Source organism: Shewanella sp. SR44-4, from assembly GCF_014163715.1.
Classification (GTDB): domain Bacteria; phylum Pseudomonadota; class Gammaproteobacteria; order Enterobacterales; family Shewanellaceae; genus Shewanella.
In genome coordinates this window covers 1-54,894 of record NZ_JACJDU010000037.1, presented here as the reverse complement: position 1 = coordinate 54,894, position 54,894 = coordinate 1, and the positions used below count along the sequence as shown (strand labels likewise).

At 42.0% G+C, this 54,894-nt stretch carries 42 protein-coding genes; 33 read left to right on the top strand and 9 right to left on the bottom strand.

Translation table 11 applies throughout. The annotated features are described in order from the left end of the window. Positions 1–278 precede the first annotated feature (278 nt). A complete protein-coding gene (gene yidZ / locus H5125_RS15910; protein WP_162023522.1) occupies positions 279–1,253 on the bottom strand; it encodes an HTH-type transcriptional regulator YidZ in 975 nt (324 codons plus the stop codon). Further along, a complete protein-coding gene (locus H5125_RS15905) occupies positions 1,228–2,478 on the bottom strand; it encodes an MFS transporter (RefSeq protein ID WP_101086611.1) in 1,251 nt (416 codons plus the stop codon). The genes yidZ and H5125_RS15905 overlap by 26 nt, the downstream gene beginning before the upstream one ends. 527 nt (positions 2,479–3,005) lie before the next feature. Between H5125_RS15905 and H5125_RS15900 the strand changes: the two genes are divergently transcribed. Continuing rightward, complete coding sequence (locus H5125_RS15900) at positions 3,006–4,637, top strand: methyl-accepting chemotaxis protein (RefSeq protein ID WP_101086612.1); 1,632 nt, start codon at positions 3,006–3,008, stop codon at positions 4,635–4,637. 180 nt (positions 4,638–4,817) lie between these two features. On the opposite strand, the gene H5125_RS15895 is transcribed toward H5125_RS15900, so the two are convergent. After that, the gene (locus H5125_RS15895; protein WP_182744733.1) at positions 4,818–6,284 is read right to left on the bottom strand and encodes a DASS family sodium-coupled anion symporter; all 1,467 of its coding nucleotides are present in this window, start codon (positions 6,282–6,284) and stop codon (positions 4,818–4,820) included. A 400-nt stretch (positions 6,285–6,684) separates the two neighbouring features. Here H5125_RS15895 and H5125_RS15890 point away from each other — a divergent pair, with 400 nt between their 5' ends. Then, the gene (locus H5125_RS15890) at positions 6,685–7,023 is read left to right on the top strand and encodes a hypothetical protein (RefSeq protein ID WP_182744732.1); all 339 of its coding nucleotides are present in this window, start codon (positions 6,685–6,687) and stop codon (positions 7,021–7,023) included. 188 nt (positions 7,024–7,211) lie between these two features. On the opposite strand, the gene H5125_RS15885 is transcribed toward H5125_RS15890, so the two are convergent. Next, on the bottom strand, positions 7,212–8,123 hold the full coding sequence (locus H5125_RS15885; protein ID WP_162023517.1) for a LysR substrate-binding domain-containing protein: 912 nt from the start codon (positions 8,121–8,123) through the stop codon (positions 7,212–7,214). A 106-nt stretch (positions 8,124–8,229) separates the two neighbouring features. On the opposite strand from H5125_RS15885, the gene H5125_RS15880 reads away from it, so the two are divergent. The 7 genes from H5125_RS15880 to H5125_RS15850 all read left to right on the top strand — a co-directional run bounded on the left by H5125_RS15880 (position 8,230) and on the right by H5125_RS15850 (position 19,497). Next, positions 8,230–8,667, top strand: coding sequence for a CidA/LrgA family protein (locus H5125_RS15880; RefSeq protein WP_162023516.1), 438 nt, complete (start codon positions 8,230–8,232; stop codon positions 8,665–8,667). A gap of 24 nt (positions 8,668–8,691) precedes the next feature. Beyond that, positions 8,692–9,381, top strand: a complete 690-nt coding sequence (locus H5125_RS15875) for an LrgB family protein (RefSeq protein ID WP_101086616.1) — start codon at positions 8,692–8,694, stop codon at positions 9,379–9,381. A gap of 756 nt (positions 9,382–10,137) precedes the next feature. Next, positions 10,138–11,433 (top strand): carbohydrate porin, encoded by a 1,296-nt coding sequence (locus H5125_RS15870; RefSeq protein WP_182744731.1) that lies wholly within the window; start codon positions 10,138–10,140, stop codon positions 11,431–11,433. A gap of 496 nt (positions 11,434–11,929) precedes the next feature. Continuing rightward, positions 11,930–14,521: a phosphoenolpyruvate--protein phosphotransferase gene (gene ptsP / locus H5125_RS15865; protein WP_220487370.1), complete on the top strand. Its 2,592-nt coding sequence runs from the start codon at positions 11,930–11,932 to the stop codon at positions 14,519–14,521. A 37-nt stretch (positions 14,522–14,558) separates the two neighbouring features. Further along, on the top strand, positions 14,559–16,310 hold the full coding sequence (gene ptsG / locus H5125_RS15860; RefSeq protein WP_101086618.1) for a PTS glucose transporter subunit IIBC: 1,752 nt from the start codon (positions 14,559–14,561) through the stop codon (positions 16,308–16,310). Between the two features lie 569 nt (positions 16,311–16,879). Next, positions 16,880–17,926, top strand: a complete 1,047-nt coding sequence (locus H5125_RS15855) for an oxidoreductase (RefSeq protein ID WP_182744730.1) — start codon at positions 16,880–16,882, stop codon at positions 17,924–17,926. Between the two features lie 863 nt (positions 17,927–18,789). Beyond that, positions 18,790–19,497 (top strand): hypothetical protein, encoded by a 708-nt coding sequence (locus tag H5125_RS15850; protein WP_101086620.1) that lies wholly within the window; start codon positions 18,790–18,792, stop codon positions 19,495–19,497. A gap of 82 nt (positions 19,498–19,579) precedes the next feature. Here H5125_RS15850 and H5125_RS15845 read toward each other — a convergent pair whose 3' ends face one another. Continuing rightward, positions 19,580–19,966 carry a DUF3301 domain-containing protein gene (locus H5125_RS15845; RefSeq protein WP_101086621.1) on the bottom strand — a complete coding sequence of 129 codons (387 nt, stop codon included), beginning with the start codon at positions 19,964–19,966 and terminating at the stop codon, positions 19,580–19,582. After that, entirely contained in the window at positions 19,963–20,976 is a 1,014-nt protein-coding gene (locus H5125_RS15840; protein WP_182744729.1) for a DUF3549 family protein, read from the bottom strand. The genes H5125_RS15845 and H5125_RS15840 overlap by 4 nt, the downstream gene beginning before the upstream one ends. Positions 20,977–21,024: 48 nt before the next feature. On the opposite strand from H5125_RS15840, the gene H5125_RS15835 reads away from it, so the two are divergent. The 6 genes from H5125_RS15835 to H5125_RS15810 all read left to right on the top strand — a co-directional run bounded on the left by H5125_RS15835 (position 21,025) and on the right by H5125_RS15810 (position 27,715). After that, positions 21,025–21,387 carry a YqcC family protein gene (locus tag H5125_RS15835; protein WP_243756161.1) on the top strand — a complete coding sequence of 121 codons (363 nt, stop codon included), beginning with the start codon at positions 21,025–21,027 and terminating at the stop codon, positions 21,385–21,387. A gap of 160 nt (positions 21,388–21,547) precedes the next feature. Beyond that, positions 21,548–22,354, top strand: coding sequence for a tRNA pseudouridine(65) synthase TruC (gene truC / locus H5125_RS15830; protein ID WP_182744735.1), 807 nt, complete (start codon positions 21,548–21,550; stop codon positions 22,352–22,354). A gap of 326 nt (positions 22,355–22,680) precedes the next feature. Then, the gene (locus H5125_RS15825) at positions 22,681–23,145 is read left to right on the top strand and encodes a flavodoxin (RefSeq protein ID WP_182744728.1); all 465 of its coding nucleotides are present in this window, start codon (positions 22,681–22,683) and stop codon (positions 23,143–23,145) included. Beyond that, the gene (locus H5125_RS15820) at positions 23,097–24,575 is read left to right on the top strand and encodes a PTS transporter subunit EIIC (protein WP_101086626.1); all 1,479 of its coding nucleotides are present in this window, start codon (positions 23,097–23,099) and stop codon (positions 24,573–24,575) included. The genes H5125_RS15825 and H5125_RS15820 overlap by 49 nt, the downstream gene beginning before the upstream one ends. Before the next feature lie 179 nt (positions 24,576–24,754). Continuing rightward, entirely contained in the window at positions 24,755–25,627 is an 873-nt protein-coding gene (gene purU, locus H5125_RS15815) for a formyltetrahydrofolate deformylase (RefSeq protein WP_174839644.1), read from the top strand. 174 nt (positions 25,628–25,801) lie between these two features. Next, positions 25,802–27,715, top strand: coding sequence for an HD domain-containing phosphohydrolase (locus tag H5125_RS15810; RefSeq protein ID WP_182744727.1), 1,914 nt, complete (start codon positions 25,802–25,804; stop codon positions 27,713–27,715). A gap of 125 nt (positions 27,716–27,840) precedes the next feature. Here the strand turns inward: H5125_RS15810 and dapD are convergent, their stop codons facing one another. From dapD to map, 3 genes are read right to left on the bottom strand one after another with little or no spacing between them, the layout of a single operon-like run. Continuing rightward, the gene (dapD, locus tag H5125_RS15805) at positions 27,841–28,665 is read right to left on the bottom strand and encodes a 2,3,4,5-tetrahydropyridine-2,6-dicarboxylate N-succinyltransferase (protein ID WP_101086629.1); all 825 of its coding nucleotides are present in this window, start codon (positions 28,663–28,665) and stop codon (positions 27,841–27,843) included. Positions 28,666–28,714: 49 nt separating this feature from the next. Then, positions 28,715–31,288, bottom strand: coding sequence for a bifunctional uridylyltransferase/uridylyl-removing protein GlnD (gene glnD / locus H5125_RS15800; protein WP_182744726.1), 2,574 nt, complete (start codon positions 31,286–31,288; stop codon positions 28,715–28,717). Positions 31,289–31,312: 24 nt separating this feature from the next. Then, complete coding sequence (map, locus tag H5125_RS15795) at positions 31,313–32,110, bottom strand: type I methionyl aminopeptidase (RefSeq protein ID WP_101086631.1); 798 nt, start codon at positions 32,108–32,110, stop codon at positions 31,313–31,315. Between the two features lie 352 nt (positions 32,111–32,462). Between map and rpsB the strand changes: the two genes are divergently transcribed. From rpsB to H5125_RS15705, 18 genes are all read left to right on the top strand, one after another. Continuing rightward, positions 32,463–33,191 (top strand): 30S ribosomal protein S2, encoded by a 729-nt coding sequence (gene rpsB / locus H5125_RS15790; RefSeq protein WP_011636744.1) that lies wholly within the window; start codon positions 32,463–32,465, stop codon positions 33,189–33,191. Positions 33,192–33,308: 117 nt separating this feature from the next. Continuing rightward, a complete protein-coding gene (tsf, locus tag H5125_RS15785; RefSeq protein ID WP_162023508.1) occupies positions 33,309–34,160 on the top strand; it encodes a translation elongation factor Ts in 852 nt (283 codons plus the stop codon). Positions 34,161–34,228: 68 nt separating this feature from the next. Then, positions 34,229–34,966, top strand: a complete 738-nt coding sequence (gene pyrH / locus H5125_RS15780) for a UMP kinase (protein ID WP_011636746.1) — start codon at positions 34,229–34,231, stop codon at positions 34,964–34,966. 134 nt (positions 34,967–35,100) lie between these two features. Next, positions 35,101–35,643, top strand: a complete 543-nt coding sequence (gene frr, locus H5125_RS15775) for a ribosome recycling factor (RefSeq protein WP_101087203.1) — start codon at positions 35,101–35,103, stop codon at positions 35,641–35,643. 81 nt (positions 35,644–35,724) lie between these two features. Then, positions 35,725–36,549, top strand: coding sequence for a polyprenyl diphosphate synthase (uppS, locus tag H5125_RS15770; RefSeq protein ID WP_011636748.1), 825 nt, complete (start codon positions 35,725–35,727; stop codon positions 36,547–36,549). Positions 36,550–36,568: 19 nt separating this feature from the next. Next, positions 36,569–37,426 carry a phosphatidate cytidylyltransferase gene (locus H5125_RS15765; RefSeq protein WP_101086633.1) on the top strand — a complete coding sequence of 286 codons (858 nt, stop codon included), beginning with the start codon at positions 36,569–36,571 and terminating at the stop codon, positions 37,424–37,426. Between the two features lie 5 nt (positions 37,427–37,431). Next, positions 37,432–38,622, top strand: a complete 1,191-nt coding sequence (ispC, locus tag H5125_RS15760; RefSeq protein ID WP_182744734.1) for a 1-deoxy-D-xylulose-5-phosphate reductoisomerase — start codon at positions 37,432–37,434, stop codon at positions 38,620–38,622. A gap of 12 nt (positions 38,623–38,634) precedes the next feature. After that, on the top strand, positions 38,635–40,005 hold the full coding sequence (gene rseP, locus H5125_RS15755; protein ID WP_101086634.1) for a sigma E protease regulator RseP: 1,371 nt from the start codon (positions 38,635–38,637) through the stop codon (positions 40,003–40,005). Positions 40,006–40,036: 31 nt separating this feature from the next. Next, positions 40,037–42,520: an outer membrane protein assembly factor BamA gene (gene bamA, locus H5125_RS15750; protein WP_101086635.1), complete on the top strand. Its 2,484-nt coding sequence runs from the start codon at positions 40,037–40,039 to the stop codon at positions 42,518–42,520. A gap of 65 nt (positions 42,521–42,585) precedes the next feature. Next, positions 42,586–43,083: an OmpH family outer membrane protein gene (locus tag H5125_RS15745; protein WP_011636753.1), complete on the top strand. Its 498-nt coding sequence runs from the start codon at positions 42,586–42,588 to the stop codon at positions 43,081–43,083. A gap of 5 nt (positions 43,084–43,088) precedes the next feature. Further along, complete coding sequence (lpxD, locus tag H5125_RS15740; protein ID WP_182744725.1) at positions 43,089–44,114, top strand: UDP-3-O-(3-hydroxymyristoyl)glucosamine N-acyltransferase; 1,026 nt, start codon at positions 43,089–43,091, stop codon at positions 44,112–44,114. Positions 44,115–44,145: 31 nt separating this feature from the next. Further along, positions 44,146–44,607, top strand: a complete 462-nt coding sequence (gene fabZ / locus H5125_RS15735; RefSeq protein ID WP_011636755.1) for a 3-hydroxyacyl-ACP dehydratase FabZ — start codon at positions 44,146–44,148, stop codon at positions 44,605–44,607. Beyond that, positions 44,604–45,374, top strand: a complete 771-nt coding sequence (gene lpxA / locus H5125_RS15730; protein ID WP_101086637.1) for an acyl-ACP--UDP-N-acetylglucosamine O-acyltransferase — start codon at positions 44,604–44,606, stop codon at positions 45,372–45,374. The genes fabZ and lpxA overlap by 4 nt, the downstream gene beginning before the upstream one ends. A gap of 9 nt (positions 45,375–45,383) precedes the next feature. Beyond that, a complete protein-coding gene (gene lpxB / locus H5125_RS15725) occupies positions 45,384–46,532 on the top strand; it encodes a lipid-A-disaccharide synthase (protein WP_101086638.1) in 1,149 nt (382 codons plus the stop codon). Between the two features lie 20 nt (positions 46,533–46,552). After that, the gene (rnhB, locus tag H5125_RS15720; protein WP_162023505.1) at positions 46,553–47,191 is read left to right on the top strand and encodes a ribonuclease HII; all 639 of its coding nucleotides are present in this window, start codon (positions 46,553–46,555) and stop codon (positions 47,189–47,191) included. 110 nt (positions 47,192–47,301) lie between these two features. Further along, positions 47,302–50,778, top strand: coding sequence for a DNA polymerase III subunit alpha (dnaE, locus tag H5125_RS15715; RefSeq protein WP_182744724.1), 3,477 nt, complete (start codon positions 47,302–47,304; stop codon positions 50,776–50,778). Between the two features lie 9 nt (positions 50,779–50,787). Next, positions 50,788–52,254, top strand: coding sequence for a tRNA lysidine(34) synthetase TilS (tilS, locus tag H5125_RS15710; RefSeq protein ID WP_182744723.1), 1,467 nt, complete (start codon positions 50,788–50,790; stop codon positions 52,252–52,254). Between the two features lie 369 nt (positions 52,255–52,623). Continuing rightward, entirely contained in the window at positions 52,624–54,213 is a 1,590-nt protein-coding gene (locus H5125_RS15705; protein ID WP_182744722.1) for a M28 family metallopeptidase, read from the top strand. The last annotated feature ends 681 nt before the right edge of the window (positions 54,214–54,894 follow it).

The window sequence follows — 54,894 nt, the reverse complement described above, 5'->3', positions numbered from 1 at the left end:
TGGCTATGGTTTTATAACAATGAAAGACCCAATACAGCAATTGGTGGTATCCCACCAAAGCAAAAACTGGCACTAGTGGCCTAAGTCTCTACTTTTGACCTCAGCTAAAAATGGGGAGATTACCCATATGAAAGCTATTTTTCAACAACTGTAACCGTCATCTGCGCTTATAAAGTAGTAGGTTATCGATCTCATGTGTTCACCTAAAGTCATGTACGAGATAAGAATATCAACTCTATTTAGGTGGCCAAAATAACTATGCCACTTGTATCTCTACACTAACGCAAGTGGGTATTATTAAGGTCTCGATATAAGGCTTTTATCGCATCTCTTAACCATTTTATTTTTGGATTTTGATTGTTTCGTTTATGCCAAATCATGGTGAAGGGAATCATCAATTTATCTTGTAATGCTTTATCTACCGGAATAGGTAAACACACTAAATCTGTGTGTATATTACGACAGTAGTGCTGACAATATTGTGGTGCAGTGGTAATCATGTTGTGACCAGACTGAGCTGTCATAAACAAAGATTGTTCGAACGTGGCCATGGTTAATTCAATATTACGGCTTAAGCCCATTTCTATTAATACTTCATCTAATGCCCAGGTTTCAGACTTTTCCCATGTGATGTTAATTTGTGGATATTTTACAAAAGTATCAATATTCCAATCTTCTTTTAAGGCTGGGTGATCTTTATGTAAATACACTAAGGGGAGGTCGGTAAATAATACTTCGTAATTGATAAAGTAAGGTAAAAGTTTAATCGATTCTTTTGATCTTGGGTGGCTCTCTCGGCCAGTAAAACCAATGTCAACTTCTCCTCGAATAATAGCTTCAATTGAGTCATAGTCCCAGTTATGAACTTTGACTTTAGCATCTGGATACTGCTGAAAAATTTGCTGTGTAAGTTGATTAAACATCGTCAGTAGTAATGGAGATTCCATCGCAAGATTAAAGCGCACACCATTAGGGATCTCATCGCCGCGTTTTGCGAGTATTTGACTGCTGACTTGTAACCAGTCAGCAAGCTCTTGTTCCATACTGATGGCGAGTGACGTTGGGCTAAATCCATGAGGTGTTTTTATAAACAAAGGGTCGTCAAACCATTCTCGTAACTTGCTGAGAGATTTGCTCACCGTTGACGGCGTCACGTTCAGTTTTTTTGCTGTTTTAGTGACGCTTAATTCTTGTAATAACAATTGCAGAGTGATCAGCAAGTTTAGATCAAGGCGTGCTAATGATTTCTTCATTGGAAATACTCGGCAGTGGTGAGGGAATGAATACTATTAAAACAGCGCTGATAACGCCACCCATTAACAATATTAATATCAGCATATTCAATGCACTTATACCAAGCAAGCCTAATAGCCAAATATACAAAGCTGAACTGCAAATTTGAGCCACTCCGAGCATAGAACTGGCGACACCCGCTCGATAACGATAGGGGCTAAGCGCTTGGCTCATTACCACACCAAACCCAATTGAAAATCCTGCACAGATAAGACTAAGACCAAATAGACTGATAAATTGGCTATCGGCACTGAGTTGAGTCTGCCCGAGGATGATTGCGGCAGACACAAATAATAATTGAGATACCAGCATCAAGCTACGTTGCTTGATATATGACAACGCCAATGGCATAGCAAATGAGGTGAGCATACTAACAAGTGCCGTTAATGCCATCGCAATTGAATACTCGCCGCGACTAAAGCCCATGATATTCATGATCAACATTGGCGATACATTTACAAACGTAAGAATTGCTGTAACGGCAATGGCACTAATGAGTAGTCGGCTTAAAAAGAATCGTTGGTAAAAGGATTCTGTCGCAGTTGTGGGTTGAGTTGTTGATTGAGTGAAGGGGTGGGCTGTCGATGGATCAGTTGTTTCGACTGTTGTTACATTAGCTCGTGATGATTGGCGTGTAGTATTGGTTTCTTTTAAAACAAATACTGACATTAAACACACCACTCCACCCATGGCTGCCATAGTAATAAACAGACTTGGCCATGGAAGGCTAAGCATGATCAAATGACCAATCACCGGGGCGATAACGGGCATGATGCAGGTAATTCCATTGACCATAGATAATATTTTTGCTCTGCGTTTATCGTCCAGCTTGTCACGTAAAATAGCAAACGCGACCACGTAACAACTGCCAGCGCCAATACCTTGAATAAAGCGGACGATTAAAAAAGATTGGCTGTTTTCTACTGTACTGGCCATGAACGAAGCTAATGTAAAAATAATAGCGCCAGTAATTGCTATGGGTCGTCTGCCGATAACGTCTGATAATTTACCGGCAAATACCATCGTTGTGGCCATACCCGCTAAATACACAGAAAAAGCGATATGGAGTTGTGACTCACTTGCACCTAAGTCTTTGGCGATTTGTGGTAAACCAACTAAATAAAGGTCAATTGCAGTGGGATAAAGCAGAACCAGCGCGAAGCTACACAGTATAAATCTAGTCATAAAACCCTCACTTAATGTTGCAAGGATAATAGATTGAAAGGTTTGTAGGTACGAGTTGCCATTTTGACAACAGGTATTTCTATTTACGACATCTTGTTGATTGATTTGAATCTGATGACTTTAAATACATTGATCGAAAAGCTTTAATAAAAAGTGAGCTACGGAGCATCGCTAAGCGTATTGAGTTTGCTGATTTTAGAGCTTTATTCAATCGAGCTCGCGGTTTTTATACGCTCACTCTTTAGATTAGGCCGTAAAAAAGGTTTGCTGAAATTATTGAAACGATGCTCCGGTCTTTATTCATCATGGAGTCCGAAAACTGTTGAGCATCAACTATACCATTAATGATAGAAGTTGATTTTTAGTTATCACCTTAAAAATCAAAGTGTCAATTGTCGAAAGCCGTTGTCTTTAGCGCTTGTTATTCATATTTTTAATTTTACTGACTCAATTTTACTGACTCAATTTTACGCTTCAAATTTTACCGAAAAGTACCAATACACTTAATTACACAAAAGGTCTTAACAATGAGAATAATAAGCCGTCTTTACTTTGGCTTTGCAAGTTTACTGGTCATTATGGTTGGTATAACCTTGTTTGGTTTACTCAAAATAAGTATCGCAGACAATAATTTAACCAAATTGTCAGAGCAGACAGCAGTTGAACAGCGCCAAGCGATTAATTTCAGAGGCAGTGTGCATGATCGAGCCATTTCAATTCGAGATGCCGTATTAGTCAATAATGCTTCACTGTCACAACAGCATCAAAATGATATTAATCGTCTTAAACAGTTTTATCTCACAGCTGCAAAAACACTTAATACTATGTATGCCAACGTGCAGCACAGCAATGAAGAGTTAAGCTTACTGCAAGCGATTAAAGACATTGAAGTGACCACGCTAGCGGCTACTGAAACCTTGTTACAGATGGTTAATTCGAGCCGTAATGATGCTGCGACAGAGCACCTATTAGTGGTAGTTTCACCTTTATATAGCGAATGGCTAAAAAGAATTAATAAGTTAATTGATTATCAAGAAGCGCAGATTCAACAACAAGTTTCAGCAGCGCGTGAGCAAACAACCAGTTTTCAGTCGGTGATGCTCGTTGTAACCGCTATTGCACTATTTATTGGGTGTATGGTGGCGTTAACTTCTGTAAAGCGCTTAAAAAATATTATTGGCGGCGAGCCGGAATATGCTGCCAATGTGATTCAACAAATCGCTTCAGGTGATCTCACGGTAAAATTAACCGTTAATTCTTCTCAGAGTATATTAAGTGCAGTGCAGGATTTAACCATTAACCTGACCGACATAACCCAAAATTCCATGTTGGCCGCAAATAAGTTACTTGCGGCGTCTAAAGATTTATACCAAACGGCAAAGCAAAACGAACACCTCATCAATAATCAAAAATTAGCGACCGATAATGGTGCTGCAGCGATCACCCAGATGTCGAGTACCGTTTCAGAAGTGGCAAACCATACCAGCGAAGCTGCGCTACTATCACAAACGGCCACAAATGAGTTTAATGCTGGTCAGATTGAAGTGACTAAAACACAGACTGATATTGATGCGTTAGCCGTTAAAGTAAGTGAAGCGGCACAGATCATTGATTTACTATCACAAGACAGTAAAGAAATTGGATCTGTGTTAGATGTGATTCAAGGTATTGCTGAACAAACTAATTTGTTGGCGTTAAATGCGGCCATTGAAGCTGCACGTGCAGGTGAACAAGGCCGAGGTTTTGCCGTTGTTGCTGATGAAGTGCGTAATCTTGCTCAGCGTACACAAGAATCAACAAGACAAATCCAAGCTGTAATTGAAAGCATGCGCGCCAGTTCTGTTAAAGCAGTGACTGTTATGAACGAAGGTCAAGAGCAAGCCAATAGTAGTGTTCAGCAAGCTAAAAACGCTGGAGAATCATTACAGGCTATCAATATATCGGTAATTAAAATAAGTGATATGAATATTCAAATTGCCACAGCCGCAGAGCAACAGTCTGTGGTTGCTGCGGATATAAATCAAAACTTTATTCAAATTACTCATTCAGCATTATTGGCTCAGCAAGAAGCCGGTAAAATTACCGCGGCCAGTTATCAACTTGAAGAGCTTGCTAAAAGCTTAGAGTTAAATGTAAAGCAGTTTAAGACCGAAATATAGTTATTCGTTCTGTGAAAGGGTTACATATTAACGCTGACAAATCACTCATGTTATTTGTCAGCGTTAATTTAATCAATTTTGAGTTTAGTTAACTTTTGGCTTTATCAATTTTAGGTTCAATCAACTTTTGGCTTTATCAATATGGCTTAAGCACAGGCTGATTTTATTTCTATCTCAACCTTACCAATAACCAAGTACTTTCCACCACAGTCCGCCGACAACACCCCAAATGGTTAAATTGACAACACTCATAATAATGCCCATTACCCACCAGTCTTCCATTGATACGTAACCGGAGCCAAAGATAATCGGTGAGGTGCCAGTGGCATAATGCGTGAGCGACATCATTAAAGATGATGCGCCTGCAAGGAGTAAACCTAGGTATAAAGGTGGGGCACCTAATGCGATGCCAGCGGCGAAGAATGCTGCAAACATGGCGGTAATGTGCGCAGTGGTGCTGGCAAAAAAGTAGTGTGCATAAAAGTAAACCACCACCAATATGATCACTGAAATCATCCAGCTGACACCAATTTGGGCGATATTGGTTTCAACCACACCAGAAAACCAATCGACTAATCCCAACTTATTTAAGAACGTTGCCATCATGACTAATGCTGAAAACCACACCACGGTATCCCAAGCGGTTTTTTCTTTAAGCACATCTTCCCAACTCAGTACCCCGCTAATTAACAAAATGGATAAGCCTAAAAATGCGACTGCAGTGGTATCAACCGCAAAATCCGCCCCTAATATCATGGCAGGTACTCCTGCCCATAAGATCAGTAATAGCGAGAACACACTCACCATGATTTTTTCAGCAAAAGTCATAGGGCCCATGTCAGCCAACTTTGACTTAGCGTAAGCTGTTGCGTCTGGCGTGCGCTTTATTTCTGGGGGGTAAACCGCATAGATAACCAGTGGCATCAGCGCAATACAAAGCAAACCTGGCAATAATGCTGCCAGTGCCCATGTGCCCCAAGTAATACTGATATCTGCACCTGTGGCATCAGCAATCAATTTGACTATTAATGGGTTAGGTGCAGTTGCGGTAATGAACATTGCCGAGGTAATGGGGTTGGTATGATAATTCACTAAGGCAAGATAATGGCCTATTATGCGTGATGTTCCTTCTTCTGGAGACGAACCCAAACTCGCTGCAATTGACTTCATTATAGGGTGAATAATTCCGCCGCCTCGTGCCGTATTACTGGGTGTGACAGGTGCAATGACCAGCTCTGATAACGCTAACGCATAGCCAATACCAATGGTTTTCCGTCCAAATAAAGCAATAAAGTAATAGCCAATACGGTTCCCTAAACCTGTTTTAGCTAATCCGCGTGAGATGATAATCGCAATACCAATTAACCAAATCAGTGAGTTTGAAAATCCACTTAAGGCATCCTTAATGGCATCAGCTGGCTTGTCATTGGTTACGCCTGTTAATGCAACGAGTGTAATGGCTAATATGGCAATAGCCCCAATAGGCATCGCTTTACCAATAATTGCGACAATAGTACCAATAAACAAAGCCAATAAATGCCAGGCATTGGCCGACACACCTTCCGGTGAGGGGACGATGAACCAAAGAAATATAATTATCGCAATTGAAATCAGACCTGGAACAATTCGGATGTCGGTAGTTTTCATTGCAGTATCCTTAGGTTTGAGAATACACCTTTAGCAATGACAATAAATGTCGTTATCATTTGGTCAATTGTTAAAGCGGATCGGAGCAGTAACTCGATACTAAGTCTTTGTGATATTTAAATTTGTGAAGTTATTCTCATTGTTGATATGTGTCATATTTAGTTTTCTATTCAATTGTTTATTGACTCGCTGGCTGTGTTGATTGACGTGACTAATTGGCTAGAGAAACAATATATGATTACACCGATAATGCTATTTTTATCGAATTTGGCGATTGGAGGGCTTTTTAACCTCATTTACATTGGTATATACAAAACTGCTGGTTATTCATAATTTCTGCGTAGTTGCTACACATTTCATTGTTAAGCTTTATCTTATATTTACGCCTATGAGATATGACATGAATTCTTCACCTTTAAGTTTGCTTACTCTTGCCATCAGCTTAGCATTAACCTTGGGGTTAACTGGCTGTGGCGGTTCTGAAGACAGCACCGATGTAACAGATGCAACCAGTTCAACCGATACTTCAACTGATACTGACACTGATACGGGAACAGAAGATTTAGGCAGTGGCATTTTACATACTGCGTACTATGAGTTTGATGATAACAACGTCAATGTGTTGCTCAGTGGCACGAACGTTGTTATTGAAACCAATGGTATGCCTAACCATACATCGCCTTATTGGTCTGCTAGTAATGAGCTGCATGTTGAACCTACTGTTACTTCTTACGCATAAATGCCCCCCCTGGCTACATTGATGACTTTGTGGGGACCTATACGTTAACGGTAGATAACAGCCCATCTAAAGCAACATCAACCTCTGCTACCGGCTTAGGTGCAATTGTATCTAAATTATTTTGACTCTTCGGTTGATAAAATCTTGGCTAGTTGCTTTCGATAAACATTATGCGTAACGCTGCTGCTTTACTCGTTTTTAGGTTTATTTTCTAGCTGACTTAAATGCTGCTTAATAAGCTTTATCATTGCTTGAGCCGCAAATGATAGATGTTTCTGTTTACGCCAAAACAATGATAACTCCCAGCGTAAATCTTCACTGGCTAAGGGGACATTCACAACCGCTTCGACCCGGTATCGTTCAGCAATAATTTTTGGCAGTATCATTACTCCAGAGCCTGCCGCGACTAGTGCAATGCCAAAATCAGCATGACTGACTCGAGTGATATTTTGGGGTTTAAATCCCGCTTTGGCACAAGCTTCAAGCACTAGCTCATATAAGGCGTATTCTGGCTCAAACATCACTTGGGCCAATTGATCAAGCTCACTTAACTGTAACGTTTCTTTACTCGCAAGTTTATGGCCTGCGGGTAATACAACCACCATTGACTCATTGCGAATACGAATACCACAAAACTCATCATCGAAATCAATAATCCCTGTCGCAAGTTCTATTTCATCTTTGTGTAAGGCTGCCGTTTGCTCTATACCGCCGCGCACCAATAATTGCAGCTCAATACTCGGATATTGTTGTCTAAATTGAGCTATCACAGGGGCAAATAACTCTGCACTGCCTAATGGAGCTAGCCCTAATTTTAGTGAACCACCGCTTAAATTACGTAAACAATCCAGTTCAGCCATCATCAGTTGACGGGCTTCCATTAACTTTGAGGCATGGCGATAAACTACTTTCCCTGCTTCAGTTAGCCTGATTTGCGAGCCACGCTTTCCGCGTTCTAGCAATATCATATCAAGCTCTTCTTCCAGTAAGCGTATTGCTTTTGAGAGGGCAGGTTGAGTCACAAATGCTGTGTGACATGCTTTAGCGAAACCGCCAGCATTAACAACCTCTATGAAATAGTGCAGTGTTTTAAGATCCATTAACATAACCAGAAGTGATGTAGTCAATCATTAATATTCATTTTTTTTATCAATTAAGCAAGGGTAAACTCCGCATATCAACTAAATAACCATTGTGTGAAATCAAATGTTATCTCTACTGAATACTCATCGCACCTATTTAAAGTGTAAAACAACCTTAGTCATCCAAGTGGGTGGTCTATGTTTTTTTGCATGGTTATGCCAGTGGGCAGCTCTCTGTGTTCATTCGATTATTCCAGGAAGTGTTATTGGGTTAGGTGTTCTATTCATCTTATTGTCTTGCCATTGGGTGCCTGAAAAAATTGTCAACCAAGGTTCAGCATGGTTAATCGGTGACTTGCTATTATTTTTCATTCCCCCTGTTGTCGCTATTACCAAATATCAGTCAATACTCGAAAGCTATGGTGCAGAGTTGATTGTATGTATGTTATTGGCGAGTACGAGTGTGTTATTGGGTACGGCGTTTATTGTCGATAAGCTATTTAAATTTGAACGTCAGCAACGTTTAAACAGCATTACATCTCAGCGCTTACGTGCTGTTTAAAATTAAATATAATGGGGTGTAACAATGAATAGTTCGTTATTGGGTGTATTGTGTTTATTACTCACGTTGGTCGGTTATTATTTTAGTAAGCGCTTGTATTTACGTCAGCAACGCATTTGGTTTGCCCCCATTATTTTAGCCCCTACCATTATTTTGTTGACTGTAGTGATATTTCAAATTCCATTGGTCGATTATTTTCAATTTACCCATTGGCTACCCGCGTTATTAGCGCCTGCGACTATTGCATTTGCAGTGCCAATTTATAGAGAAAGGGCTCTGATTAAACGTTATCCGTTAACCATAAGTGTTGGCGTATTAGTGGGGTTATGTTTAGGCGTTGGTTCATCATGGTTGATTCTCCATTTCACTCATATGCCGGCAGAACTATCTAAAAGCCTCATTGTAAGATCGGTTTCAACTCCCTTTGCTATCGAAGCAACAAGCGCATTTGGTGGCGTCCCTGAATTAACCGCAATGTTAGTGTTAGTGACAGGTATTATGGGAATGCTCATTTGCGATCCTCTTTTTAAAGCTGCCAACATAAAAAGCAGCTTGGCACGAGGTATATCATTAGGCGCGTCAGCCCATGGCGCAGGAGCCGCTAAAGCGAATCAAATTGGCCGAGAAGAAGGCGTCGTCGCAAGTTTAACCATGATTTTTACTGGCATAGCCATGGTGATAACCGCGCCTTTATTTGCGTTACTGTTTAATTAATCTCATATTTGTTTCGACAAATCGTTACGCGATAAAGACTTTCCCTTCGATGGAAATATAGAGTTCTTGCTCACTCGTCACCGCGCTGGAATGCAATTTTATGTACATTATGGCGCAATGTTGATGTTATTAGCATCTTCAAAATCGAATCAAATCGATAGATAAACCTACTCGGATTGATGCTTTCATCACCTATATTGGTGAGTTAACTGCCCTGGTCAATCAGTCAATCAATATCGTCCGCAATAAGAGCAATAAAACCCACATATTTGGCATGATGATATGGCCTCAGATGTAAGGTTGCGCTTTATTCTTTGTAAGTGGTACTCATAACCGCAAACTCTCCATCACTCCATCACTCCATCACTCCATCTCACATCTCACATCTCACATCGGCCTGTATAGCCTCACTAGCACCTGTAACTCCTTCCAAGTGAGTTTTTCTGCCAACGTATCCGTTGGCAATCCTGTTCATCTATGCGCTCCCACTAGAATCTATATTGCGTTAGAAACATTGTTTGTTATGCAAACTAAAAGCCAACTAAATTCAAGAGTGTCTGAAAGAACAGTGGCAATTTTCAACATGAGATCACGCGCTCATAATCAACACATTCAGATTGGTATGTAAATTAATTACTGTATTCTCGTTTCGTAATTACTATTTTTTTTAAACAAAATAACGATTTTGCTACATCAAATAGTGCATTTATTTTTGACGATGCATTGCGCTTTCCAATTGACTAAAAGAAGTATTCAATGAAAAGTATAAATTCTCTCATAACAGCCTCAGTACTGTTACTTATTTGCAGTAGTTCAGTACAAGCCGAAAATTTCTCCGCGGATAACTATTTGTTCGGTGATATTGGTGGTATCCGAAGCCAGATGCATAATGCCGGTATCGACGTTAGCTTAGGTTATACCTTCGAAACCGGAGGAAACTTAACAGGTGGCCAACATCATGCCACTAGTTATGCCGATCAAACCGTTTTTGGTGTTAACTTCGACCTCGAAAAATTATTAGACTTGTCCGATGCCAACTTCCATTTGTCACTGACCAATAGAGGTGGGCAGAGCCAGAATATTAATGATAAAGCTGAAATCGGCCAGTTAATGCAATCTATAGAAGTGTTTGGCCGCGGCAGAGTGACCCGTATTTCTGAGTTTTATTATGAGCAAAAACTACTTAGTGGCGACCTCAATATTAAGTTAGGCCGTATGAATGTTGGAGCTGAATTTGGTGCTTTCCAATGTGAATTTGCCTATCTTGGATTCTGTGGATCCCAATTCGGTAATGTTAATTCCACGGTTTACAACTGGCCCATAAGCCAATGGGCGGGTGTCGTCAAGTATAAGCTAGCGCCAGAATGGTATGTAAAGACCGGGGTTTACCAAATGAACCCAAGCTGGCTTAAAAACAGTCAAAATCTTAATTTAGGCAGTCCTCATGGCACTTTGGGAGTGACGATTCCCGTAGAACTTGCTTGGATGCCCAACCTCAATGACTTACCAGGTACTTATAAACTGGGTTATTGGCATGATACCGTTGGAGGTGAAGATCTTTACTACAATCAAGATGGTAATCCCTTGATTATTGATGGTGGCAAAGCACGTCAACATGACAGTAAAGATGGCGCTTATTTTGTCGCAGAGCAACAGGTTACTGCTGTAGATGGTGATTCTGTCCGCGGTCTTAGTGTGTTCCTTATGGGGACGTTGAACGATCAAAATATCACTACTGTGGATAAATCATTGGCATTAGGGGTGAATTATCAAGGTCCATTTGCTGCTCGTCCGACAGATAAATGGGGCTTAGCCGCTAAATACCTACATGTGAACGATAGCATAGCTGGTAGCGCTCAACTTTATAATGACAATCACGCACTTTATATACCTATCCAGGAAACAGAGACGGTCATTGCTAGCTATTACAAATTTCAAGTGACTAAGTATTCTGCTATTCGTCCTGAAATTCAGTACATACATAATCCAGGTGGTATCAGTGAGAATAATGATGCTTGGGTTGTCACTCTCAAAGGTGATATTGCATTTTAACTAAAGCTGAAATACAAAATGCACTCTAAAACAGCTTAAATTAACGCTAATATAAGTAACCGTTATTGTAGATGTTTTAGATTCGATTATAGATGAATAAACGCAAGGCTAAATACAGAGGTAACGTTTTCAATCTGCGCTGGGGTTGTTAACGTTTTGGGATGTTGGTAACAATTAAGTAATTTTGTTACCAATGTCATATCTCGGAGATCTGGTTGGGACATCACATCTTACCTTTGGTAAATTAGTGCCAGATCACTAAGGTATTCACTGCGATTATCCGTGATATTTACCTAAAGAATATCGTCGTCCCTACACATTAAGGAGTGGCAATCGTTGGTCTCCTTAAAAACGTTCATTTAGTTGTGCTAATAGTCAGATTGATAAGGGAGTAGTGAGTAATCATGTAAGCAGCAGCTTTTCATTTTTACTATTTTCACTGCAAAAAATAAAAAACATTAATATTATGCAGTTAAGTGTTTAATTCGGAGTTCCAATGAATAAAAAAACTTCAACCACAATTCAGTTGCTGGCCCCTTTTACGGGGGTGTGCTGTCCACTGAGTCAGGTTCCTGATGCCGCATTTTCCCAAAAGATGGTGGGTGATGGATTAGCGATAGACCCTACAGAAAACATTCTTCACGCCCCATGTGACGCCACCGTTACTCAAATACATCCTTCTAAGCATGCCGTGACTTTATTAACGGCGACTGGCATCGAAATTCTGCTTCATATAGGTGTCGATACCGTTAAATTGAAAGGCGAAGGATTTAAGGCATTAGTGAAAGTGGGTGATGCTGTAAAAGCTAAAACGCCACTGATTGAGCTGGATTTAGATAAAGTGGGTTGCGGTGTAAAAAGTTTGCGTACCGTCATACTGCTCACGGATATGACCAGAATTATTACATTAACACCAACGACTGAACAATTTGTCAACGCGGGCGATCTGTTATTTAGTGCAGAGGTATCAGCGGCAGTTCGTGCTGTAACAAAGTCAGATGACATGGTCAGTTCTGCGCCAATAGTGGTTATTAATCCAACCGGTATTCATGCTCGGCCTGCTGCTGCCATTGTCACTGCGATTAAAGCATTTGACTGTGACGTGATGATTGATAAAGCAGGCAAGCAAGCAAATGCTCGAAGTGTGGTTGGTCTTATGGGGTTAGACATCGCTTTTGGTGAGCAGATTGTTATTCTCGCTAAAGGTAAAGATCAGCAAGCGGCAATAGCAGCATTATCTGAGGCGATAAGCACTGGTTTAGGTGAAGAGGGCGCCGATGCTTCACTTGTGACTAAGAACGTTAAAAGCGACTTCGATCCTTTTTCCGAACCATCACTACTACTACAAACGAGCCAAGATCCACGTCAGCTGATTGGTGTGGAGGCATCTCCCGGTCAAGTTAAAGGGCGTTTATACGTGATTAAAGCTGAAGTGCCTAAGTTTGACACTTTTGCCGACGATGCACAGATTGAACAGCAAACTTTAGACGATGCAATGAAGGTGGCTAATCAAACCTTAGTCGAACTGGTTGAAGAGCTGCATAACAAGGATATGGGGCAAAAAGCTGATATTTTTGTGGCCCACCAAGAGCTAATGTCAGATCCTGATTTGTACGATGACTGTATTATTGAATTACAGCAAGGTAAGTCGGCCCCTTATGCCTGGAGTAAGAGTATTTGTCGCCAAGCGGACAAACTTGCTGGAATGGAAAACCCATTACTCGCAGGACGTGCCACAGACCTTATCGACGTTGGCAATCGGGTTTCACGTATTATGGCTGGATTGTCTCAAGATACTATTCCGGCTGAACTCCCTGAAAATACTATTTTAGTCGCTAAAGATTTAACCCCTTCAGATACTGCCAAACTAAACCCCGCATTCGTTAAAGGCATTTGCACCACTTTAGGAGGGGCATCGAGCCACAGTGCTATTTTAGCTAGAGCAATGGGTATTGCTGCTATGGCTGGTGTTGAAGCTAAGATCATGACCTTGCACGGTACTGAGGTGTTACTCGATACAGCAAAAGGTTATCTATTATTGTCGCCAACTGAAGCTGAAATGGCGCAACTTGATGTGATTAAAAATGCCGCTGAGCAGCAGAAAGCCTTGGCTTTCGCGCACAAAGATGAGACAGCCGTTACCTTAGATGGAGTGCGATTTGAAATTGCCGGCAATATCGCTAAAGTCAGTGATGCCCAAAAATTAGTTGAAATGGGAGGCGAAGCGGTTGGTTTATTGCGTTCTGAATTCCTTTATCAAGACCAATCAGTTGCACCTTCAGAGGATGAACAGGAACAAGTCTATCGTGCGGTACTGCAAACGTTAGGACAGCGTCCTCTAGTTGTGCGTACGCTAGATGTAGGAGGAGATAAGCCGTTGGCCTATTTACCTTTGCCGAAAGAAGACAATCCATTCCTCGGTGAGCGTGGTATCCGTGTCGGTTTAGATAAGCCCGCAGTATTACGACAACAAGTTCGTGCGCTATTAAAAGCGGCTGAGGCGGGCAACTTACGCATTATGTTCCCCATGGTAGCGTCTTTGTTTGAGCTTAAGTTAGCCAAACAAGTTGTAAAAGAAGAAGCCGAAAAATTGGCTATCGATATTAGTGGGATCCAAATTGGCATCATGATTGAAGTGCCATCGGCTGCCGTGATGGCAGATGTGTTGGCTGAACATGTCGACTTTTTCTCTATTGGTACTAATGATTTGACTCAATATACCTTAGCGATTGATCGTGGACACCCTAAGTTAGCCGCCATTGCTGATGGATTGCATCCTGCAGTATTACGCCTGATCGATATGACGGTTAAGGCCGCGCATGCCAAAGGTAAATGGGCTGGCATTTGTGGTGGATTGGCCGGCGAAAAAGATGCTGTGCCTATTTTGGTCGGCTTAGGTATTGATGAACTGTCTGTGAGTGTGCCTTCAATTCCAGAAGTGAAGCATCAAGTGCGTCATTTAAATCAGCAAGCGTGTCAGCTTATAGCTGCTAAAGCGATGAGCTGTGCAGATGCCAAAGATGTTCGAGCATTAATGCGAGATCCTAATACGTTACTTGCCGTTAAAGGCGATATTGAAAAACGTTGATCACTTGGTAATCTATTAAAATTTCTAAGGTTGTATTATGACATCTAAAACAATAACAGCAGCTAAACCGAAGAAGGCTATGATGAGTGGCGCATTTTCGGTTTTACAAAAAGTGGGCAAATCGGTCATGTTGCCGGTTTCCGTATTACCCGTGGCGGGTATCTTATTAGGCGTTGGGAGCGCAGGTTTTAGTGTGCTCCCCGATATCGTCAATGTGTTAATGGTACAAGCGGGCGAAGCCATTTTTAGCAATATGGGATTGCTATTCGCGATAGGTATCGCGTTAGGATTTGCTAAAAATGATGGTGTGGCTGCTATGGCGGCCTTAGTGGGATATGCCATCATGGTTAAAACCATCGGCGTACTTGAACCTGGTACTGATGTGGGCGTGTTTGGCGGTATGATTGCCGGTGCTATTGCTGCAGCGACCTTTAACCGTTTCTTTAAAATTCAATTACCTTCATATCTTGGATTCTTCTCAGGTAAACGAAGTGTGCCTATTATTACTGGTTTTGGAGCGATCTTTGCGGGAGTTATCTTATCGTTCATTTGGCCTCCGATAGGCAATGCTATTGCTGCATTTTCCCATTGGGCGGCATATCAAAATCCAACATTAGCTTTTGGTATTTATGGTGTGGTTGAGCGTTCGTTAATTCCAGCCGGTTTACACCATGTATGGAACGTACCTTTCTTCTTCGAAGCGGGCAATTGTGTTGACAGTTTAGGTAAACCTGCAACTGGCGTACTGACGTGTTATTTGCAAGCAGACGATGCGAGTCGAGCTGCTGGTAATGGCTTCGGTCAACTTGCGGGAGGTTATTTGTTTAAAATGTTTGGTTTACCTGCTGCTGCAATGGCGATTTGGCATACTGCGCGCCCAGAAAATCGTGTCATGGTCGGTAGTATCATGATTTCGGCAGCGTTAACCGCATTTTTAACCGGAATTACTGAACCCATTGAGTTTGCATTCTTATTTGCCGCACCATTACTTTATGTAGTACATGCGTTAATGGCTGGTCTTGCTTATGTGCTAGTAAATATGTTTGGTGTTGTTCATGGAACCTCTTTCTCACACGGTTTGATCGATTTTCTTGTTCTTTCAGGTCATTCGCAAAAAATCTGGTTGCTGGTGGTGTTAGGTCTCATTTATGCGGCGCTGTATTACGTGGTGTTTAGATTCTTAATTTTGAAGTTCGACTTGAAAACGCCAGGTCGAATGGATGTTGAATTAGAGATCGTTTCATCAGAAGGGACAGAAAGAGCGCGTAACTTTATCGAAGCCTTTGGCGGGCCAGAGAATCTAGTCAATGTGGATTCTTGTATTACCCGCTTACGGATGGATGTGCGCGATACCAGTAAAGTGGATCAAGCTAGATTGAAGCAGTTAGGCGCCAGTGGCGTGTTGATTTCGGGAAATGCGGTACAAGCTATTGTGGGGACTATCGCCGAAGTGTCACGTACCGAAATTGATGAAATGCTCGCGTCAGGTGGCTATCTTGCTGCGACTCCCACGCCTGTAATAGCAACCGCAACGGTTAACATTTCAGCAAAGGATCGCGAGCAAGCTCAAGCCATCCTGCCACTATTGGGTGACGTGAGTTCATGTCGTGCTATTGCCGATAATCGCTTACGCTTAGAAGTGAAAGATGCCAGTCTATTAGACAGTACCGCCCTTCAAGCCCATGGCATTGAAGCTGTGTTGGTTTTAAATCCGAACTTGGTTCATTTAATTTTTAGTATGAATACAACAGGACTAGCCAGCGTGTTAAATGAGACTTTTGCCGACTGAAGCTGTTAAGAAGAGGTGATGCAGTCAGATATATGAGTATTAAAATATGATGACAGTATTGACCACATGTTGAATAGCCAACAATTGAATTTGAAAAGGCTTTTTAGGAAAGTGTTCGATTAGCGTAGAACAGAAAAAACCTCATCAGAAATGATGGGGCTTTTTAATGATTTTATACTCAAGGTTTATATGAGTTATATGTCGATGAACCCACCGAAGCGGGTGAGGGTAAGTTATTGAAAAATTAATTTAAATGGTTTGAAGACTTTGTAAGCTTGTTGGTAAGTTGCCGGGTGTCAGTAATAAAGACAACGTTCTAACATTAAATTATCGATACCTCACACCACTAGAACCCCCCAGTCTGAAGTTTTACAAACTACAATATTTATGCAGTGGTATTGTGACTCCGACAGGTTAAAAATGTATTTACATAAATAAGGCAGATTCATTTTTATAATATTAACACTTCGGTCAGCAAATTGTTATGTAACGGAATTTACAAAATAGAGCAATTTTTATAGGTAGTGACGATGATCAAATTTTTGGTTGCTCATGCTAGGAATTAATTTATGACAAAGATACTCAAAACAGGCATCGTTGGTTACGGCTATGCCGCAAAAACGTTTCATGCACCATTGATTAAGGCTGTATCGGGCCTACAACTCGCCGCAATATCCTCCAGCAATCCGACAAAGGTGCATATAGACCAACCTGATTTGGCTGTGTTCTCATCCCCCGAAGAGTTATTTTCCTGCGCTGATATAGATTTGGTGGTTATTCCAACTCCCAATGATACGCATTTTCCTCTTGCGGCAGCGGCTCTAGCAGCCGGTAAGCACGTAGTTTTGGATAAGCCATTCACTCTCACTACTAGTGAAGGTAAGGAGCTTATTAAACTCGCTCATCAATATGATCGGCTGCTATCAGTATTTCATAATCGCCGTTGGGATTCCGATTTTTTGACGTTACAGAAGGTGTTGCGCGAAGGTTCACTAGGCCGTGTGACACATTTTGAATCACACTTTGACCGCTATAGGCCTGAAGTTCAAACGCGCTGGCGTGAGTCGGCTGCTCTAGGCGGAGGTTTGTGGTTTGACTTGGGATCGCATTTACTCGATCAGGCACTGCAGTTGTTTGGTACACCAAATACAATGTGGTTAGACTTGGCTCAACAACGTGATGGAGCAGTCGCAGATGACTGGTTTCATGTCGTGCTGGGATATGACGAAATGCGGGTAATTCTTCATGGTAGTGCATTGGTTGCTAACCCTGGCCCACGTATGACAGTGCATGGCACTAGTGGCAGCTTTACTAAGTTTGGTCTTGATACGCAGGAGAATGCGCTTAAGTCAGGTCAGCAGCCTGGAACTCCGGGGTGGGGAAACGATCCACTTTCTTGCAAATTATCGCTGAAACACAAAGACGCGATTATCGAGCAAGACATCATAACGACACCAGGCAATTACCAAGCATATTATGAAGGCATTCGCGATGCGATTTGTCTTGGCAGCCCAAATCCAGTAACGGCAGAGCAGGCCCTTTTGGTCATGAGACTTATTGGACTCGGCATTGCCAGTGCTGAAGAAGGTCGTAAGTTGAAAGTGTTTGCTCTCTGAGTATACGCACTAAATTTTTATATTATTTTCGAGCAAGAATACTTGCTCGATTATAAATTAACTTATGTTGTGTAGTGGATATAAAAATCGTTAACTTGTTGTTTACCTTTTCTGCCACACACTTTGTGAGATATATCTCACAAAGTGTGTGAGCCGAATCACCTTATTACGGGTTAATATTTCTCCTGAATATTTAAGTTATTGATTGTAAAGTTTATTTAATTTTGTGTTATCTGTGAGGTATTTTAATCATTTAGAGGTACCTGTTTACGTAGAGGTAAATGAATTATTATTTATCTCGTTCCTAGGACGGGAATATTACAAGGTAGTAAAGAGGTCTTGGAAGACCATGAGTATATGGAAATAACGGACGGTATTGAGTTTCAGGATGAAACGTTAAACTTGCTCAATGGACGCAATAGCGGATTAAGCGAGTTTTATAACATTATCAGGATGATAGTGTGCAATGGATGCAAGATTCTACGCAAATGATTTGCGACAGGATACGTTAAGAATTTCATGGATGATATAAGGACACGCTCAGGATGGAGCAGGCTCGGTAAAAGGATAATCGAGTAAGATGGAAAGTACTTAATTGTACAAGGAACATCAAGGATTGAACAAGGATAGAGCAGGAAGCAAGTGATACGCATGGATGGTGCAGGGAGCACATTTATAGCTGGAAAGCTTAACAAGAGATCAAGAGGCCGCGACAGTTACTGTCGCGGCCTTTCTTTTGGTTTTTTTCAGAGCAATGGAACTTTGTAGTGATATGTTGTCCAATTGTAAAGTGCCTATGTGTAGGGTTTGAGTACCTCATTTAAGTACACAACATCTAACTCACCATTGTATAAGGAGATAGCATGAAAGGGTTTAAAGTTGCACTATTGGTAGGTTTTTCATTCGTTTGCTATAACGCCAATGCAGCCGTGAGCGAAGAACAACAGCAATGGGTTGAGCAAGCGTTCAGCGATCTTAATAGTAATAATGACGGTACCAAGGTGCTTTGGCAGTATTCACAGCAAACAGTGATGCCAGACATGACACGTATTGAACAATTCAATGCATCTTTAACTGAAACTGAACGTTGGAGTTTGGTGTCTGAAAATGGTGATACTCCTGGTAAAAAGCGCTTAACTGAATACCGAGAACGTCAACAAGATCTGCATGAAGATAAAGACGAAACTAGCTATGAATTAGCGTTTTCTGATTTAATTGATTTGTCGACATTGGTTTTTGTCGGTGAGGATGACAATAATATGTCATTTACGTTTACACCCAATATTGATGAGCTAGACAATAACGTATTAGCAGGCGTGCTTTATTTGGATAAAACATCCAAGCATTTACGTAAAATTCTCATCAAAAATACTGACGAGTTAAATCCTGCGTTTTCAGTTACGTTAACTAAATTTGAATTAGAGTTAAGTTTTGATGTGTTTGAGGGATTAGTGATGCCAGCTCATACATCAACCACTATAATGGGTACAGCGGCAATTTTTAAGTCACTCGACAGTGTTCAAACTGTTACCTACAGCGATTATAAAATCCTCAACAATCCACAAACTTAATTGCATTTTATGGCAATAAAAAACGCTATTTTTTGAAAAATAGCGTTTTTTTTGATTCAACATCGACTAATAAATAATGATATTAGTGGCATTTACCAGAATCACAGCTTTTACTGCTGCCACAACTGCCAAATTTACCGCTCGCCATTGGTGCATCCATCCATTCTGGTTCAGGGAAAATTGGCCATTCAATTTTTTTGGCTCGATTACCATGCATTAAAATATGGCCGCGATATTGGTTAATACCATCGGTGCTAAACTCGAACATGAATGTTGCTTTCCAACAAATGCCAGTACTGCCACCAATACTTGGACGGGCTGATTCCATTGCAATAGCCAGTAGTTGTACGTTTTGCTTTTTACAGGCTTGCTCTGTAATCGTTCGGCTTAATTCTGCCATTTGTCGAAGTTGCCAAAAAAAAGCAGCAACGACAACTAAAGCAACAATTAATAAAAAATCAGTCATCATAGGCTGGTAGCTCTAAATAATCCGCCAATTGCGGTTGCTAATTGAACGCTTCTGTCTGGATGCCTTAAGTCGGCTAATAATCCAGAACGTAAGCTGGGTATTGCCACGATATCAGCAAATACTTGATTAAAGAAGTGCTGAGGCTGTTTTGCTAGCGCTTCTAAATAGTGTTTACGAGTGGCATCATCTTTTAACGCTAACCAGTTACGTGCTGCAATTGTTATTAGCGTGTTGTCGTCTAAATGTTGTTGTTCATTGAGTTGGTTAATGGCTGTCGTACTGTATTGAACATCAGATGCTAATGCCGCTAAATACATTACTTTTATATGATCTTCAGCTTGTTCTAATTGATTAAATAAGTGTTCGGCAAGGCGTTTATCAATATTAATGTGTTCTAAGCATTGGCAAAGGGCGGCTTGCACTTCAATAGGTGCATTATCAAGTGTATTTATAATGTCATCAAGATGATTGAATTGATGTGCGCGAACGCAAATATCGGCTAAACCTTGTAAACCCAGATGTGGCCATGTGTCTTGCGCCGCTTGGCCAGACAAATACTGCGTAGCAAATTCATATTGGCCCGATGCGGGTTGGCCAAGCTGAAGTCTGACCAATGCATTAAATAACGCCAGTTTGTGCTGATTAGGCTTAAAGCTGAAAGGATGATTGGCTAATTGTTCTTGCTGTACATCGGTTAATGCTTGGGTTGGATTACGACCTAGGGCTTCTAAAATCATCTTAATAAACTGAGTTCGAGGCGCAGGTGATAATAAACCTTGCTCATCTAGAGGTAACTTTACAAACCAAATATAAGGTAATTGTTCTTGTTGCCAAAATACGATAGCAAACTGCGCATGGCCTTGAATAGGATAAGGATACGGTGCCAGTAAAGAGTCAATTTGCTGAAAAGCTAACATATCGATATGTTGCACTCGGCGACCTAAATCGTATATTTGGAATTGTGTATTTGCGGTCGTCAGAAACTGGCTTAAGGTGGTTATCTCGGTCATGGGGTCGTCACTAAATCAAAGAAGTTGGATGGGTATTCAATGGGCTAAATGATATCATACTCCGACTTAGCCTTTATGTTGTCGTTCATTTTTATGCTTTATTTAGCCAGTCAAAATTATTTAGTTAAATTAGAACAATTGCTTAAGGGATTTCAGCTATGGTCTGATATCTCACCTCCTGCATCTGTTATGGCGAGTACTGCACCTTTTTGCTGTGATGTAATGGCATTCGAGCAATGGTTGCAGTTTATTTTTATTCCAAAGATGACCGAGCTTATTGCGCAACGACAACCTTTACCGACCAATATGGCATTAGCGCCTATGGCCGAGCATGTGTGGCAAGGTATGCACTATGGTGATGTTCTTATTGCTCAATTACAACAATTTGATACTTTGCTCAGTCAGCGTTAAGCGAATGACAAACACCACCACATTCCAACAAAAAAATTAAGCCAATACTGAGTTGGCCAATACAAAATAAGTAAAGTGATAACAAATGATCTTAAAAGATAACGATGCTGAATACTCATTAGATAACGATGACTTATGTGAACCAATAGGCTCAGAATACATGGATGAGACCTCTACTGCAGATACTGAATTAGACAGTGATTTACAACCTCCCCATATCGACATTCTATTTGAAGACGAGCACCTAGTTGCTATCCATAAGCCTGCTGGTTTGTTGGTTCATCGTAGTTATTTAGCCCGTAGAGAGCGTTTTTTTGCGATGCAGATGACTCGTGATTTAGTGGGCTGCCATGTTTTTCCGGTGCACCGCCTAGATAGACCAACATCCGGAGTATTGCTGTTTGCCAAGTCTAGTGAGGTGGCTCGGGCATTATGTGAGCAATTTGCTGATCACAGTATCAAAAAACACTACTTAGCCATAGTACGTGGCAATATGCATGAGTCTGGCACGCTAGATTATGCCCTAAAACAGGAATTTGATGATTTAGGCGATAAGCATGTTGATCCCAACAAAGCCGCACAAGAAGCCGTGACGGATTATCAACCATTATTGAATACCGAAATACCGTTTAGTTCTGGTCGTTATCCTTCCAGCCGATACGGTTTGGTAAGATTAAGCCCTCATACAGGCCGCAAGCATCAATTACGTCGTCATATGGCACATTTACGTCATCCAATTGTTGGTGATACAACCCATGGCGATGGTAAACAAAATAAGTTCTTTCGCGAACACTTCGGTATTAACCGCTTGTGGTTGATTGCAAAAAGCCTGCAGTTTGTGCATCCGGTAACCCAGCAATCAATGCATATTGAAACAGAGTTAGAAGCTGAATGGTTGAATGTTTTTAACGCATTTGGCTGGGATGATGATCAATTATCCTCAATGCCAAGTATATTGTTAAGTTAATTCATTCGGTCTGCAAGCAAGGCTTTAAGCTTTTCAAATTCGGGGATATGCGGTATAGGTTCGTGCTGCTTTTGTTCGATGTGGAAATAATAGTTACGACGAATGTGGGCGAATTTATGTTGTAGTTTTAGTCTTCGCTTTCTGCTCACTTGTCGCATCGTCTTGATTCCGTTATTGCGCTATTTCATTTGGGGCAACTGATGTTGACCATATCGATTTAAATTACTTTATAAAGACACTTGCGAGAGACTCAAACAATACAGTAAGGTAAGTCACTAAGACTCAAGGTCTTTTATATCGTATTACATTTAAGGGGAAAGTATACCATGAAAAAGGTCAATGTTGTTTTTGGTACCGTTTATGGTAGCGCACAATTTACAGCCGAAACAGTGACTAAAGCGATTGCAAAATTAGGGTTTACAACTAAGCTTTGGCAACCCAATGAATTGTCTGGTTTTATGCCACCTCAAGATGAACTACTCATAGTAGTGTCATCAACCACAGGGCAAGGTGATATACCCGAGGATATGTCTCCTTGGTTTAATGAACTTAAATCCAGTGCACCGTATTTACCATTATTGCAATACAGCCTAATTGGGTTAGGCGATTCGAGCTATGACACTTTTTGTGGGGCGATAAAACAATTTGATGAGTTGTTAACCGAGTTGGGTGCCAAACCGCTGACTGAACGATTAGAAATTGATGCCTGTGAAACAATGGAACCCGAAATAGAAGCTAAAACATGGATAGCCACTTGGCACAACGCCGTCATATCGGTAAACGTAGCGTAAGTTTTTTTACGCAACAATGGTTTAAATTCGCACAGCGCCTGAGTCAAGCACTGCTCATACCTATTGCTATTTTACCTGCTGCGGGGGTGATGTTAGGGTTGACGGTTAACCCGTTGCCATTTATCCCTGCAGAATTAAATACAGTATTTTCTGCTGTAGGCAATCTGGTTTTTACCATGATGCCTTTGCTGTTTAGTGTTGCTGTAGCGATTGGTTTTTGTCGAGATCAAGGCATTGCAGCATTTTCAGCTGTATTTGGTTTCGGGGTGTTTTTGTCCACGATGGGTGCCCTAACAAATATTTATGGTCTGGTATCGCGACCGCTATGGGGCATGCAAACGATTGACACTGGTATCGCTGGCGGAATGTTAGTCGGTGCGATGACATGTTTAGCTGTCAATCTTAGTCAACATGTTAAATTGCCTGCTATTTTTTCATTTTTCGAAGGTCGTCGCAGTGCGCCAATAATTACTATACCCCTGTCTATGGCACTGGCTTATTTACTTGTTCATGTTTGGCCACCCTTGTCGCATATTATTGAACTCCTTTCTGATTGGGCTGTATATCAAGACCCCGCTATTGCTTTTGGGGTTTACGGAACAGTTGAACGCTTATTAATTCCACTAGGGTTGCATCATATTTGGAATGCACCATTTTATCTTGAAGTAGGGCAGTACATTAATCAAGGTACAGTCGTTCGGGGTGAGGTGGCGCGTTATTTGGCCGGCGATCCATTGGCGGGAAATCTTGCTGGTGGCTATTTGATTAAAATGTGGGGCTTACCCGCGGCAGCATTAGCGATTTGGCGTTGTGCTGATAAATCCGAGCGTAACAGAGTTGCGGGGATTATGTTATCAGCGGCGACAGCTAGTTGGTTAACCGGGGTGACAGAGCCGATAGAATTTGCCTTTATGTTTGTTGCGCCAATTTTGTTTATTGTGCATGCATTACTCACGGGCATAGCTTACAGCGTGTGTATTTTACTAGAAGTTCATCACAGCATCGTGTTCTCTCATGGGCTGGTAGATTTCACCTTATTGTTTTCTCGCTCTGCTAATACTCATTGGATTTGGATATTGGGCCCGCTTACCGCAGTCATTTATTATGCCATTTTTAGGGCCAGTATTTTAGCGTTCAATTTAAAAACACCTGGCCGAATCGAGCAAAGTGATTTACCTGCAGAGCCTAAAGAGAGCTTGCGGGCTATGATTTCTGCATTGGGCGGACGCGAGAATATTGTTGAGATTAATGCCTGTTTAACCCGCTTACGTATAAGTGTTAATCAAGCCAATTTAATCGATAAAGCTAGACTAATGCGTTTAGGAGCTAAAGGCGTGGTTGTTATGGGCAAAGGTGTACAAGTTGTTTATGGCACTAAGGCTGAAACATTACGTAAATTGCTGCAAAAATATTTAGATTCTCGGCGTTAGTACGGACGGTTGTTTCATTAAGCCATAATAGTTGTTGCTTAACTTGTCATACATATTTGAGAGTTTTGTATCTAAAGCAAGAATATTTCTCTTTTATGAGAATTTATCATTAAAAACATCACCCAAAAATCTTTTTAAATGGCACACTGTAAAACAGTATTTTAAGAGGAGTTGTACGCGTGAGTCATCAAGATAAAACTATTTTTACCCCAGCTAATTTACAACGTAAAGTGCTAATAACCGATTGTGCTGATGCTCAGGGGTTGATAGCTAAAATCACCAACGTATGTTTTGCTCATCAATTAAACATTATTAAAAACACCGAATTTGTTGACCACACTCAAGGCCGCTTTTTTATGCGTGCGGAGCTTGAAGGGGTGTTTGATGATGAACGCCTACTGAATGAATTACGTGAAGTATTGCCAGCTAAAAATCACATGAAATTAGTGGATATGGGTAAAAAACGTATCGTGATCATGGTGACAAAAGAAGCCCATTGTTTAGGCGATATTTTGATGAAGTCTTATTATGGCGGTTTAGATGTTGAGATTGCCGCTGTGGTAGGCAATTATGATGTGTTGCAGCCATTAACTGAAAAGTTTGATATCCCATTTCATTATGTCAGTCATGAAGGCTTAAATCGTCAAGAACATGAACAAGCCATGCTTAAAGTGATAAAACCTTATGATCCGGACTTTGTTGTACTCGCTAAATATATGCGAGTATTAACACCTGAGTTTGTAACAGCATTTGCAGATAAAATTATTAATATTCATCATTCTTTTTTACCCGCATTCATTGGTGCATCACCTTATAAGCAAGCATGGGATCGTGGTGTTAAAATTATTGGTGCAACAGCACACTTTGTGAATAATCACTTGGATGAAGGACCTATTATTAAACAAGATGTCATTTCAGTTGATCACAGTTATAGCGCAGAAGAATTAGCCCATAATGGCCGTGATGTTGAAAAAAGCGTATTAAGTAAAGCCCTGCAATTGGTATTAAATGAACAAGTTGTGGTGTACGGTAATAAAACGGTCGTGTTTTAAAGTTTGTAGATATACATCATTTGACGTTAAATCAAATGGTGTTATCTTTAAAGATAAATAAAGATGAGTGGTTCCTGTAAGTTACTGTATCAACTTATCTATTAGAAATTTGCTATGCTGTATTCCATTGGAATTGATATTTTTAGTCTGTATAAGTAAGAAACGGGAAACTGGATGTTACAAAAAGCTAATTTTTTCTTAAAACCTTCAGAATTACCTAAAACAGTTGGGCTCTGTTGGGGCATTCTTAATGATAGGCTTGAATTAATTAAGCTAAGTGAACCGCTATACAAATTAGTCAATAAACCCATCTCGGCTATTCTAAAACAACCATTATCGAATGCTTTTTCAATGCTTACTCATGAGCAAATAGATCTTACCAATCATCTTTCTTCACAACTGATCAATTTTGTTGATGACAAAGGGCATGCATTACAAGCGACTGTCACCCCGATAGAAGAAAGCAGTGAGCATTGGTGTATTACCTTCATAGAAATCGAACTCGATAAAGCTTGGTTATCTGATTTACATCCTGATTATCATCAAGCGATCCAGTCTAGTGATGATTGGCTAAATCAAATCGAAGAAGTGATTAATGCCAGCGGTGATATGGTGTTTGCTACGTCATTAAAACAGGCACTTTCACTGACTCAATCTAATGTGGGTTATCTGCATATGTTTGATGAGAAAAACAATCAAATAGTGCGAACCACATGGAGTGAAAACGTCAGTGAATACTTTACGATTACAAAACAACAAACCTATAAAGCAGATTCTGGTATTTGGGCTGAAACCATCCAAACCCGTAAATCGATGGTGCATAATGAATTAGCCAGTATTTCTGAGAATCGCTCGCAACAACAAGGTTTTTTTGCCTTTAGTAATCATCTTTGTGTGCCGATTCATTATCGCAAAAAACTCGTTGGCATTATCGGCGTTGGCAATCGAGATAAACCTTATACCCAAGTAGATGCCAAATCGTTAAGTATTTTTGCGACTATTTTGTGGCACAGCGTCGAATTACCTCGCACCATGAAAGCGGTATCGAGGCAATCTAGCATTATTAAAATGCAAAAAGAAAAGATGACCCTTATTTTGGTGCAGTTGATTGGTGCCATTTCAGAAGCGCTAGAGTTAAAAGATGCTTATACCGCGGGGCATCAAAAGTCGGTAGCGCAGTTAAGTTATCTTATTGGCGAGAAAATGGGCTTAACACCTGAAGTATTGGAAGGATTAAAACTGGGATCATTGATCCACGATATCGGTAAGTTGGCCATTCCAAGCCAGATTCTATCTAAACCCTCACGGTTAAGTGATGCTGAGTTTGGCTTGGTTAAACAACACCCTGAGCAAGGCGCTTTAATTGTTGATGAAGTGGAGTTTCCTTGGCCTATTAAGCAAATGATCCTTCAACATCATGAACGCTTAGACGGTTCAGGTTATCCCAAAGGGTTGAAAGCGGATGACATTATACTTGAAGCCAAGATCATTGCTGTAGCCGACGTTGCTGATTCGATTCTTAGCCATCGACCTTATCGGCCATCGCTCGGAATGGAGGTGTTAACCCAAGAGTTATTAAAAGGCAGAGGCATAATATTCGATGAGGTCGTTGTTGATACCTGTATTGATATTTTGGCTGTCGAAGACTTTAAACAAGAAGAATATGTTAGCACTTTGTCATTAGCCCCAGTTGTTTTTTTAGAGGAGTATCATACTCTTGAACATGCTGAGTTTATGATGAAAAAAGCTAAAATGGATGTGGCCGTGGTACTGTCAGAAAAAAATCGTAGCCCAATCGGCGTGGTTGATAATAACGTTTTAGCATTTTGGCACAGCCCATTTTTAAATACAGCAGCAGAACGTGCGGCGGATAGAAGCTTGCTGAATAAACGTGTACATCAAGTGATGGAACATAAAATAAATATGATTAACGATCGTACCATTTTGAACGATGCTCAACGGACGATGGAAAAAAGTAATGTTAATTATTTGATTGTTCAAAATGACAAGCAGTTGGTGATTGGAATGTTAACCTGGCGAATATTAGCCAATGCATTATTGGTGAATGCACAAGCCAGATCTAATTAGTTATACTATTGATTTGATGAGTTAATGTTATTTTTTGAAACTTATATTTTTTATTTAATGGATGATTTAACAGTAACAAAAAAGGCTCCTAGGAGCCTTTTGTAGATTATCGTTGGATAATAAAATTAATCAACGATACGTAATAGTTCATTGATACCCACTTTACCGCGGGTTTTAGCATCAACTTTTTTGACAATAATCGCTGCATACAAGCTGTATGTGCCACAAGCCGATGGTAGGTTACCTGATACGACAACCGATCCAGCAGGTACACGACCGTAATGTACTTCACCGGTTTCACGATCAAAAATTCGCGTGCTTTGGCCAATGTAAACGCCCATTGAAATGACGCTGCCTTCTTCAACCACAACACCTTCAACGATTTCGCTGCGAGCACCAATAAAACAGTTATCTTCAATAATGGTTGGACCTGCTTGTAATGGCTCTAAAACACCGCCAATACCAACACCGCCAGATAAGTGTACGTTTTTACCAATCTGCGCACACGAACCAACAGTAGCCCATGTATCAACCATAGTACCTTCATCAACATAGGCACCAAGGTTAACGTAAGATGGCATCAATACGGTATTTTTACCGATAAATGAGCCTTTGCGAACCGTTGCGGGTGGCACAACACGAATACCTTCTGCTTTAAAACGAGCTTCGTCATAATCGGCAAATTTTTGTGGGACTTTGTCGAAATACTTGGTGTCGCCACCTTCAATCACGCCGTTATCAAAAATGCGAAAAGACAGTAGTACCGCCTTTTTAAGCCATTGGTGAACATGCCATTCACCGTCAATTTTTTCAGCAACGCGCACTTGGCCTTTATCGAGCATATTGATCACGGTTTCAACATCAGCGCGAACACTCGGTTCTACGGTTGCAGGTGAGATGTCTTGACGTGTTTCGAATGCTGCTTCAATGCGTTGGCGTAAAGCCTCCATTGTTTTCTCCCGGTATTAAATGATTAGGTGCACAAATTTATGGTTTAAATTAGTTAGATGATTTTAGCGCCAGTGTTAGCGCATCAGCTAATTGTTGCTGTTGTGGCTCATCTAGGGCCGTTCCACTTTGGTTTTTTAATATGAAAAAGTCTTCTGCACGTTCACCAATAGTGGTAATTTTAGCTGCTAATAATGTCACATTACAACGGTAGAAGGTATCACCGACTTTGGCTAATAAGCCTGGGGTGTCGAGAGTGATTAATTCCATCATACTTGTACCATGGCGAGCACTGGGTAAGAAACTCACATGAGTCGCAACATTAAAAGGTTTCATGATCCGGGCTAGTTTTCTAAACTTCGGCAGTTTTGGATTTTCACTTGCCAAGGCTTTTTCAAGTGCTTTGCGGATACTTTGAATGCGTGATAATTGGATAATAGGCTCGCCATCTTGTTCTAAAATCACAAAGGTGTCGAGTGCATAGTTATCTTTTGATGTCATGATGTTAGCGTCATGCACATTGATATTTTTGTTATCTAAAACGGTCATAACGGTGGCGAACAGTTTTGGTTTATCTTTGCTATAGACAAACAGCTCCGTACCACCACGTGTTGTATGCTTAGACATTAATACTAATGGTTCGTCGTGATGATGTTTTAGAATGGCCTCAGCATGCCAGGCCACTTGGGTTGGCTGATGACGTAAAAAATAGTCAGATTTGAACCGAGACCAGAGTTCATCCATGTCTTTTTCTTTCAGGCCACGACGAATAAGTTCTTTTTTAGCTTTGGCTTGGACCTCTTTAACACGCGCTTTAGCATCAATAGGTTTTTCTTTACCCCGAGCTAATACTCGTTGAGTTGAAAAATACAAATCACGTAATAACGAGCCTTTCCAGTTATTCCATGTTTTCTCATTGGTGGCACAAATATCTGCGACAGTGAGGCAATACAAATAACTTAAGTGTGCAGCATCGCGTACTTTTTCAGCAAATAGTGCAATCACTTCCGGGTCTGAAATATCTCTGCGCTGAGCGGTGATTGACATCACTAAGTGATTTTCAACTAACCAAGCCACTAAGCGACCGTCATGATCATTCATGCCATGCAATTTACAAAAGTCGATAGCGTCTTTTGAACCTAATTTGCTGTGATCGCCGCCACGGCCTTTAGCGATATCATGAAAAATAGCCCCGAGAACTAACAAACCTTTTTTCGGTAACTGATTAATTAAGATGGCACCGAGTGGAAATTCATCTTTTTGTTCAGCCTGTGAAAAACGATCAATATTGAGCAGTAATCTATGGGTGTGTTCGTCAACGGTATAAGCATGAAATAAATCAAACTGCATTTGGCCTTCAATCTTGCGCCAAGCCGGTAAGTAAGACGACAAAATACCGTGCTGGTGCATTAATGAAAATGCGGTAATACCTCGTGGATGTTTTAAGATCTCCATAAACACTTTACGACATGCGGGGTTTTCTTGTAAGGGTGATGTTAATGCTCTACGAGCATTGCGCAGTAATCGTAACGTTGGCGCGTAAATTTCTTGAATGTTTGAGTTTTTAGCCACCAGTAGAAATAAGCGTAATATTTCTTCGTTTTGGCGGCTAAATAAATCGTCATCTAATACTTCAATGTAACGTCCACGCCGTTGATAAACATCGCTTATCGGCTGAATTTCCAGTGCTTGAGTGTGACCTAATGTCGCGCGCTTAAACAATTGCAACAGCATTTGATTAAGCTCCATCACTCGGCGTACCGTGCGATAATAGCGCTTCATCATTTGTTCGACGGCTAATTGGGTAGCATCCTCGTAACCTAATAAACTGGCAACTTGTCTCTGTAAATCAAACAACAAGCGGTTTTCGTTGCGATTAGCGGTGGTGTGAAGTGCAAAACGGATTTCCCACAGAAAATTTTGGCATTCAATTAATTCTGCTAATTCGGCAGGCGCTAGAAAATCGTGCTCGACTAAATCTTCTAATTTAGCGGCATCAAAGTGGCGCATTGCAACCCAAGCGATGGTTTGAATATCACGCAATCCGCCGGGACAGGTTTTGATATTAGGTTCTAAATCAAAGGCACTGGCTTTACTATGACGAGTCGTTTGTTCATCTTTCTTGGCATTATAAAAGTCATAAGAGGGCCAAAAATCTTGTTGACGAATAGCATCGTATAACACGTCAAATAGATATTCATTACCAGTGAGCAATCTGGCTTCAATGAGATTTGTGGCAATGGTGATGTCTGATTTACCTTGTTCAATGGTTTGCGCAATTGTGCGTACACTGTGGCCTATTTCAAGCCCAGTATCCCAAAGGTAGGTAATGAATTGCCCTAACTGAATTTCAGTTTCGGGCGATAATTGTTCATCGTTAACCAAAAAAAGTAAGTCAATGTCTGAATAGGGATGCAGTTCACCACGACCGTAGCCGCCAACGGCAACTAGGGCAAGCTGGCTATTATGTAAGCCAAAATCCCGCCAAGTTTGTGTTAGTAAAGCATCAACAAATTGACTACGGTGTTTAACAATATCAGCAATAGGGTGTTTTGCAGTGTACTGCTCAACTAAGCGCTGGTTTAAGTCAATTAATGCGTTTTTGGTTGCCAGCGCAGTATTCATTGATGTCCTTACTAATTTGAGTCTTTAGTGGTTAATGATACGGGGAAAGTCTTCTTCTTCACGCAAAGTTAACACTTCTACACCGGTTTGGGTCACTAAAAGTGTATGTTCCCATTGTGCTGAGTTTTTACTATCAGAAGTTGTCACTGTCCAATTATCACTTTTATCCAACACAGTAGTATGACGACCTGCATTGATCATTGGTTCAATCGTAAAGCACATACCGGGTCTTAACACGGTTTTATCATTATTTTTATAATGAACAACTTGTGGTTCTTCGTGGAAGCCAGTGCCAATACCATGACCACAATAATCTTGTACGATGGAGTACTTATCAAGCCCTGTTTTACTTGTTTTGATGAATTTTTCGATGGTTGTGCCAATTTCGCCTAATTTTAAACCAGGACGCACTTTACGAATGGCTAAATACAAGCTTTCTTGGGCAATGCGGCTTAAACGTTTGTCTTTTGCTGATACTTCGCCAATTAAAAACATTTTCGAGGTATCACCATGATAACCGTCTTTGATGACAGTAATATCAAGGTTAATCATATCGCCTTCTTTTAACACGTACTCTGAAGGAATACCGTGGCACACGACTTCATTTACCGACGTACAAATAGACTTCGGAAATCCGTGATAATTTAACGGGGCTGAAATAGCACCTTGCTCTTCGGTGTATTTAGCACAGATTTCATCTAATTCATTTGTGGTCACTCCAGCCTTAATGTGTGGAGCTACCATTTCTAATACTTGCGCCGCTAATTTACCCGCTGCACGCATTTTTTCTATCTCGTCTGCATTTTTGATCACAATACTCATGAAAAACTCTCTATCTTTTTGACGGTCAAAATAGGCTTGTTTTATCCAAGGATTTTACGGCAAAAATTTGTATTTACATGCCGTTTATGGTATAAAGCGCGCCGTTATGTGTAAGATCGTTGTTGTACGGTTCGAGTTAATACAATGTCAATCGCTGCTTTTTTTAGCAAGGTATACATTGTGTTCGGCAAATCGTAAAATATGGTGGTCATTATACATGGCAATTAACTTAAATACTAAATCACACACGTATCGACACATTTTTCGGGGTGCTTTCTCATTCTTAACGGAAGTTAGAAAGTCGAAACATGGGATGCGTGGAGGTCTAACCCCTTACATTAAGGTAAATATAATGACTACTGTTTCAATGCGCGACATGCTACAAGCTGGTGTTCACTTCGGTCACCAAACTCGTTACTGGAACCCTAAGATGAAGCCTTTCATCTTCGGCGCTCGTAATGGTGTACACATCATCAACCTTGAGCATACAGTACCAATGTTCAACGAAGCTTTAGCTTTCATTAGCAACATCGCTTCTAAGAAAGGTAAAGTATTATTCGTAGGTACTAAGCGCGCTGCTGGCGAAGCTATCAAAGCATCTGCACTTTCTTGTGATCAGTATTATGTTGATCATCGTTGGTTAGGCGGCATGTTAACTAACTGGAAAACTGTTCGTCAGTCAATCAAGCGTCTTAAAGAGCTAGAAAGCCAGTCTGTAGACGGTACTTTCGACAAGTTAACTAAGAAAGAAGCGTTAATGCGTTCACGCGAATTAGACAAGTTAGAAAAGTCTTTAGGCGGAATCAAGAACATGGGCGGTTTACCTGACGTATTATTCGTTATCGGTGCTGACCATGAGCATATCGCTATTAAAGAAGCAAACAACCTAGGTATTCCAGTTGTTGCAGTTGTTGATACCAACTCTGCACCAGACGGTGTTAACTACATCGTTCCTGGTAACGACGACGCGATGCGTGCTATCCGTTTGTACACTTCTTCTGTTGCTGCAGCTGCTAACGCTGGCCGTGGTCAAGATTTAGCTGTTCAAGCTGAGCAAGACGGTTTCGTAGAAGCTGTTTAATAAGGCGTGATGATTATCATCCCCCTTATTTGCCAATAAGATAATTGGTGAACAGGGGCCTTTTGGCCCCTGTTTTATAAATGCAATATTAGACGAATTAAATTAGAGGATTTAACAATGGCAATTACTGCTGCCCAAGTTAAAGAACTTCGTGACCGCACTGGCGCTGGCATGATGGACTGTAAGAATGCACTGACTGAAACTGACGGTGACATCGAACTAGCGATTGATAACATGCGTAAAAGCGGCGCCGCGAAGGCTGCTAAAAAAGCAGGTAACATCGCTGCTGACGGTACAATTCTAATCAAGAATGGCGAAGGTTTCGCTGCACTTTTAGAAGTTAACTGTCAAACTGATTTCGTTGCAAAAGACTCAAACTTCCTAGCATTTGCTAACGCAGTGCTTGATGTTGCTGCTGCATCTAAAGTGTCTATCGAAGACTTAAAAGCACAGTTTGAAGAAACTCGTGTTGCGCTTGTAACTAAAATCGGTGAAAACATCAACGTTCGTCGCGTTGAGTATATCGATGGTGCAAACCTTGCGTCTTACCGTCACGGTGATCGTATTGGTGTTGTGGTTGCGGGTGAAGCTGATGAAGAAACACTAAAGCATATCGCAATGCACGTAGCTGCTTCTAAGCCAGATTTCGTAAACCCTGAAGATGTGCCTGCTGAACTTGTAGAAAGAGAGCAAACGCTTCAAATCGAAATCGCGATGAATGAAGGCAAGCCTGCTGAAATCGCTGAGAAGATGGTTGTTGGTCGTATGAAGAAGTTCACTGGTGAGATCTCTCTTACTGGTCAAGCTTTCATCATGGAACCAAAGAAAACTGTTGGCGAAGTGCTTAAATCGAAAGGCGCTACAGTAACCAGCTTTATTCGTTTAGAAGTTGGTGAAGGTATCGAGAAGAAAGCAGAAGATTTCGCTGCTGAAGTAGCTGCGCAAATCGCTGCTACTAAAAAAGCGTAATCGCTTTAATCTAAATACCCTAAGACCGCAGCAACCGCTGCGGTTTTGTTATGATCAGGATGAAAATTATGAGCACCAATCCAAAACCAGCGTTTAGACGTATTCTGCTTAAATTAAGCGGTGAAGCATTAATGGGTGAAGAAGGCTTCGGCATTGACCCTAAAGTACTTGATCGTATGGCACAAGAAGTGAAAGAGCTTGTTGAACTTGGTATTCAAGTTGGCGTGGTTATTGGTGGTGGTAATCTATTTCGTGGTGAAGGCTTAGCAAAAGCTGGTATGAACCGCGTGGTGGGCGATCACATGGGTATGTTAGCAACCGTAATGAATGGCTTAGCCATGCGTGATGCCTTGCACCGTGCATATGTTAATGCCCGCCTTATGTCTGCTATCCCACTTAAAGGTGTGTGCGATGATTACACTTGGACAGAAGCAATTAGCCTATTAAAGTCTGGTCGTGTGGTTATTTTTGCTGCGGGTACGGGCAATCCTTTTTGTACAACAGACTCAGCAGCATGTTTACGTGGTATTGAGATTGAAGCTGAAGTGGTACTAAAAGGCACTAAAGTAGATGGTGTATACTCAGCAGACCCAATGAAAAACCCTGAAGCGGTTAAATATGACACGCTTAGTTTTGCCGAAGTCCTTGAATCAGAATTAAAAGTAATGGATCTCGCTGCATTTACTATGGCACGTGATCATAATATGCCGATTCTTGTATTCAATATGAACAAGCCAGGTGCACTTCGCCGCGTTATTATGGGTGAGAAAGAAGGTACGATTATTAGCAGTAAACAACCTGCTTAATCACAGACACAGAAAATATTTATATTATATAATTTAACTGTTTGAGCGGTTTTATTGCATGTGTCATTCTTAGGCTAATGCTCAAACACACATGAATTTGTGACAAAAAGGAAATTATTGTGATTGATACTATTATGTTAGATGCGCAAGAGCGCATGGGTAAATGCGTAGATGCAACTAAAAACCAAATGGCGAAAGTTCGTACTGGTCGTGCACACCCAAGTTTATTAGATTCTATTCAAGTGTCTTGCTACGGTTCTATGTCACCGCTTAATCAAGTGGCTAATGTCGGAGTTGAAGACTCTCGTACACTAACAGTGAACGTATTTGATAGATCGATAGTTCAAGCGGTAGAAAAGGCGATTATGAGTTCAGATTTAGGCTTAAACCCTATGTCTGCAGGTGCAACTTTGCGTATTCCGTTGCCTTCGTTAACTGAAGAACGTCGTAAAGACTTTATCAAAGTGGTACGTAACGAAGCGGAAAATGGTCGTATTGCCATTCGTAACGTTCGTCGCGACGCAATCAGTGAAGTCAAGAAGCTTGAAAAAGCAAAAGCATGTACTGAAGATGATGTTCGCCGCAGTGAAGATGAAGTGCAGAAGCACACTGATTCATCAATCAAAAACATTGATCAAATACTAGCAGCGAAAGAAAAAGAGTTGATGGAAGTATAATCTGTCAATTTAGACGCTAGAGTTAACACGCCGTGTAAGGGTATACTACACGGCGTTTGTTTTTATAAAGGATTGTCGTAGATGTCGTCTACAGTTGAGTTTGAATCAGACCCTAAAGCCGATTCGGAGCAAATGACTTCGCAATTGTTGCCGGGACAATTATCTGATGTAGTAAAACAATCTCTGCCCAAACATGTTGCGATTATTATGGATGGTAATGGCCGTTGGGCACAACTGCAGGGTAAAGCCCGGGTTTTCGGTCATAAAGCCGGTGTTAAAGCTGTGCGCCGTGCGGTAAGTACTGCAAGTCAACTTGGTATTGAATCATTAACCCTATTTGCATTTTCGAGCGAAAATTGGCGCCGACCAGATAAAGAAGTCAGTTTGTTGATGGAATTGTTTTTTACGGTGTTACAACGTGAATTGAAACTGCTCGATAAAAACCAAGTTAAGCTCAATATTATTGGTGATACCAGCAGGTTTTCTAATCGTTTGCAGAAACAAATTGCCGGTGCTCAAGAGAAAACAGCAAGCAATACTGGTTTGATATTAAATGTGGCGGCGAACTATGGCGGACGTTGGGATATCTTACAGGCTGCACAAAAATTAGCCGAAAAAGTAGAAAGTGGCGAAATCACCAGCAGTCAGATGACCGAAGAAGCATTAAATGAACATTTGTGCATGCAAAACCAGAGCGAAGTTGATTTAATGATCCGTACTGGCGGTGACTACCGCATTAGTAATTTTGTTTTATGGCAGGCCGCTTATGCCGAGTTGGTGTTTACTGACACCCTATGGCCTGACTTTGATGAGCTAGCATTCCGTGATGCTATTGCCATTTTTGCCAGTCGGCAGCGCCGTTTTGGTTTGACGGGTAGTCAAATTGAAGAGATACGCGCAATATAAATATTAAGAGGATTAGTTTTTGCTAAAACAACGAATAATAACAGCATTGTGGTTAATCCCAATTGTACTCGGGGCAATATTTTTACTTCCAGCAAACTGGTTTGCTTGGGTGTTAGTGCCAGTGTTTTTAATTGCAGCAAAAGAGTGGGGCAGTTTCATTGACCCAAGCTGTAATGTCACCCAGTGGTCTTTTACTGCTACCCTGGGTCTGTTAATGATAGCGCTTAACTTATCAGTACCCTTAGATGTGTTGTGGTTTAAAGGCCAATTACACCCTATTTATTTGGCCATCATCACTATTGGTGTATTTTGGTGGATAGTCAGTAGCGCATTGGTGTTCAGTTTTCCTAAAAGCGCCAAAATATGGAAAGACAGCCCTATGCTGAAATCCATGTTTGGTCAGTTAACACTCATCCCGTGTTTTGCTTCTTTAATCGCTCTCAAATCGTTAAGCAGTAACGTTCATCCTTATTATGGTGGTGCATTAGTGTTTATCGTTATGTTAGTGGTTTGGGCGACTGACACCGGTGCTTATTTTGCTGGACGTAAGTTAGGTAAGCATAAATTGATGCCGAGTGTGAGTCCTGCTAAAACGCTGGAGGGTTTAGCTGGCGGTTTAATTACTACTATGGTCGTGGTTGCGGGCATTATGTATGTTGCGCCAGAACAAGAGTTAGGCTTACTCATTGTGGTGACACTCGTTACTGCTCTGGCTTCTGCTTTTGGTGACTTGTCTGAAAGTATGTTCAAACGTGCTGCAAATATTAAAGACTCTGGCACCATTTTACCTGGTCATGGTGGTATTTTAGACCGTATCGACAGTCTAACGGCTGCATTGCCAGTGTTTACCTTTATCTACATAGCCATGTGGATGTGATGCCAATGCAAAATATGGTGATTTTAGGGGCTACAGGCTCAATTGGCGCTAGCACCTTAAGTGTGATGGTAAATAACCCTGCCGATTTTCATGTCTATGGATTAGTGGCCAATGCCAGTGTTCAAAAAATGCTGGCCTTGTGTATCACTCATCAGCCTGAGTATGCTCATATGGTGGATGAGAGCGCCGCCATGGAGCTTAAATCGTTATTGCCTAGTGGGTGTGCCACTCAAGTGACTACAGGTGCTGAGGCGTTAAATGCGTTAGTGACCGACCGTCGCACTGATACCGTTATGGCCGCTATTGTTGGTGCAGCGGGTTTAGTACCGACATTTGACGCTGTTAAAGCGGGTAAACGCGTGTTGTTAGCCAACAAAGAAGCATTGGTTATGTCGGGTGAGTTATTTATGCACACTGCTAGACAGTCGGGTGCGACAGTGCTACCTGTCGACAGCGAGCACAATGCCATATTTCAATGTTTACCAACCAATGTCCAAGCGCAACTCGGTTATTGTGACTTAAGTGCCAATGGCATATCACATATTTTATTAACCGGTTCAGGTGGACCGTTTTTAAACACTGATTTAGCCACTCTGAGTGCGATGACACCTGTTCAAGCTTGCAATCACCCTAATTGGTCCATGGGGCCTAAAATCTCTGTCGATTCAGCCACCATGATGAATAAAGGCTTAGAGTTTATCGAAGCTCGCTGGTTGTTTAATACGCAAGCTGAACAGCTCAAAGTAGTGATACATCCTCAAAGCGTGATTCACTCAATGGTGCAATACCGCGATGGTTCTGTTATTGCACAAATGGGCAACCCCGATATGCGTACACCGATTGCTCATTGTATGAGCTATCCGCAAAGAATTGGCGCTGGCGTTGAACCTTTAGATTTTTTCAAAGTCGGACAGTTAAGCTTTTGTGAACCTGACTTTGACCGTTTTCCATGTTTACGCTTAGCGATGCAAGCCTGTGAGCAAGGTCAGGAAGCGACCACAGTGTTGAATGCGGCCAATGAAATTGCTGTCGATTCATTTTTAAAAGGTCACATTCGTTTTACTGATATTGCTAACGTTAATTATCGCTGTTTAGACTCGGTGCAACAAACACGTTTAGACAGTATTGAAGATATAATACAGCTTGATGAGCAAGCACGTGCCACGGCAGTGTCCGTTATCAGCACACTAAATTAATTCAGGGAAATAATGATAGATTTTTTTTGGAGCTTAGGTTCTTTTATCGTCGCGTTGGGTATTTTAATTACCGCTCATGAGTATGGCCACTTTTGGGTTGCCCGTCGTTGTGGTGTTAAAGTCGAGCGTTTCTCTATCGGATTTGGCAAAGCGATTTGGCGTAAAGTGGGTAAAGATGGCACTGAATATGTCGTCGCTATGATCCCACTAGGTGGCTATGTCAAAATGCTTGATGAGCGCGTTGAAGATGTGCCGGAGCATTTACTTGACCAGGCCTTTAACCGTAAAACAGTATGGCAACGTATTGCGATTGTATCAGCCGGCCCGATAGCTAACTTTATTTTTGCAATTGTAGCGTTATATGTCATGTACCTTATTGGTACTCCGTCGATTAAGCCGGTAATAGACAGTACTAAGTTAAATAGCCCTGCCAGTGTTATTCAGTTGGTTGAACCACAACAGATTATAGCGGTATCAGGACAGCCAGTACGTACTTGGGAAGAAGTTAATTTAGCCTTAGTGGGTCATATTGGTGATGACAGTATTGAGTTATCCCTAGCACCATTACCAGCGTTGTCGGGCATGGATATGCCCGTTCGCACCGTCAAACTCGATACGCGAAATTGGGTTTTCGATCCAGAAAAAGAGTCGCCGATTACCGCGCTCGGTTTAGGGATATTTCGCCCAGGCATAGATCCAACGATTGCGGCAGTGAGTAAAGACAGTGCGGCAGAGCAAGCGGGCATTAAGATTGGCGATAAACTCGTCAACATCAATGGCACTCAATACAGCGATTGGAATGCGTTTGTTGATGTGGTACAAAGCTCTGCTAACAAAAATATTAATATGACATTGATACGTCAAGGCGAACAAATCAATGTTGATGTTGTGCCAAAAGCACAACAAAATTCTGATGGTAAAACTATCGGAATTGTCGGAATTAGCCCAACCCAAGCTCAGTGGCCTGATAATATGCGCTTTGAGCTTGAGTATGGCATAGTAGATTCTGTTATCGCTGCAGCTGATAAAACATGGCAACTCGTTGTCGTCAGCTTTAAGATGATTGGAAAATTATTTACCGGCGATGTGTCGGTGAAAAACCTTAGTGGTCCTATTTCGATTGCACAAGGCGCAGGCGCCAGTGCAAGTTACGGTTTAGTGTACTTTCTAGGGTTTATCGCGCTCATCAGCGTTAACTTAGGTATTATTAATTTAATGCCTCTGCCAGTGCTCGATGGGGGACACTTGCTGTATTACTTTATAGAAGTGATTACTGGTAAGCCTGTACCCGAAAAGGTACAGGAAATAGGATTCAGGTTTGGCGCAGCTTTGCTGCTAATGTTGATGGGCGTAGCCTTATTCAACGATTTTGCCCGACTCTGAGCAAGGACAGACTAATAATTAGAAGTGCTCTATGAGATTTAATAAAATTTTTGCCTCGATGTTATTCGTCGGCGCGTCTTTTTCAGGGAATGGTTGGGCAGAGTCTTTCCAACCTTTTGAAGTGACCGACATCCAAGTAGAAGGTTTGCAACGAGTTGCTCTCGGTGCAGCACTATTGAGTTTACCTGTGAAAGTAGGTGACACGGTAGATGAAGTTAAATTACAGCAAGCGATTAAGAGCCTTTACGGTTCAACCAATTTTGAAAACATCAGTGTCAGTCATGAAGACGGTATACTCTATGTAACGGTTAAAGAACGTCCAACTATCAGTATTATCTCGTTTGACGGTAATAAAGATATCAAAGACGAGCAGTTACAAGAAAGCCTTGACGGTTCTGGTGTTAAAGCTGGCGAATCACTTGATAGAACAATGTTGTCTGGTATTGAAAAAGGCCTGCAAGATTTCTATTACGGTGTGGGTAAATACGGTGCCAAAGTTGAAGCGCAAATCATCAACTTGCCGCGTAACCGTGTTGAGCTTAAATTTAAGTTTACCGAAGGTTTAGCGGCTGAAATCCGTCAAATCAACGTAGTAGGTAATACTGTGTTCTCAGACTCTGAGCTCATCAGTATGCTTGAGCTTAAAGACTATGTGGCATGGTGGGATTTATTTGGTGAACGTCGCTACCAAAAGCAAAAGCTACAAGCTGACTTAGAAACTATTAAAACTTATTACCATAATCAAGGCTATATTCGCTTTGAAGTGACTTCAACGCAAGTGGCGATGACACCAGACCGTAAAGGTTTGTACATCACTATTAACGTGAATGAAGGTGAAAAGTACAAGGTGAAAGAAGTTAACTTAATTGGTGACCTAATGGGTCGCGAAGAGTTAATGAGATCTATTTTGCCAATTAAAGCGGGTAACATGTACAACGGTGCCGACGTGACATTCACCGAAGAAATGTACAGCAAATACCTTGGCCGCTTTGGTTATGCTTATCCTGAAGTTAAAACCTATCCTGAAATTGATGATGAAACCAAAGAAGTGGTACTCAACATCAATGTTAAGCCGGGTAAGCGCGTGTATGTTCGCTCAATTAACTTCACTGGTAACACGGTTACCAAAGATGAGGTAATGCGCCGCGAATTACGCCAAATGGAAGGTGCGTGGTTAAATTCTGCTCAAATTGAACAGTCTAAACTACGTCTTAACCGTTTAGGTTATTTCGAAACTGTTGATGCAGAAACCATTCAAGTACCGGGCAGTGACGATTTAGTTGATGTCGCAGTGACTGTGAAAGAGCAACCGTCAGGTTCGTTCAACGCAGGTGTCGGTTATGGTACTGAATCAGGTGTGAGTTTGCAGTTTGGCGTTGAGCAAAATAACTTCCTTGGTACTGGTAACCAAGCTGGTTTTAGCGTCAACACTAACAAATATTCTAAAAGTGCCAACTTGTCTTATACCGACCCATACTTTACTAAGGATGGTGTCAGTTTAGGTGGTAGCGTTTACTGGAATGAGTTTGATGCCAACGAGGCTAACCTTGAGCGCTATAAGAATAAATCTTATGGTGTAGCGTTAAACTCTGGATTCCCGATTAACGAATCTAACCGTTTGAACGGTGGTATTGGTTATCGTCATAATACTATTTCAGAAATCTCTGCTTATGAACAAGCGTTGCGTTTCTATAATGTGTATCGTGAAACGGATGATCCTAATTCAGACTTAAGTTTTGATAACTTTGAATTGAATGCCGGTTGGTACCGCAGCACACTTAACCGTGGTACGTTCCCGACAGATGGTTCGTCGCAACGTTTAAGCGGTAAAATGACCGTGCCAGGTTCTGACTTACAGTACTTTAAAACGGATTTCGATACCAACTTCTACTTCCCTCTGACACCTCAGCATGGGTTTGTATTATTGGCTCGCGCCCGTTTAGGTTATTCAAACGGTTATGGTCAGTTTAACGACAACGATCAAATCTTACCGTTCTGGGAAAACTATTATTCTGGTGGTAGTAGTTCGTTACGTGGCTTTAAGTCTAACTCAGTAGGCCCACGTTCGTTCTATTTATACCGTGGTAGTGAGCAATGTGCGCCTGATGTTTCTGGTGATGGTTGTAGTTTGCCTGGTGACCCAAATACCATTCAGGTGAGTTCTGGCCGTTCAATTGGTGGTAACGCCATTGCAACAGCAAGCTTTGAAATGATTGTTCCGACACCATTCCTTGATGAAGCTTACACTAACTCAGTGCGAACCAGTTTCTTCGTTGATGCGGGTAACGTATGGGATACTGAGTTTGATTATGACTCATATCGGACTTTACCAGCGGATCAGTTCTCTAAGTTAGAAGACTATAGCGATCCAGAACGCTTACGTGCCTCATGGGGTATGAGCGTGCAGTGGTTATCGCCAATGGGACCTATGGTATTCAGTTTAGCTTGGCCACTGAAAGAATATGAAGATGACGAGACAGAGATTTTCTCATTCAATATTGGCAAAACGTTCTAAAACAAATACACTCGGCAGGTTTTGCTGATAACAACAAGTTTAACAAGGAGTCTACTTTGAAAAAGATGGTAAATCGCGCATTAATTACATTGGCATTGTTTGCTACCCCTATGCTAGCCCAAGCGGAAAAACTCGCTGTGGTTGATATGGGTGAAGTGTTCGAGCAGTTGCCACAGCGCGAACAAATTTCTAAATCATTAAAAGCTGAGTTTGGTGACCGTGTTGCTGAAGTCCAAAAAATGCAAGAAGAAATGCGTTCTTTGGTTGAGAAACAACAACGTGACGGCGCCTTAATGAGCGATTCACAAAAGACTGAATTAGTACGTAAAATGGAATCATTAAAGTCTGAATTCCAGTTGAAAGGCAAAGCATTAGATGAAGACATGCGTCGTCGTCAAGGTGAAGAGCAAAACAAACTATTAGTTCAAGTTCAAAAAGCGATTAATACCATCGCTGGTAAAGAAAAATACGACATGGTGCTACAACGTGGCGCAGTTATTTTTGTTAAGCCAGAAGCTGACATCAGCAGCAAAGTGGTAGAAGCCTTAAGCAAAGGCAAATAATAAGTATGCAAAAAGTGACTTTAAAAGAGCTTAGCCAACTATTAGGGGCAACGATTAAAGGCGACGCCACGCTGGAAATAACCAGTGTCGCTACCCTTGAAAGTGCAACTAAAGGCCAACTCTCTTTTTTAGCCAATAGTAAGTACCGTGCTCAGCTTGAGGCAACTCAAGCTAGTGCGGTATTGCTGAGCGAAAAAGAAGCAAGTGGTTATCATGGTAACGCCCTGATTGTTAGCGATCCTTACGTAGGGTTTGCTCGAGTAGCGCAATTACTTGATACCACCCCAAAAGAAACGCCTGGTATTCATCCTTCGGCTCAAATAGATGCATCAGCCATTTTAGGTGACGGTGTGGCTATTGGTGCAAATGCAGTGATAGGTGCCAATGTTATTTTGGGTGAAAATGTTCAGATTGGTCCAGGTTGTGTGGTGGGTGAAACCAGTATTATTGGTTCAAACACGCGTCTTTGGGCGAACGTGAGCATTTATCATAATGTCCATATTGGCCATCATTGCATCGTCCATTCAGGGACTGTTATTGGCTCTGATGGTTTTGGTTATGCCAATGAGCGCGGTAACTGGATTAAAATTCCACAAACCGGCGGCGTTCGGATTGGCAATCATGTCGAAATTGGCGCATGTACTTCCATTGACCGTGGTGCGTTGTCGCATACCGAGATCCACGATGGTGTGATTATCGACAACCAAGTTCAAATTGCTCATAATGTCATTATTGGCCAAAATACTGCAATGGCTGGCGGCTCTATTATTGCCGGCAGTTCTACCATTGGTAAATATTGTATTCTCGGTGGCGGTAGTGCTGTTGCTGGACACCTGAGTGTCGCTGATGGTGTACACATATCAGGCGGAACAAACGTGACCAGCATTATCCGTGAAAAAGGTGTGTATTCGTCTGCTACCATCGCAATGGAAAATAAATTATGGCGTCGAAACACTGTTCGTTTCCGTCAATTAGATGAATTATTTAGCCGAGTGAAAACCCTCGAGAAAAGTGCTAAGGGCACAGAATAATTGTAATTCTGCCTTATTTAAGGAATGTAGTGTGTCAAACCAATTAAACACCATGGATATTAAAGAGATACTTAAATATCTACCTCATAGATATCCATTTTTGTTGATCGATCGTGTATTGGACTTTACTGTAGGTGAGCACTTACATGCGATTAAAAATGTCACCATTAATGAGCCTTTTTTTCAGGGACATTTTCCTATACAGCCTGTTATGCCTGGCGTGCTCATTTTAGAAGCCATGGCACAAGCAACGGGTTTACTTGCATTTAAAACCATGAGTACAGAGCCGTCTCCAGAGGTACTGTATTATTTTGCTGGTATTGATAAAGCGCGTTTCAAACGTGTTGTTGAGCCAGGCGACCAAATACATTTTCACGTTAAAATGATTAAAGAGCGTCGCGGTATTGGTGTGTTTGTTGGTGAAGCCTTGGTTGATGGTGAACTGGTTTGTTCTGCTGAAATCATGTGTGCACGTAGAGAGATTAAGAAGTGATAGATAAATTAGCGTTTGTTCACCCAACAGCCAAAATTGGTAATAACGTCACTATTGGTCCTTGGACCTACATTGGTGAAAACGTTGAAATCGGCGACGACACATGGATAAGTTCTCATGTTGTGGTTAAAGGTCCAACGGTTATCGGTAAAGGTAATCGTATTTTTCAATTCTCTTCAGTTGGTGAAGAGTGTCAAGATAAAAAGTACGCAGGCGAACAAACTCGCTTAATTATCGGCGACAATAACATCATTCGTGAGTCGGTTACCATTCACCGTGGTACGACCCAAGATAAAGGTGAAACTCGCATCGGTTCTAACTGTCTGTTTATGGCGTATGTTCATATTGCCCACGACTGTTTTGTCGGTGATAACGTTATTATGGCCAATAATGCTTCAATTGCGGGTCATGTACATGTTGGCGATTGGGTTATTTTGGGCGGCATGACTGGTGTGCATCAGTTTGTACACATTGGCGCGCATGCCTTTACCGCGGGTGCTTCACTTATTTTGCAAGATGTTCCCCCATTTGTGATGGCTGCTGGTTCTCCTGCAGTACCGCGTGGATTAAACTTAGAAGGCTTAAAACGCCGTGGTTTTACCAAAGAAAACCAACGAGCAATCTTGAGTGCGTATAAAGCGGTTTTCCGTAAGAGTTTAACCATTGAAGAAGCTAACGCTGAATTAATCGAGGCCGCTGAAAAAGACATCAATGTGAAAGCATTTATGGAATTTATCAACCACTCTGCTCGTGGCATTATTCGATAGACGGAAACGATGACCAACTCTCCTTCAAAAGTATTCGCCATTGTCGCCGGAGAAATCTCCGGCGATATTTTAGGTGCCGGTTTAGTTAATTCACTCAAAAAACGCTACCCTGATGCACGCTTTATTGGCATTGGTGGCCCTCGAATGCAAGCTCTAGGGTTTGAGAGTTTATTCCCAATGGAAGAACTGTCGATCATGGGCTTAGTCGAAGTGTTATCACATTTACCTCGACTGCTTCATATTCGTTCAAGTCTCGTGAAACAAATTACTGAATTAGCGCCAGACTGTTTTATTGGTATTGATGCGCCCGATTTTAATATTGGCGTAGAGCTTAAATTAAAAGCCAAAGGGATTAAAACAGTCCATTATGTCAGCCCGTCAGTATGGGCTTGGCGTCCAAAACGTATATTTAAAATTGCTAAAGCCACTAATATGGTGTTGTCGTTATTGCCGTTTGAGAAAGCGTTTTACGACCAACATCAAGTACCTTGTACCTTTGTGGGGCACACACTTGCGGACGATATTCCGATGCACAGTGATAAGCTGGCTGCTCGGCAGTTATTAGGATTAGATCCTAATGCTGAATACTTGGCAGTATTGCCAGGGTCCAGAGGCGGAGAGCTAAAGCAATTAGCTGAACCATTTATCAAAGCTGCTCAGTTAGTTAAGCAAACCTTTCCAGACATCAAATTTGTCACCCCAGTGGTTAATGATGCTCGTCGACAACAATTTCTTGCTGCACTGGAGGAGTTTGCTCCCGATCTAGAAGTCACTATTGTTGAAGGTCAATCTCGCGAAGTCATGGCTGCTGCAGATTGTATTTTATTGGCTTCTGGCACCGCGACATTAGAGGCCATGCTGGTTAAACGTCCTATGGTTGTGTCGTATCGGGTTAGCCCAATTACATATGCCATCGCGATTAAAATGATGAAAATCAAAAATTATTCGTTGCCTAATTTACTCGCAAACGACACCATCGTGCCAGAACTGATGCAAGCCAATTGCCAACCACAGTTAATTGCCGATGCGATAATCAACCAGCTTAATCAAGATTTTGCACCGCTAAATACCCGCTTTGAAGAATTACATCAATTGCTAAAGTGTAATGCCAGCGAGCGAGCTGCAGATGCTGTAGTAGCATTATTACCAGCGCCGTAACCTGACTAGGATAAGCTAATATGTCGACATTATCGGTTGTGATAAAAGATATTACCCCTGAACAAGTAGCCATTATTTCACAAGGGCTTGTTGCTGGTGTTGACGAAGTCGGACGTGGTCCATTGGTTGGCGATGTGGTCACTGCTGCGGTGATATTAGACCCAAATAAACCGATTGTTGGCCTTAATGATTCTAAGAAGCTTAGCGAAAAACGTCGTAATTCCTTATATCAACAGATAATGGATAATGCGCTAAGTGTCAGTATTGGCCGTGCCAGCCCTGCTGAAATCGATGAGCTGAATATTTTGCATGCCACCATGTTGGCCATGCAGCGCGCAGTAGCCGGGTTATCCATTTTACCTGAACGAGTGCTGGTAGATGGTAATCGGGTACCGGATTTTGGTATTGCCAGTCATGCGATAATTAAAGGCGACGGCTTAGTGGCTGCTATTAGTGCGGCATCCATTATTGCCAAAGTCACTCGTGATGCCGAGATGGACGCGTTAGACAATCTGCACCCGCAGTATGGCTTTGCTAAGCATAAAGGGTACCCAACCAAAGCGCACTTTGAAGCGCTAGCCTTGTATGGTGTGTTGCCTGAGCATCGTAGAAGTTTTAAACCTGTTGCGGAGCGTATATTGCTTCAGGATACATTTTGATAATAGCCAAATTAAGCGAGTTTATCGTTGGATAACATCGCGTAGTTTGGTAGTCTAAATCCCGCATTTTCGTGTTGTTTCATTCATCTTTTTCGAAGAAAAAATATTCTATGTCCGATCCTCGTTTTGTTCATTTGCGCGTCCACAGTGATTATTCAATGTCAGATGGCGTTGCTAAAGTTAAACCTATTATTGCTGCTGCTGAAAATCAGGGGATGGCAGCAATAGCGTTAACTGATCAAAACAACTTTTGTGGTTTGGTTAAGTTTTATGGTGCTTGTAATGGTGCGGGGATCAAACCGATCATTGGCGCCGATTTTTGGGTGCAAACCCCTGGATTTGAAAAAGAATTCTGTGCCTTAACCATTATCGCGATGAACAATGAAGGTTATCAAAACCTGACCCAACTGATCAGTGAAGCCTATCTTCGCGGTCATGTTGATAACCGTGTGGTGATCGACCAAGATTGGTTAGTCAAATATAACAGCGGCTTGATCATTATCTCGGGTGCCAAAGATGGCGATGTCGGTAAGGCATTATTAAAAGGTAATCAAAACCAAGTAGAGTCGCTGATTGCCTTTTATCAACAACACTTTGAAGATCGCTATTACCTCGAGCTTATCCGCACTGGTCGTGCCCATGAAGAACGCTATTTACACATGGCGGTTGAGCTAGCATCAACCAAAGGTTTACCTGTAGTTGCCACTAACCAAGTGGTGTTTTTAAAACAAGATGACTTTGAAGCACATGAAATCCGGGTGGCAATTCATGATGGTTTTACCTTAGTCGATCCGCGTCGCCCTAAAACATACAGCGATCAACAATACCTGCGCACCGAAGATGAAATGATTGCATTATTTGCCGATATTCCGTCAGCAATTCAAAACAGCGTTGAAATTGCGAAACGTTGTAATGTCACCATTCGCCTAAATGAATACTTTTTGCCTAATTTCCCTACTGGCGACTTATCCATTGAAGATTTCTTGGTTAACGTGTCCGTTAAAGGCTTAGAAGAACGTCTCGAATTTTTATTTCCAGATCCACAAGTTCGCGTTGAAAAACGTGTCGAATATGACGAACGTCTCGAGATTGAATTAAAGGTCATTAACCAGATGGGTTTCCCTGGTTACTTCCTTATCGTGATGGAGTTTATTCAGTGGGGCAAAGACAACGGCATTCCAGTTGGTCCCGGCCGTGGTTCTGGTGCGGGTTCATTAGTCGCATACGCGCTTAAAATTACCGACTTAGATCCACTAGAATACGATTTACTGTTCGAACGTTTCTTGAACCCTGAACGTGTATCCATGCCCGATTTCGACGTCGACTTTTGTATGGACCGACGCGACGAAGTCATTGATCACGTTGCCGAGTTATACGGCCGAGAAGCGGTATCACAGATTATTACCTTTGGTACTATGGCGGCCAAAGCCGTTGTGCGCGACGTAGGCCGCGTATTAGGTCATCCTTACGGCTTTGTTGAACGGTTAACTAAATTAATCCCCGCAGAACCAGGGATGACATTGGCGAAAGCCTTTGAAGTTGAACCCGCGCTTCCTGAAGCCTATGACGGCGATGAAGACGTTAAAGAGCTTATCGATATGTGTCGCCGCTTAGAAGGCGTAACACGTAACGCGGGTAAGCATGCCGGTGGTGTGGTTATCGCACCGACTCGAATTACCGATTTTGCACCGCTATATTGCGATGCCGAAGGCTTAAACCCAGTAACACAATTTGATAAAAATGACGTTGAAACTGCTGGTCTGGTTAAGTTCGATTTCTTGGGCTTACGTACCTTAACCATTATTGATTGGGCATTGCAGATGATTAATCCGCGCCTGATTAAAGAAGGTAAAGACCCCGTTAGTATCGAAGCCATTCCGCTTGCCGATCCTGCCTGTTTTAGATTACTGCAACGCTACGAAACAACCGCGGTATTCCAGCTGGAATCTCGCGGTATGAAAGACCTGATTAAACGTCTGCAGCCCGACTGTTTTGAAGACATGATTGCACTAGTAGCACTTTTCCGCCCAGGTCCTTTGCAATCAGGCATGGTTGACAACTTTATTGAACGTAAGCACGGCCGTGAAGAAGTGTCCTACCCAGATGCGGAATATCAGCATGAGTCACTAAGAGAGTTATTGTCACCGACCTACGGCATCATTTTGTACCAAGAGCAGGTGATGCAGATTGCTCAGGTATTGTCGGGTTACACCCTAGGCGGCGCGGATATGCTCCGTCGTGCAATGGGTAAGAAAAAACCTGAAGAAATGGCCAAGCAGCGCGGCACGTTTAAAGAAGGGGCGATTAATAACGGCGTCGACGGCGACTTGTCGATGAAAATCTTCGACTTAGTGGAAAAGTTCGCCGGTTACGGTTTTAACAAATCGCATTCTGCCGCTTATGCACTGGTGTCGTATCAAACCTTATGGCTAAAAACCCATTTCCCATCGCAGTTTATGGCCGCGGTAATGTCTGCCGACATGGACAACACCGACAAAATCGTCACCTTGGTTGACGAATGTGAACGCATGGGCTTGCCGCTAATTCCGCCCGATGTCAACAAAGGCTTATTCAAGTTTACGGTCGATGACGACCTTAATATTGTTTATGGTATCGGCGCGATTAAAGGCGTCGGTGAAGGCCCGGTAGATTCTATTTTAACAGCCCGTAAAAATGGACCGTTTACCGACCTGTTCGATTTTTGTGCTCGAATTGATTTAAAAAAACTCAATAAGCGAGTAATTGAAAAGCTTATCCTTGCAGGCGCCTTAGACACATTAGGCCCGCATCGAGCATCAATGATGGCGACCTTGCCTCAAGCGATTAGTGCTGCGGCGCAACATGCTAAAGCAGAAGCGACTGGCCAAAATGACATGTTTGGTTTACTCAATAGTGAACCTGAAGACAGTAAGCAAAACTTTGTCCATTGTACTCCGTGGCCAGACAAAATTTGGTTGGAAGGTGAGCGCGAAACATTAGGACTTTACCTTACTGGTCACCCGATTAATCAGTATTTAAAAGAACTTAAGCAATACACTAATGGCCGCTTAAAAGACATTCACCCAACCGAGCGCGGTAAAACCGTTAAAGCAGCTGGTCTAGTGGTGGCAACACGGGTGATGATCACTAAGCGTGGCTCTAAAATGGGCTTAGTCACATTAGATGATAAAAGTGCCCGTTTAGAAGTCATGCTATTTACCGAACCGTTTGAAAAGTTTGGCCACATGCTTGAAAAAGATCGCATTCTTATTTGTGAAGGTGATGTCAGCTTTGATGATTTCTCTGGCGGCAATCGCATGAACGCCCGTAATATCATTGAAATTGGCGAAGCGCGCAGTCACTTTGCCAAAGCGGTTGAAATCAATGTTCATGGCGATGATGTCACGCCAGAGTGGTTACAAACCTTTGAGCAAACATTAACACCGTGGCGTAAGGGCGCTGTGCCTGTGGTGATTAACTACACCAAACAACAAGCCAGCGGCAAAATCGTGTTAGGTGAAGAGTGGCGAGTTAATCCTAGTGATGAGTTAATGTTAGCCCTCGAAAGCATGCTTGGTTCAACTAACGTCAAAATTGTGTTTAATTAGGCGCGCATCATGATTGAAAAGTCTTTGTTATCAGAGCAAATAAGTGCACCACAACTGCTAAGTTTGCTCGAACAAGCGATATTACCCCTTTATCAAATGAATGTAGTTAAAGGTGAATCATCGCCTAAGTTAGTACTGGCTTACAGTGGCGGCGTTGACTCAGAAGTGCTCGCATGTGGATTAAGTGCCTTGGCACACAAGCATCCGCATATTGCTTGCCTGCTTATTCATGTTCATCATGGGCTTAGTGCCAATGCTAACACTTGGGTACAGCACTGTATCACTCGAGCTAATCATTATCAGCTTCCAGTGCAGATTGAACGAGTTAAGGTTGAAAAGGGCCCTCGACAGAGTTTAGAGGCGCAAGCCCGCGATGCTCGTTACCAAGCATTTGACCGTTATCTTAATCCCGGTGACATTTTACTGACCGCCCATCATCAAGATGATCAACTTGAAACCTTATTACTCGCATTAAAACGTGGTCAAGGCCCAAAAGGGTTGGCGGCAATGGGGGCGGTACAAGCTTACAAACAAGCTTGGCTAGTTAGACCGTTATTGGATATCAGCCGCGATCAAATAGAGCAATTTGCGGCGCAAAAACAACTATCCCATATTGAAGATGAAAGTAACCAAGACGACAGCTTTGATAGAAATTTTTTACGCCTGGATATCATTCCAAGATTAAAACAGCGTTGGCCAAGTATTGCGACCACCGCAGGGCGTAGCGCCGCATTATGTGCCGAGCAGCAACAGGTTATTGACGACGAAGTGAGTCATCGCTTACCCGAGTGGTTAATAGTGCCAAGTGATACAAATGCATTAATGACCGAATCAACCGGGTTTAAACTCACCGGGTTTGGTCAATTGAGTGCCGCTTGGCAAGCATTACTGTTTCGCGGTTATTTAATTCATTGTGGCGTTAGTTTACCTTCGCAAGCACAATTACAGCAGATCCTGTCACAACTGTTAGCGGCTAAAGACGACGCGAATATGTCGATTCAGTGGGGCGATTATCAGGTTAAACGCTTTGCTGGTATCGCTTATGCTGTTAGCCATAAAGAGCTCGACCTTATTGATGCAAGTGCAGTGCAACAACCATTTGAGCAACTGCTTAAAGGCGAGTTGCAACAGGTAGTGTGCCGAGTTGGGCACAAGCAATGCCAGCTGGGCCTGCAAATTGCTGCGGACAATACGCCGCTACTTGCTTTACCCAATAATACCGTTGTGAGCATACGCTTTGGCGCGGCAGGTTCAATTAAATGTCAGCCACAATTTGCCACATCACAACGGCAAAAACCGCGCGAATTAAAGAAACTGTGGCAAGAATGTAATATCCCGCCATGGCGTAGACCACAAATCCCGTTAGTTTTTTATGGTGACACTTTAGTGGCCGCCGTTGGTTTATGGGTCGACAAACGCTATTTAGCGCAAACGGGTGATCAAGGGATTTGTATACCGCTTTTTGACGCACGATGAAAAGCGGTAACCGTCGGTCAAGACGATAACAAGCGGTAACAACAAGCAAAAGCGGTAACTGTCGGTCAAGACGATAACAAGCGGTAACAACAAGCAAAAGCGGTAACCGTCGGTCAAGATGATAACAAGCGGTAACGACAAGCAAAAGCGGTAACAGTCTGCCAAGATGATAACAAGCGATAACAACGGATAACGCGCTAGGTGCTAGGCCGCTTCGCGACTAGATGCGATAAAAGCGGTAGTACTGCTGATGGCTTCAGACTATATTATTGAATTCGGCCTTTATTGCCGCGAAGCGTTCTAGCAGGACGAAGTCCGCTCTCGTCCCTAGCATCTGTTACAATAAATTTTCTTAATACTCAACAGAGGATGTTGTCTGTGAATACCTTTCGTTTATTAGCCGTGTTTGGTGTGTTGCTTCTGCCAAGCGTAAACGCTACGCCATTTCAATTTGATCAAAAAACCTATCGTCAAGATGTGCAAACCTTAGCAAGTGATGAATTTGAAGGCCGTGGGCCGTTATCTCATGGTGAAAAACTGACGGTTGAGTATTTAGAAAACGCCTACAAAGCAATGGGACTCGCTCCTGGTTTTGGTGACAGTTATCGTCAAGCTGTGCCAATGGCTAAAATTACTGCCGATCAAACAATGCAGTTGAGAATGGGTGATGTAGTGTTCAACAACGGCACTGATTTCACTGCCCGTACTGAACAAGTTCAGTCTCAAGTGAGTGTAGATAACAGTGATGTGGTGTTTGTTGGCTATGGTATTAATGCGCCAGAATATCAATGGAATGACTACGCTAACATTGATGTTAAAGGCAAAACCGTGATTATGCTGGTCAATGACCCAGGCTTTGCGACTCAAGATCCTGCCATCTTTAAAGGCAATGCCATGACCTATTATGGCCGCTGGACTTATAAGTATGAAGAAGCAGCAAGGCAGGGCGCCAAAGCGGTGTTTATTGTCCACGAAACTGCACCAGCAGCCTACGGCTGGAACGTCGTTGAAAACAGCAACACTAATACTAAATACACCTTAGTTGATGATCAAAATAATCAATCACACATTGGCGTCATGGGTTGGATCCAGCACCAAACCGCGCAAAAAGTGTTTCAAGCAGCAGGCTTAGACTTTGATAAAGTCAAACTCACCGCAGCAAAAGCGGGTTTTAAGTCTATACCACTTAAACTCAAAGCCAATTTAGCAGTAAAAAATACCATTGAATTAGCCACCTCATATAACGTAGCAGGGCTGATACCAGGTACCAGCCAAGCCGACGAATGGTTAGTCATGCATGCCCATTGGGATCATTTAGGTAAAACAGTGCAAGACGGTAAAACGGTAATTTTAAACGGCGCTGTCGACAATGCCTCTGGCGTGGCAGGTGTGTTACAACTTGCTCGTCATTTTAAAGCGCAAAACAAAGCACCTAAACGCTCTATTCTGTTTACTGCATTTACCGCCGAAGAAACCGGCCTTATTGGCGCGCAATACTTTGCTGCCAATCCTCCGGTACCGACTAAACAACTGGTATCGTTTTTAAATATAGATGGCATGAATGTAGGCAAAGGTGTTAATTACATCCTGCGTTATGGCCAAGGCGTATCAGAACTTGAAACCTATTTAGATGATGCCGCCAAAGCACAAGGCCGCACCGTAAAGGCTGATCCTCGTCCACAAAATGGCTTAATGTTCCGTTCAGACCATTTTGCCTTAGCCCAACAAGGCGTCCCCGGTTTGATGTTCATGAGCTTAGGCGACACTGATCCAGACTACATTGCCCATAAGTATCATCAAGGCGCAGACGATTACGATGCCAGCTGGAATTTAGGCGGGGTAGAGCAAGACCTCGCTTTAATCAGCGACATCATTGAAAAGCTTGCCAACAACAACGACTGGCCAAAATGGATCGAAGATTCAGACTTTAAAAAGCGCAGAGCACAAGACGGTAAATAACCGTAGTGTATTTTTATTTGAAATGGCCTACGGCCACTAAGGTCGTAGGCGCTTCGCCCACACCAGACTATTTCAAACTTCGTTTGAAGTAAGATCGCAAGGTTCCACCCTGCACTGGCCAAGAGGGGATCAACAGCAATCCCCTCTTGGATCACCCCTGCCGTTCCGGCAACATTTTCAAACAGCGAAAAGGTCGCGACGGAAATTGATCCAGCTTTTAACTTCGTCTTAGTGTTCTTCGGCCTTATTCGAAAATGCTAACGCTTCCGATGGTACATCCTGTACCGCGAAAGCTAGCCTGACGTCCTGTCAGGCTCACGCTATTTTCTGCAACGTCCTCAAGTTCAGAGTTGAATCACACCAATTGCAAGTAAGGATAAATATGAAAATCCAGCACTATTGGCTATTTAAACATGGCTAATGGATTAATGTTCAGCATTAAAGATGGTTGAAGACACAAGCAGGGTTATATGAGGAAATAAGTGCGGTGCTATTAGTACAAGTAGCCAAGACATTCTAAACAGACTCAATATTTCTGCTGACAACTGGCTAAAAATGGTAATCTCCCCATTTTTAGCTGAGGTCAAAAGTAGAGACTTAGGCCACTAGTGCCAGTTTTTGCTTTGGTGGGACACCACCAATTGCTGTATTGGGTCTTTCATTGTTATAAAACCATAGCCA

Bases quoted from the DNA above. Each gene is read 5' to 3' on its own strand.
- H5125_RS15840 (WP_182744729.1), bottom strand. From the start codon at position 20,976: ATGACCGAGATAACCACCTTAAGCCAGTTTCTGACGACCGCAAATACA.
- lpxB (WP_101086638.1), top strand. From the start codon at position 45,384: ATGACCAACTCTCCTTCAAAAGTATTCGCCATTGTCGCCGGAGAAATC.
- H5125_RS15885 (WP_162023517.1), bottom strand. From the start codon at position 8,123: ATGGATCTTAAAACACTGCACTATTTCATAGAGGTTGTTAATGCTGGC.
- glnD (WP_182744726.1), bottom strand. From the start codon at position 31,288: ATGAATACTGCGCTGGCAACCAAAAACGCATTAATTGACTTAAACCAG.
- H5125_RS15825 (WP_182744728.1), top strand. From the start codon at position 22,681: ATGAAAAAGGTCAATGTTGTTTTTGGTACCGTTTATGGTAGCGCACAA.
- H5125_RS15820 (WP_101086626.1), top strand. From the start codon at position 23,097: ATGGATAGCCACTTGGCACAACGCCGTCATATCGGTAAACGTAGCGTA.
- H5125_RS15855 (WP_182744730.1), top strand. From the start codon at position 16,880: ATGACAAAGATACTCAAAACAGGCATCGTTGGTTACGGCTATGCCGCA.
- H5125_RS15895 (WP_182744733.1), bottom strand. From the start codon at position 6,284: ATGAAAACTACCGACATCCGAATTGTTCCAGGTCTGATTTCAATTGCG.
- H5125_RS15870 (WP_182744731.1), top strand. From the start codon at position 10,138: ATGAAAAGTATAAATTCTCTCATAACAGCCTCAGTACTGTTACTTATT.
- rseP (WP_101086634.1), top strand. From the start codon at position 38,635: ATGATAGATTTTTTTTGGAGCTTAGGTTCTTTTATCGTCGCGTTGGGT.
- H5125_RS15745 (WP_011636753.1), top strand. From the start codon at position 42,586: ATGGTAAATCGCGCATTAATTACATTGGCATTGTTTGCTACCCCTATG.
- tsf (WP_162023508.1), top strand. From the start codon at position 33,309: ATGGCAATTACTGCTGCCCAAGTTAAAGAACTTCGTGACCGCACTGGC.
- H5125_RS15705 (WP_182744722.1), top strand. From the start codon at position 52,624: ATGTTGTCTGTGAATACCTTTCGTTTATTAGCCGTGTTTGGTGTGTTG.
- H5125_RS15890 (WP_182744732.1), top strand. From the start codon at position 6,685: ATGAATTCTTCACCTTTAAGTTTGCTTACTCTTGCCATCAGCTTAGCA.
- frr (WP_101087203.1), top strand. From the start codon at position 35,101: ATGTTAGATGCGCAAGAGCGCATGGGTAAATGCGTAGATGCAACTAAA.
- H5125_RS15850 (WP_101086620.1), top strand. From the start codon at position 18,790: ATGAAAGGGTTTAAAGTTGCACTATTGGTAGGTTTTTCATTCGTTTGC.
- H5125_RS15835 (WP_243756161.1), top strand. From the start codon at position 21,025: ATGATATCATACTCCGACTTAGCCTTTATGTTGTCGTTCATTTTTATG.
- rnhB (WP_162023505.1), top strand. From the start codon at position 46,553: ATGTCGACATTATCGGTTGTGATAAAAGATATTACCCCTGAACAAGTA.
- yidZ (WP_162023522.1), bottom strand. From the start codon at position 1,253: ATGAAGAAATCATTAGCACGCCTTGATCTAAACTTGCTGATCACTCTG.
- H5125_RS15880 (WP_162023516.1), top strand. From the start codon at position 8,230: ATGTTATCTCTACTGAATACTCATCGCACCTATTTAAAGTGTAAAACA.
- H5125_RS15810 (WP_182744727.1), top strand. From the start codon at position 25,802: ATGTTACAAAAAGCTAATTTTTTCTTAAAACCTTCAGAATTACCTAAA.
- ptsG (WP_101086618.1), top strand. From the start codon at position 14,559: ATGACATCTAAAACAATAACAGCAGCTAAACCGAAGAAGGCTATGATG.
- rpsB (WP_011636744.1), top strand. From the start codon at position 32,463: ATGACTACTGTTTCAATGCGCGACATGCTACAAGCTGGTGTTCACTTC.
- ptsP (WP_220487370.1), top strand. From the start codon at position 11,930: ATGAATAAAAAAACTTCAACCACAATTCAGTTGCTGGCCCCTTTTACG.
- H5125_RS15905 (WP_101086611.1), bottom strand. From the start codon at position 2,478: ATGACTAGATTTATACTGTGTAGCTTCGCGCTGGTTCTGCTTTATCCC.
- map (WP_101086631.1), bottom strand. From the start codon at position 32,110: ATGAGTATTGTGATCAAAAATGCAGACGAGATAGAAAAAATGCGTGCA.
- bamA (WP_101086635.1), top strand. From the start codon at position 40,037: ATGAGATTTAATAAAATTTTTGCCTCGATGTTATTCGTCGGCGCGTCT.
- truC (WP_182744735.1), top strand. From the start codon at position 21,548: ATGGATGAGACCTCTACTGCAGATACTGAATTAGACAGTGATTTACAA.
- dnaE (WP_182744724.1), top strand. From the start codon at position 47,302: ATGTCCGATCCTCGTTTTGTTCATTTGCGCGTCCACAGTGATTATTCA.
- tilS (WP_182744723.1), top strand. From the start codon at position 50,788: ATGATTGAAAAGTCTTTGTTATCAGAGCAAATAAGTGCACCACAACTG.
- ispC (WP_182744734.1), top strand. From the start codon at position 37,432: ATGCAAAATATGGTGATTTTAGGGGCTACAGGCTCAATTGGCGCTAGC.
- H5125_RS15900 (WP_101086612.1), top strand. From the start codon at position 3,006: ATGAGAATAATAAGCCGTCTTTACTTTGGCTTTGCAAGTTTACTGGTC.
- dapD (WP_101086629.1), bottom strand. From the start codon at position 28,665: ATGGAGGCTTTACGCCAACGCATTGAAGCAGCATTCGAAACACGTCAA.
- lpxD (WP_182744725.1), top strand. From the start codon at position 43,089: ATGCAAAAAGTGACTTTAAAAGAGCTTAGCCAACTATTAGGGGCAACG.
- uppS (WP_011636748.1), top strand. From the start codon at position 35,725: ATGTCGTCTACAGTTGAGTTTGAATCAGACCCTAAAGCCGATTCGGAG.
- pyrH (WP_011636746.1), top strand. From the start codon at position 34,229: ATGAGCACCAATCCAAAACCAGCGTTTAGACGTATTCTGCTTAAATTA.
- H5125_RS15845 (WP_101086621.1), bottom strand. From the start codon at position 19,966: ATGATGACTGATTTTTTATTAATTGTTGCTTTAGTTGTCGTTGCTGCT.
- H5125_RS15875 (WP_101086616.1), top strand. From the start codon at position 8,692: ATGAATAGTTCGTTATTGGGTGTATTGTGTTTATTACTCACGTTGGTC.